The 56,188-nt window shown below is 69.4% G+C and carries 52 protein-coding genes and 1 tRNA gene (2 of these 53 running past the window's edge); 23 read left to right on the top strand and 30 right to left on the bottom strand.

Annotation, left to right across the window (positions count from 1 at the left end; all coding sequences use genetic code 11):
- The 3 genes from AC3EO7_RS02775 to AC3EO7_RS02785 all read left to right on the top strand — a co-directional run.
- Positions 1-279 carry the 3' end of a type III PLP-dependent enzyme domain-containing protein gene (locus AC3EO7_RS02775; protein WP_435590369.1) on the top strand. 1,881 nt of this gene lie to the left of the window's left edge, so only the last 279 of its 2,160 coding nucleotides appear in the window; its start codon lies beyond the left edge, outside the window; the stop codon is at positions 277-279.
- Between the two features lie 101 nt (positions 280-380).
- Positions 381-1,412: a PLP-dependent cysteine synthase family protein gene (locus AC3EO7_RS02780; protein WP_431964791.1), complete on the top strand. Its 1,032-nt coding sequence runs from the start codon at positions 381-383 to the stop codon at positions 1,410-1,412.
- Positions 1,409-2,812 (top strand): MATE family efflux transporter, encoded by a 1,404-nt coding sequence (locus tag AC3EO7_RS02785; RefSeq protein ID WP_435590370.1) that lies wholly within the window; start codon positions 1,409-1,411, stop codon positions 2,810-2,812. Before AC3EO7_RS02780 ends, AC3EO7_RS02785 begins: the two co-directional genes overlap by 4 nt.
- 18 nt (positions 2,813-2,830) lie before the next feature.
- Here the strand turns inward: AC3EO7_RS02785 and AC3EO7_RS02790 are convergent, their stop codons facing one another.
- The 3 genes from AC3EO7_RS02790 to AC3EO7_RS02800 all read right to left on the bottom strand — a co-directional run bounded on the left by AC3EO7_RS02790 (position 2,831) and on the right by AC3EO7_RS02800 (position 4,577).
- Entirely contained in the window at positions 2,831-3,406 is a 576-nt protein-coding gene (locus tag AC3EO7_RS02790; RefSeq protein WP_431964795.1) for a TerD family protein, read from the bottom strand.
- Between the two features lie 49 nt (positions 3,407-3,455).
- Positions 3,456-3,938, bottom strand: coding sequence for a hypothetical protein (locus AC3EO7_RS02795; RefSeq protein WP_431964797.1), 483 nt, complete (start codon positions 3,936-3,938; stop codon positions 3,456-3,458).
- A gap of 183 nt (positions 3,939-4,121) precedes the next feature.
- Positions 4,122-4,577 carry a flavodoxin domain-containing protein gene (locus tag AC3EO7_RS02800; protein WP_431964799.1) on the bottom strand — a complete coding sequence of 152 codons (456 nt, stop codon included), beginning with the start codon at positions 4,575-4,577 and terminating at the stop codon, positions 4,122-4,124.
- 561 nt (positions 4,578-5,138) lie between these two features.
- Here AC3EO7_RS02800 and AC3EO7_RS02805 point away from each other — a divergent pair.
- Positions 5,139-6,572, top strand: a complete 1,434-nt coding sequence (locus AC3EO7_RS02805) for a stealth family protein (protein WP_431965379.1) — start codon at positions 5,139-5,141, stop codon at positions 6,570-6,572.
- On the opposite strand, the gene AC3EO7_RS02810 is transcribed toward AC3EO7_RS02805, so the two are convergent.
- From AC3EO7_RS02810 to AC3EO7_RS02840, 7 genes are all read right to left on the bottom strand, one after another.
- Positions 6,520-7,473 carry a phosphodiesterase gene (locus AC3EO7_RS02810; protein ID WP_435590371.1) on the bottom strand — a complete coding sequence of 318 codons (954 nt, stop codon included), beginning with the start codon at positions 7,471-7,473 and terminating at the stop codon, positions 6,520-6,522. The two genes, AC3EO7_RS02805 and AC3EO7_RS02810, sit on opposite strands and share 53 nt — an antisense overlap.
- Before the next feature lie 767 nt (positions 7,474-8,240).
- Positions 8,241-9,332 carry a glycerol dehydrogenase gene (locus AC3EO7_RS02815; protein ID WP_431964803.1) on the bottom strand — a complete coding sequence of 364 codons (1,092 nt, stop codon included), beginning with the start codon at positions 9,330-9,332 and terminating at the stop codon, positions 8,241-8,243.
- 172 nt (positions 9,333-9,504) lie between these two features.
- Complete coding sequence (locus AC3EO7_RS02820; protein ID WP_431964805.1) at positions 9,505-10,056, bottom strand: Uma2 family endonuclease; 552 nt, start codon at positions 10,054-10,056, stop codon at positions 9,505-9,507.
- A 139-nt stretch (positions 10,057-10,195) separates the two neighbouring features.
- Complete coding sequence (locus AC3EO7_RS02825) at positions 10,196-10,969, bottom strand: nucleoside triphosphate pyrophosphohydrolase (protein WP_435590373.1); 774 nt, start codon at positions 10,967-10,969, stop codon at positions 10,196-10,198.
- The gene (gene mfd, locus AC3EO7_RS02830) at positions 10,966-14,634 is read right to left on the bottom strand and encodes a transcription-repair coupling factor (RefSeq protein ID WP_435590374.1); all 3,669 of its coding nucleotides are present in this window, start codon (positions 14,632-14,634) and stop codon (positions 10,966-10,968) included. The genes AC3EO7_RS02825 and mfd overlap by 4 nt, the downstream gene beginning before the upstream one ends.
- 507 nt (positions 14,635-15,141) lie before the next feature.
- Complete coding sequence (locus AC3EO7_RS02835) at positions 15,142-15,789, bottom strand: TetR family transcriptional regulator (protein ID WP_431964811.1); 648 nt, start codon at positions 15,787-15,789, stop codon at positions 15,142-15,144.
- 181 nt (positions 15,790-15,970) lie between these two features.
- On the bottom strand, positions 15,971-16,585 hold the full coding sequence (locus AC3EO7_RS02840) for a TetR/AcrR family transcriptional regulator (RefSeq protein ID WP_431964813.1): 615 nt from the start codon (positions 16,583-16,585) through the stop codon (positions 15,971-15,973).
- Between the two features lie 367 nt (positions 16,586-16,952).
- Here AC3EO7_RS02840 and AC3EO7_RS02845 point away from each other — a divergent pair.
- The 7 genes from AC3EO7_RS02845 to AC3EO7_RS02875 all read left to right on the top strand — a co-directional run bounded on the left by AC3EO7_RS02845 (position 16,953) and on the right by AC3EO7_RS02875 (position 22,472).
- Positions 16,953-17,023 (top strand) — tRNA-Gln (locus tag AC3EO7_RS02845).
- Between the two features lie 89 nt (positions 17,024-17,112).
- Positions 17,113-18,603 (top strand): bifunctional UDP-N-acetylglucosamine diphosphorylase/glucosamine-1-phosphate N-acetyltransferase GlmU, encoded by a 1,491-nt coding sequence (glmU, locus tag AC3EO7_RS02850; protein ID WP_431964815.1) that lies wholly within the window; start codon positions 17,113-17,115, stop codon positions 18,601-18,603.
- A complete protein-coding gene (locus AC3EO7_RS02855) occupies positions 18,600-19,580 on the top strand; it encodes a ribose-phosphate diphosphokinase (RefSeq protein ID WP_431964817.1) in 981 nt (326 codons plus the stop codon). The genes glmU and AC3EO7_RS02855 overlap by 4 nt, the downstream gene beginning before the upstream one ends.
- A gap of 138 nt (positions 19,581-19,718) precedes the next feature.
- On the top strand, positions 19,719-20,519 hold the full coding sequence (locus AC3EO7_RS02860; RefSeq protein WP_435590375.1) for a hypothetical protein: 801 nt from the start codon (positions 19,719-19,721) through the stop codon (positions 20,517-20,519).
- Between the two features lie 76 nt (positions 20,520-20,595).
- On the top strand, positions 20,596-20,880 hold the full coding sequence (locus tag AC3EO7_RS02865) for a hypothetical protein (protein ID WP_431964821.1): 285 nt from the start codon (positions 20,596-20,598) through the stop codon (positions 20,878-20,880).
- A 136-nt stretch (positions 20,881-21,016) separates the two neighbouring features.
- Positions 21,017-21,799, top strand: coding sequence for a hypothetical protein (locus AC3EO7_RS02870; protein WP_431964823.1), 783 nt, complete (start codon positions 21,017-21,019; stop codon positions 21,797-21,799).
- Between the two features lie 28 nt (positions 21,800-21,827).
- Positions 21,828-22,472, top strand: coding sequence for a DUF2461 domain-containing protein (locus tag AC3EO7_RS02875; RefSeq protein ID WP_431964825.1), 645 nt, complete (start codon positions 21,828-21,830; stop codon positions 22,470-22,472).
- A gap of 3 nt (positions 22,473-22,475) precedes the next feature.
- Here AC3EO7_RS02875 and egtD read toward each other — a convergent pair whose 3' ends face one another.
- The 4 genes from egtD to egtA form a co-directional block, all read right to left on the bottom strand.
- Positions 22,476-23,447, bottom strand: a complete 972-nt coding sequence (gene egtD / locus AC3EO7_RS02880; RefSeq protein WP_431964827.1) for an L-histidine N(alpha)-methyltransferase — start codon at positions 23,445-23,447, stop codon at positions 22,476-22,478.
- An 82-nt stretch (positions 23,448-23,529) separates the two neighbouring features.
- Positions 23,530-24,357 carry an ergothioneine biosynthesis protein EgtC gene (gene egtC, locus AC3EO7_RS02885; RefSeq protein WP_431964829.1) on the bottom strand — a complete coding sequence of 276 codons (828 nt, stop codon included), beginning with the start codon at positions 24,355-24,357 and terminating at the stop codon, positions 23,530-23,532.
- Positions 24,357-25,697: an ergothioneine biosynthesis protein EgtB gene (gene egtB, locus AC3EO7_RS02890; RefSeq protein WP_435590376.1), complete on the bottom strand. Its 1,341-nt coding sequence runs from the start codon at positions 25,695-25,697 to the stop codon at positions 24,357-24,359. The genes egtC and egtB overlap by 1 nt, the downstream gene beginning before the upstream one ends.
- A 100-nt stretch (positions 25,698-25,797) precedes the next feature.
- Positions 25,798-27,108 (bottom strand): ergothioneine biosynthesis glutamate--cysteine ligase EgtA, encoded by a 1,311-nt coding sequence (egtA, locus tag AC3EO7_RS02895; RefSeq protein WP_431964833.1) that lies wholly within the window; start codon positions 27,106-27,108, stop codon positions 25,798-25,800.
- A 240-nt stretch (positions 27,109-27,348) separates the two neighbouring features.
- On the opposite strand from egtA, the gene AC3EO7_RS02900 reads away from it, so the two are divergent.
- Positions 27,349-28,527: an aminotransferase class V-fold PLP-dependent enzyme gene (locus tag AC3EO7_RS02900; RefSeq protein WP_435590377.1), complete on the top strand. Its 1,179-nt coding sequence runs from the start codon at positions 27,349-27,351 to the stop codon at positions 28,525-28,527.
- The gene (locus tag AC3EO7_RS02905) at positions 28,527-29,444 is read left to right on the top strand and encodes a ribonuclease Z (RefSeq protein WP_431964837.1); all 918 of its coding nucleotides are present in this window, start codon (positions 28,527-28,529) and stop codon (positions 29,442-29,444) included. Before AC3EO7_RS02900 ends, AC3EO7_RS02905 begins: the two co-directional genes overlap by 1 nt.
- On the opposite strand, the gene AC3EO7_RS02910 is transcribed toward AC3EO7_RS02905, so the two are convergent.
- From AC3EO7_RS02910 to AC3EO7_RS02920, 3 genes are all read right to left on the bottom strand, one after another.
- The gene (locus AC3EO7_RS02910) at positions 29,441-29,704 is read right to left on the bottom strand and encodes a hypothetical protein (protein ID WP_431964839.1); all 264 of its coding nucleotides are present in this window, start codon (positions 29,702-29,704) and stop codon (positions 29,441-29,443) included. The two genes, AC3EO7_RS02905 and AC3EO7_RS02910, sit on opposite strands and share 4 nt — an antisense overlap.
- A gap of 96 nt (positions 29,705-29,800) precedes the next feature.
- Positions 29,801-30,682 (bottom strand): hypothetical protein, encoded by an 882-nt coding sequence (locus tag AC3EO7_RS02915; RefSeq protein ID WP_435590378.1) that lies wholly within the window; start codon positions 30,680-30,682, stop codon positions 29,801-29,803.
- 85 nt (positions 30,683-30,767) lie between these two features.
- Positions 30,768-31,331 carry a TetR/AcrR family transcriptional regulator gene (locus AC3EO7_RS02920; RefSeq protein WP_435590379.1) on the bottom strand — a complete coding sequence of 188 codons (564 nt, stop codon included), beginning with the start codon at positions 31,329-31,331 and terminating at the stop codon, positions 30,768-30,770.
- Between the two features lie 98 nt (positions 31,332-31,429).
- Here AC3EO7_RS02920 and AC3EO7_RS02925 point away from each other — a divergent pair, with 98 nt between their 5' ends.
- The 3 genes from AC3EO7_RS02925 to AC3EO7_RS02935 all read left to right on the top strand — a co-directional run bounded on the left by AC3EO7_RS02925 (position 31,430) and on the right by AC3EO7_RS02935 (position 34,522).
- Positions 31,430-32,134, top strand: a complete 705-nt coding sequence (locus AC3EO7_RS02925) for a lysophospholipid acyltransferase family protein (RefSeq protein WP_435590380.1) — start codon at positions 31,430-31,432, stop codon at positions 32,132-32,134.
- 135 nt (positions 32,135-32,269) lie between these two features.
- Complete coding sequence (locus tag AC3EO7_RS02930; protein ID WP_431964847.1) at positions 32,270-33,916, top strand: fatty acyl-AMP ligase; 1,647 nt, start codon at positions 32,270-32,272, stop codon at positions 33,914-33,916.
- 99 nt (positions 33,917-34,015) lie between these two features.
- Positions 34,016-34,522 carry a pyridoxamine 5'-phosphate oxidase family protein gene (locus AC3EO7_RS02935; protein ID WP_435590381.1) on the top strand — a complete coding sequence of 169 codons (507 nt, stop codon included), beginning with the start codon at positions 34,016-34,018 and terminating at the stop codon, positions 34,520-34,522.
- Positions 34,523-34,576: 54 nt separating this feature from the next.
- Here the strand turns inward: AC3EO7_RS02935 and pth are convergent, their stop codons facing one another.
- Both pth and AC3EO7_RS02945 read right to left on the bottom strand, forming a co-directional pair.
- Positions 34,577-35,158: an aminoacyl-tRNA hydrolase gene (gene pth, locus AC3EO7_RS02940; RefSeq protein WP_435590382.1), complete on the bottom strand. Its 582-nt coding sequence runs from the start codon at positions 35,156-35,158 to the stop codon at positions 34,577-34,579.
- 23 nt (positions 35,159-35,181) lie between these two features.
- A complete protein-coding gene (locus tag AC3EO7_RS02945) occupies positions 35,182-35,778 on the bottom strand; it encodes a 50S ribosomal protein L25/general stress protein Ctc (RefSeq protein ID WP_435590383.1) in 597 nt (198 codons plus the stop codon).
- A gap of 309 nt (positions 35,779-36,087) precedes the next feature.
- Here AC3EO7_RS02945 and AC3EO7_RS02950 point away from each other — a divergent pair, with 309 nt between their 5' ends.
- Positions 36,088-37,731, top strand: coding sequence for a peptide chain release factor 3 (locus AC3EO7_RS02950; protein WP_435590384.1), 1,644 nt, complete (start codon positions 36,088-36,090; stop codon positions 37,729-37,731).
- A 64-nt stretch (positions 37,732-37,795) separates the two neighbouring features.
- Here the strand turns inward: AC3EO7_RS02950 and AC3EO7_RS02955 are convergent, their stop codons facing one another.
- From AC3EO7_RS02955 to AC3EO7_RS02970, 4 genes are all read right to left on the bottom strand, one after another.
- The gene (locus AC3EO7_RS02955; RefSeq protein ID WP_431965381.1) at positions 37,796-38,239 is read right to left on the bottom strand and encodes a YybH family protein; all 444 of its coding nucleotides are present in this window, start codon (positions 38,237-38,239) and stop codon (positions 37,796-37,798) included.
- Positions 38,240-38,360: 121 nt separating this feature from the next.
- Positions 38,361-39,320 (bottom strand): sigma-70 family RNA polymerase sigma factor, encoded by a 960-nt coding sequence (locus tag AC3EO7_RS02960; protein WP_431964857.1) that lies wholly within the window; start codon positions 39,318-39,320, stop codon positions 38,361-38,363.
- Positions 39,317-39,844: a nuclear transport factor 2 family protein gene (locus tag AC3EO7_RS02965; protein ID WP_431965383.1), complete on the bottom strand. Its 528-nt coding sequence runs from the start codon at positions 39,842-39,844 to the stop codon at positions 39,317-39,319. Before AC3EO7_RS02965 ends, AC3EO7_RS02960 begins: the two co-directional genes overlap by 4 nt.
- Before the next feature lie 313 nt (positions 39,845-40,157).
- Positions 40,158-41,033, bottom strand: a complete 876-nt coding sequence (locus AC3EO7_RS02970) for an Abi-alpha family protein (RefSeq protein ID WP_431964859.1) — start codon at positions 41,031-41,033, stop codon at positions 40,158-40,160.
- A 417-nt stretch (positions 41,034-41,450) separates the two neighbouring features.
- On the opposite strand from AC3EO7_RS02970, the gene AC3EO7_RS02975 reads away from it, so the two are divergent.
- Positions 41,451-42,725 carry a DUF445 domain-containing protein gene (locus AC3EO7_RS02975; protein WP_435590385.1) on the top strand — a complete coding sequence of 425 codons (1,275 nt, stop codon included), beginning with the start codon at positions 41,451-41,453 and terminating at the stop codon, positions 42,723-42,725.
- Complete coding sequence (locus AC3EO7_RS02980) at positions 42,716-43,636, top strand: Abi-alpha family protein (protein ID WP_431964863.1); 921 nt, start codon at positions 42,716-42,718, stop codon at positions 43,634-43,636. Before AC3EO7_RS02975 ends, AC3EO7_RS02980 begins: the two co-directional genes overlap by 10 nt.
- A gap of 143 nt (positions 43,637-43,779) precedes the next feature.
- Here the strand turns inward: AC3EO7_RS02980 and AC3EO7_RS02985 are convergent, their stop codons facing one another.
- From AC3EO7_RS02985 to AC3EO7_RS02995, 3 genes are all read right to left on the bottom strand, one after another.
- The gene (locus tag AC3EO7_RS02985) at positions 43,780-45,570 is read right to left on the bottom strand and encodes an ABC-F family ATP-binding cassette domain-containing protein (protein WP_435590386.1); all 1,791 of its coding nucleotides are present in this window, start codon (positions 45,568-45,570) and stop codon (positions 43,780-43,782) included.
- Between the two features lie 95 nt (positions 45,571-45,665).
- A complete protein-coding gene (locus tag AC3EO7_RS02990; RefSeq protein WP_435590387.1) occupies positions 45,666-46,601 on the bottom strand; it encodes a 4-(cytidine 5'-diphospho)-2-C-methyl-D-erythritol kinase in 936 nt (311 codons plus the stop codon).
- Positions 46,602-46,677: 76 nt separating this feature from the next.
- Positions 46,678-47,430 carry an SDR family oxidoreductase gene (locus tag AC3EO7_RS02995; protein WP_431964869.1) on the bottom strand — a complete coding sequence of 251 codons (753 nt, stop codon included), beginning with the start codon at positions 47,428-47,430 and terminating at the stop codon, positions 46,678-46,680.
- A gap of 79 nt (positions 47,431-47,509) precedes the next feature.
- Between AC3EO7_RS02995 and AC3EO7_RS03000 the strand changes: the two genes are divergently transcribed.
- The 4 genes from AC3EO7_RS03000 (at position 47,510) to AC3EO7_RS03015 (ending at position 51,573) form a co-directional block, all read left to right on the top strand.
- Positions 47,510-48,106, top strand: a complete 597-nt coding sequence (locus tag AC3EO7_RS03000) for a TetR/AcrR family transcriptional regulator (protein ID WP_435590388.1) — start codon at positions 47,510-47,512, stop codon at positions 48,104-48,106.
- 106 nt (positions 48,107-48,212) lie between these two features.
- On the top strand, positions 48,213-48,419 hold the full coding sequence (locus AC3EO7_RS03005) for a heavy-metal-associated domain-containing protein (RefSeq protein ID WP_435590389.1): 207 nt from the start codon (positions 48,213-48,215) through the stop codon (positions 48,417-48,419).
- Complete coding sequence (locus AC3EO7_RS03010) at positions 48,419-49,315, top strand: hypothetical protein (protein ID WP_435590390.1); 897 nt, start codon at positions 48,419-48,421, stop codon at positions 49,313-49,315. The genes AC3EO7_RS03005 and AC3EO7_RS03010 overlap by 1 nt, the downstream gene beginning before the upstream one ends.
- Positions 49,312-51,573, top strand: coding sequence for a heavy metal translocating P-type ATPase (locus tag AC3EO7_RS03015; protein ID WP_435590391.1), 2,262 nt, complete (start codon positions 49,312-49,314; stop codon positions 51,571-51,573). Before AC3EO7_RS03010 ends, AC3EO7_RS03015 begins: the two co-directional genes overlap by 4 nt.
- Positions 51,574-51,753: 180 nt before the next feature.
- Here AC3EO7_RS03015 and rsmA read toward each other — a convergent pair whose 3' ends face one another.
- From rsmA to AC3EO7_RS03035, 4 genes are all read right to left on the bottom strand, one after another.
- Complete coding sequence (gene rsmA / locus AC3EO7_RS03020) at positions 51,754-52,635, bottom strand: 16S rRNA (adenine(1518)-N(6)/adenine(1519)-N(6))-dimethyltransferase RsmA (RefSeq protein WP_435590392.1); 882 nt, start codon at positions 52,633-52,635, stop codon at positions 51,754-51,756.
- Between the two features lie 189 nt (positions 52,636-52,824).
- Positions 52,825-53,991, bottom strand: coding sequence for an alpha/beta fold hydrolase (locus AC3EO7_RS03025; protein ID WP_431964881.1), 1,167 nt, complete (start codon positions 53,989-53,991; stop codon positions 52,825-52,827).
- A 145-nt stretch (positions 53,992-54,136) separates the two neighbouring features.
- On the bottom strand, positions 54,137-55,264 hold the full coding sequence (locus AC3EO7_RS03030; RefSeq protein WP_435590393.1) for a resuscitation-promoting factor: 1,128 nt from the start codon (positions 55,262-55,264) through the stop codon (positions 54,137-54,139).
- A 181-nt stretch (positions 55,265-55,445) separates the two neighbouring features.
- Positions 55,446-56,188: the 3' portion of a TatD family hydrolase gene (locus AC3EO7_RS03035; protein ID WP_431964885.1), read on the bottom strand. The gene runs 88 nt beyond the window's last position; the window shows 743 of its 831 coding nt (coding positions 89-831); its start codon lies off the right edge, out of view; it ends in the stop codon at positions 55,446-55,448.

Here is a 56,188-nt window from a genome sequence, read left to right on the forward strand (position 1 = left end):
CCGGTGCTGTGGCCCGTGCGCGAATCGACGCAGCCTTTGCCGGAACCGACGCCGACCAGCGTCGGCGCGGCCAGTTGTCTGGAATCCGACATGCTCAGCTGGCGGCGCGTCCCGCTGCCGAGGCGGGCCGAGCCGGGCGATCTGCTCGTCTATCCGAACACCGCCGGATACCAGATGGATTCGAACGAATCGGCCTTCCACGAATTGCCGATACCACCGAAGGTCGTGCTCTTCGGCGGGCACGGAGATCGACTGCGCTGGACGCTCGACGCCGGGTAATCAACCACGACGACCACAACTCAGCATCGCCCCCGCTTGCGACCAGCAGCGCGGGGCAGGCGACACCCCGAGCCGGGATCGCCCATGGATAGGAGACTCGTATGCCTGTCGTCACACGCGTGACGGACCTGATCGGTCGCACCCCGCTCTTCGAACTGGCCACCACCGCGACCGGAACCCGGCTGCTGCTGAAGCTCGAGCAGTTCAATCCGACGGGCGCGGCCAAGATCCGGATGGCGCGCGAGATGGTGCTCGACGCCGAGCGGCGCGGTTTGCTGCCGAGTGGCGGGCATATCATCGAATCCACGTCCGGTAACACCGGGCTCGGCCTCGCGGTGGTTGCCGCCGAACGCGGGTACCGCTTCACCGCCGTGGTCGACCACCACGCATGTAAGGACAAGCTGCGCGCGATGCGGGCGATGGGTGCGGAGTTGGTGTACGTGGCCGACGAGGGCGACGACAACCTGGCCACTTCGGCGCGAGAAGACCTCGCCGAGGCGATGGCCGCGGCGCAGGACGACGCCTACTTCACCGAACAGCACAACAACGACGCCAACGCGGTCGGCTACTACGCGGTGGCCGAGGAATTGCTGGAGGACGTCGATCGGGTCGACATCCTGCTCTCGTCGGTCGGCACCGGCGGTTCGCTGTTCGGCACGGCGACCCGGCTGCGTCAGCTGGGCTGCCCGCCCTACGTGATCGGTGTGGAGCCGGTCGGTTCCATCGCCTTCGGCGGGCCCGGCGGTCCGTACTGGCAATCCGGCACCGGCACACCGCCGGGCGCCACCATCGGCACCGCCGTCGACTACTCGCTGCTCGACGAGGGAGTGAAGGTGTCCGACGTGGCGGCCTTCGCCACCGCCCGCGCCGTCGCGGCGAAGCTCGGCTTGATGCTCGGGGGCTCGGCGGGCGGCTCGGTGTACGCGGGGCTGACCCGGCTCGAGGAGTTCCCCGCGGGTTCGACCGTGGTCACCATCGTCTGCGACGGCGGCGAGAAGTACCTGGACACCGTCTTCGACGACGACTGGATGAACGACCGCGACCTGCTCGACGGCGACACGGAGCGCGAGGTGCTCGGTCTGCTCGACCGCTACTCGCCCGCCCGCCGAAAGCAGCTGGTGGAGGCGCGGTGAACCTGGGCGAGTTCCGCGCCGACGGACGTCGGCTCGCCGCATTGGCGACGCCGATCGCGTTGACCCAGCTGGCTCAGATCGCGGTGTCCACGACCAATATCGCGCTGATGGGCACGCTCGGCGTGCGACAGGTCGCGGCGGGCGGCCTGGCCATCGTGCTGTTCAACCAGATCCGCACCATGTGCGTCGGGTTGATCACCGGCACCGGCAACCAGATCGCCTCGGCGGTCAGCGCCGCGGGCAAGCGGGGTGATTCCGCCGACCGCGAGGTGCGCGAGGTGGTGCGGTCGAGTTTCCTCATCGCGACGATCTCCGGCCTGCTCGGTGGCGCGGTGCTGATCGGACTCGGCTGGTCGTTGCAGTGGCTCGGCCAGGACGCCGGCGTGCTCGCCGACGCGCGCCCGCTCATGGTCGCGCTGGCTCCCGGGCTGCTGCCCTGCCTGTGGTTCCAAGTGCTGCGGCAGTACACCGTCGGCATGCAGCGTCCACAGGCTTTGCTGCTGGTGACGCTCGGCTCGGTCGCGCTGAATCTCGCGCTGGCCCTGGCGTTCATCCACGGCTGGGCCGGGCTCCCAGCGCTCGGCCTCACCGGCATCGGCGTGGCCACCTCGCTGGTCTTCCTGATCACCTTCGGCGTGTTCTGGGCGATGGTGCGACACGATCCGCGACTGGGTCCCCACCTGTCGATCCGGCCGTGGCCGGTGCACCGGTCGATGGTCGTCTCCGAACTGAAGCTCGGCACCCCGATCGCGCTCACCTACGGGTCGGAAGCGGGCATGTTCTCGGTGCTGGCGCTCGTCATGGGCAGCTTCGGTCCCGCCGCCCTGGCCGCGCACAACGTCGTCTACCAGATCATCTACATCGTGTTCCAGGTGGCGATCGGGCTGTCGCACGGCGCGTCCATCCTGGTCAGTCACGCGACCGCGCGCGATGAATACCAGCACGCCAAGGCCCTTGCCTGGCTGGCGCTGCGCTACGCGGCGATCGTCGCCGCGATCACCGGCGCGGTGTACGTGCTCGCGCCGAACGCGGTGCTGCGGCCGTTCCTGGAGCCCGGCGACACCGCGACCATCGAGATCGCACGCACCCTGCTGCTGATCGGCATCGTGCTGCAATTCTTCGATGCCGCGCAGAACATCGGCACCGGGCTGCTGCGCGGGCTGAAGGAGACCAACGTGGGCTTCCGGCTGTCGTTGATCGGCTATTGGCTCGTCGGCCTGCCCACCGCCCTGCTGCTGGCTTATCCGCTCCACCTCGGCGCCGCGGGCGTCTGGTGGGGACTGACGGCAGGGCTGGCCACCACCGCGGTCCTGATGGTGCGGCGCTACTTCGGTTTGCTCGACGGCATGGCGCACGCGTACCCGCGGCGCCTGCCCGAGACGTTGTCGAGCCCCGGCTGATCGCCGGGGCCGACCGATTCAGATGTTGACGCCGTAATCGCGGGCGATGCCCGCGAGACCGGACGCGTAGCCCTGCCCGATGGCGCGGAACTTCCACTCGCCGCTGTGCCGGTACAGCTCACCGAACACCATGGCGGTCTCGGTGGACGCGTCCTCGGTGAGGTCGTAACGGGCCAGTTCGGCGCCGGTGTTGGCGTCGACGACGCGGATGAACGCGTTGCGGATCTGGCCGAACGACTGCCCGCGGGCGTCGGCGTCGTGAATGGACACGGGGAAGAAGATGTTGGTGATCGTCGGCGGCGTCGCCGCGAGATCGACGTTGATCACCTCGTCGTCGCCCTCGCCCTCACCGGTGAGGTTGTCACCGGTGTGCTCGATGGTGCCCTCCGGCGAACGCAGATTGTTGTAGAACACGAAGTGCTGATCGGAGAGCACCTTCAGGTTCGGGCCGGTGGCCAGTGCGCTCGCGTCGAGGTCGTAATCCGCACCGGTGGTGGTGCGCACGTCCCAGCCGAGTCCCACCGCGACCTTGGTCAGGTTCGGCGCCTGCTTGGACAGCGAAACGTTTCCGCCCTTGGCGAGTGTGACGCTCATGATCCCTTCCCGTACGGCGCGCGGGCGCCGCCTTTCTCGTTGTACCGGTTCAGTTCTGGTCGTCGGACCAGCCGCGCAGGGTCGCCACGCGGCCCTGCAACGCGTGCAATTCGCTCGCATCGAGCACGTCGCGCTGAATGCCCTTGTCCACCGCGAACGCGGACTGGCGGTGGTCGTCGATCACCGCGACGTCGATCTGCACCGCGGCGTAATCCTCGGCGTCGGGCATCTGTTCGGCGATCACTTTGGCGGTGCCACGCGCGCACAGCGCGACGTTGCCGCCGCCGAGAATCAGCAGCGCGATCTCGGGACGTTCCCGCAGCCGGGCCAGCGAACCTCGGTCGAACTTCAGGCTGATCAGGATGCGCCGATCACCGGCGCGCACCGGCCAGGACACCGGAATCGCATGCGGCGCTGGGTCTGTGGTCACCAGCACGGCGATCGTGTCCTGCGGCCATTCCGGTAGCACGTCCAGTTCGGGATGATCGGTCGAGTGGTCGCGATGTTGCGCGGGGCTCGCTCCGGCTGCCATCTTCGTCACCTCATGCATCGTCGCGCGCGACGGGCTGTGCCGCGCTGATAGCAGTCTAAGGTGCTGGGACACTTGCGCGCTGGCGCTGTGCCACTTGTCTGCTGGCACTGTGGAACTTGTCCGTTACGTCCGCACGGCTCGTCGACCACCGAGCTCGGCGGGTTGTCAGGCCGGAGGGTTCGTTCAGGCCGAAGCGAATTCGGGAATCGGCAGCGACCGCGCCCATTCGCGCGCCATGTCGCGCACCCGGACCTCGGCGGACGCATCGTGGCGCGCGTGCTCGCCGACCTGGACCGCACCGCGCGCGGTCAGCTTCTCGGCCGCGATCTCGCCGCCGCGGTTGAACGTGTCGCCGTAAACGGAATCGCCGAGCCCGAACACCGCGAATCGCAGTCCGGTGAGATCGGGCGCGCGGGCGTCGAGTGCGTCGAAGAAGAACTCGGCGCCGGTCGGCAGGTCGCCGTCGCCGTAGGTCGAGCAGACGACGACGTGAAAGTCCGCGACGTCCAGATCATCGACATCGAAGTCGGTCATGTCGTAGACCGAGACATCGTGCACGCCGGCCAGGGAGTCCGCGACGCAGTCGGCCGCGATTTCCGAAGTACCCATCTCCGACCCGAACAGAATGACTACGCGCACCGCGCCCGCTCCTTCCCGTCGCCGCTTCGGCATGCACCGAAGTTTTCCCTTTACTTTGGCGAGGCTACCCTAATTTTTCGAGCGAAGGTTGTGACGTCCCCCGTGTCCGGGACACTTGCGCGGCTTCCGATTGACGGACGGTCGCCGCGGATGCATCATTCAGTAACGACCCTGTTCAACAGGGGTTCTCCGATCAGCCGGCCGATGTCTGTCCGGCCGTGCGTGCTGCTCCCGGCCACGCCCGGTTCACCTTCGCCGTGGGTCCGGTCAGCACTTCCCCAATGACGCTTCTCGCGTCCGTGCCGTGAGTGAGGTGAGAACGATGGTGTACCGATCGTCAGGACTTCCGCGGATCACCGCGTTCCTGCACTACGGCAGCACACCCCATTTCTGAATCCGCACCGCATCGGGCGGGTCCCGCGGCGGCGCCTCCGGCGTCTCCGGGACCGGCTGATTCCCGGTGCGGTGCACGCGCGGGCGATAGCCGGAACGACGAAATGGGAGGCGAACATGGACATGGGGGCAGTGAATCCTGGGGGCTGGGAGACGGGCACGGCCCGGATGGGATACGACACCGCCGCGATCGCGGCGGGCAATCTGGCGGTCTCGGCGGCGATGATCGACGACCTCGGCTACCTGCGCGGCCAGCTCGCCGCGGCGGAGGTGCCGTTTCTCCTGGTCAGAGACAGCGGGCACCGCTTGATCCTGGCCGCCGACGCCGCGCACCGCGCGATGGTGCGACGCGTGACGGACGGCGCGCTCGCCGCGGGCTTCGCCGTCGCGGAAGCCGGGGATCACATCCTCCGGTTGGGCCGCGACGCCGATCCCGCGCACCACGTCGAGCTGGAGCTGTGGGAGTACCACGGCGACACCGTCGAATGTCCGCGCCCGAACGCGCTGACCCGCGCGGTCTTCGATCTGGCCGACGTGGAATTCACCCAGGTCGGACTGTTCGACCGCAGCTGGCCGACCCTGACCGACATGTTCGCGCCGCACGTCACCGATGTCGATTTCGACATCGACATCGTCTTCTCCTGGGTCGACGGCACGGATCCGGAATTCCGCGCGCGGCGCGCGGGCCTGATGGCGCAGGTCGTCGTCGGAGAGGGCGACGACGCGGACGCGAGAATCCGCCAGATCGACGAACTCAGGTACGCCCTGCGCTCGGTGCACAAGAACGCGCCGTGGATCCGCCGCATCTTCGTCGCCACCGATTCCGCGGTCCCCGAGTGGCTCGACGAGCACCCGAAGGTCACGGTGGTGCGGGCGGGCGACCACTTCAGCGACCCGGCGGCGCTGCCCACCTTCAACTCGCACGCGGTGGAATCGCAGTTGCAGCACATCGAGGGGCTCAGCGAGCACTTCCTGTATTCCAACGACGACATGTTCTTCGCCAGGCCGGTGCGTCCCTCGATGTTCTTCACCCCCGGCGGCATCAGCCGGTTCATCGAGGCGGACACACGCATCGGGCCGGGCCGGAACAACGAGCGCCGCAGCGGATTCGAGAACGCGGCGCGGGTCAACCGGGCGCTGCTCGCCGATCACTTCGGGCACGTCATCACCCGGCACTTGGAGCACACGCCCACGCCGCTGCGGCGCAGCGTGCTGCTGGAGATGGAGGCGGAGTTCGGCGGCGACTTCGCCCGCACCATGGCGAGCCGATTCCGTTCGGCCACCGACATTTCCGTCACCAACTCGCTGTACCACTACTACGCGCTGCTCACTGGGTGCGCGGTGCCGCAGGAGACCGGGCGAATGCGCTACGTCGACACCACGAGTCGCGCCGGGCTCACGCTGCTCGACGAGCTGTCCGCGCGGCGGGACGTCGACTTCTTCTGCCTGAACGACGGCAGCTTCCCGGAGGTGCCGGAATCCGAACGGGTGCAGCGAGTTTCGGATTTCCTCACGGACTGGTTCCCGGACCCGGCGCCGTGGGAGCGGTTCAGCGAACCGCCTCGTCGTCCGCTTCCGGAGTCGGCTCCCGGCGCTGCATGACGTGCGGGATACGACCGGCGGGCGGGATGACGATGCCCGCCTCGGCGAGCTTCGCCGCCGCCTCCTCCGGGGTGGCCGGCTCGCCGACGGTCGCGCCCGCATCGATGGGTACCACCGAATGCACCACCGTGTCCGGGTAGATGTGCACGAAGTTGAAGGCCTGCGCACCGTCGCGGCCGCGCAGGCCGCCCGTCGCGGTGGCCAGATCCTGGGTGTAGCAGGTGGACGAGGCGACCGAGACCGGGATGCCTGCGAACGTCGCGTAGGTGGAGAAGTGCACGTGGCCAGCGAGGATCGCGCGCACGTCGGTGCCGTCCAGCACGTCGGCGAGTTTGCGCTGGTCACGCAGCTCGACGGTGACGGCCAGATCCACCACGCACGGCACCGGCGGGTGGTGCATGGCCAGGATGGTGCCGAACGGCGCGGGCTCGGCCAGCACGCCGCGCAGCCAGGCCAGCTGCTCATCGGAGATCTCGCCGTGGTGATGGCCGGGCACCGAGGTGTCGAGGGCGATGATGCGCAGTCCGTCGATCATGTGCACGCGGTCGAACGGCTTGGTCGACGGCGGCTCGTCGAGCAGGGTGTCACGCAGGACACCGCGATCGTCGTGGTTGCCCATCACCCACACCACCGGCGCTCCGATGTGCCGCGCGAACGGCTCGACCAGCGCGCGCAGCTTCTCGTACGCCTCGGGCTCGCCGCGGTCGGCGAGGTCGCCGGTGAACACCAGCGCCGTCGGGCGGATGCGACTGGCCGCGGCGTGCCCGAGCAGCTTGCGTAACCGCTGCCCAGCGTCGACATCCCCGTACAACTCGCCGTCACCGGCGATGAGGTGGGTGTCACTGAAATGGAACAACACGTGATCCGGTCGCGGATGCTCCGCGACTCTGCTGATGCGCACCGGACCGAACGTCCCTCCCGGCGGGTGGCCCGCCCTAGGCTTCGGGTTCCAGCCAGAATAGCGAACCCCTACTGACAGTTTTCCCGCCGCGCTGTGACGACAAGCTTGCGGGAAGATGAGGGTTCGGTGTACGCGAAGCCTCTCCGAGCGGCTGCCGGAGGAGCTGCGGACCAGTGGTGTGCACCGGCATTCCAGCTGGATTTCGACTGGTTTCGACCCGTGCTCGGGTGGGTGCGATCGGTGCCCGAGGTGGTGCGTCCGACGTGGGACGATACGACCCGCGCCGAGCGGTACGTCCACCGCGAAGGCGATTCATCCGACGCCGAGCGATGCTGCACCGAACGGCGCATTCCGCGCGATGCGACCCGCACCGCGCGACACGTCCGACACGACGCGATGCGTCCCAACGGGCAGAGTACGTCCCGCGCGGAGCGATGCATCCGACGCGGGGCGATCCGTCCAGCACGGCGCGCAGTACGTTCCGCATCTAGCGATGAGACCCCCACCGAGCGGTGCCCACGCTCGTCGGCCTGCCTCCGCTTCTGCGGGCGCACCGGGTGAGCACTGCCGAGGGCGCGAGCACGGCATCGACCGGAGGCTCTCAGCTTCGAGGGCGTTGAAGGCGGCGGGCGGTCCGAGACCTATTCGGGACTCGGCGACCCGCACGCCGGAGCCCCGAGCACTCGCCGGGATCGGCGGTCGGACCGCTGGAAGGTCGCGGGGTTCGGGGCGCTCACGGTGGAGTGCGCGGACCGCCGCCGCCCAGGTCAGCGGCCGCCGAGTGAGTCGGCGGCGAGCAAAGCGTCGTGGAGCAGCGCGGCGTCCACCGCGAACGGTTCGTTGTGGATCGTCTCGCCGGGGGCGGTGGCGCGAGTCGCTATGGCGGACAACGTTTCCTGGTCCGCGTCGGCGAGTCCGAGGTCGGCCAGCGAGGTCGGCAGGCCGACGCGGTCGCAGAAGTCGAGAACGGTGCCGATCTCGTCGTCGGACGCGCCTTCGAGCACCAGTTGGGTGAGCACGCCGAAGGCGACCTTCTCGCCGTGCAGGTACGGGCGGGTCTGCGGCACCGCGGTGAGGCCGTTGTGCACCGCGTGCGCGGCCGCTAGGCCGGAGGATTCGAATCCGAGCCCGGACAGCAGGGTGTTGGCCTCGACGATGCGTTCGAGCGCGGGGGTGACGGTCTGGGTGTGAACCGCCGCCAGCGCCTGCGGACCGTCGGACAGCAAAGTGCGGTAACACAATTCGGCGAGTGCTCCGGCGCTGCGGGTGGACGCGCCGCCGCGCATGTTGCGCACGTGCCCGGCGAGGCAGGTGCGCGCCTCGAACCAGGTGGCGAGCGCGTCGCCCATGCCCGACGTGAGCAGCCGCGCGGGGGCTTGCGCGATGGCCGAGGTGTCCACCAGCACCAGCGCGGGATTGCGGCGCACCAGCTGGTACGCCTCGAATTCGCCTTCCTCCGTGTAGATCACCGAGAGCGCACTGCACGGCGCATCGCTGGACGCGGTGGTCGGACAGCTGATCATCGGCAGCCCGAGATCGTCGGCCACCGCGCGCGCCGAGTCGATCACCTTCCCGCCGCCCGCGCCGAGCACCGCGGCGCTCCCGCTCGCCCGCACGGCCTCGGTGATCCGCGCGAGTTCGGCCCTGCTGCACTCCCCGCCCGACGGATGCACCGAATAGTCGATACTCGACGCCCCGAACGACCGCTCCCACATCTTGGCGAGCAGCCGCCGCGCACTCTTCCCCGCCACGATCAACACCGGCCCGGCGATCCCCAGCCGGCGCAGTTCCTGCCCCAACGCCGCCGTAGCATCGCGCCCCTGCACATAGTGCCCCGGCGAGGAGAACACACTCAGCATCATCCGGCACCTCCCGACTCGAGGGGCGCCGATTCCCCAGCGCACCCGCTGTCCGCCATCGACTCGCCATCAACGCTACGCGCCTGCCCCCGCGCCGCACCGTGGATTCACACCCCTGCCTGGAGATGCCAGGCATAGAAGGAACCTGATGGCCCTTGGACCGGATGCGGGCTCAGAACCCGGTGGTGTCCAGACTCAGATCGAACGGCGCGGGCAACGCGATGGCGGTGCCGAACGAGTAGGGGCCGTGCACGTCGCCGTAGCCGAGATCGTGCGGGTCGGAGAAGAGCGTGCACTCCTTGCGCTGTCGGTCGACCAGCAGATACAGCGGTGCGCCGTACTGGGCGTAGCGCTTGCGCTTGATGATCCGATCGGTGTCCGCGTTCGAATCCGATGTCACCTCGACCACCAGCAGCGTCTGCTTGGGCAAGAGAGCGCCTGCCCCTTCGGCTAGCGCCGTCGGAATAACGGCCAGGTCCGGCATATACCAGTTCACCGAGCCTGGCAGATCCAGATTTCCAGAGCCCATGAGGCAGTCGAGTTCATCTACACGGGCATCGAGCTGCCGACGAATCTGGGCGACGACCTTCTCGTGATCCCACATCGGTGACACCAGTACGATCCGCCCCTCGATGACCTGAGCCCACCGGTGGTCGATGAGCTGCACCGCGTACTTCAGGGCCGCCTCGTGGTTCACTTCGCCATACGCGATCGGCTGCGCCATGGCACTCCACCACCCTTCGCCTCGGCCCGGTCACAACTGCCTGCCAAGCTAAGAATAACCACTGCATCGGACAGGCTCGGCGACGACGCTACCCATCGGATTCGCGCGACCCGCCGGGTTCCAGCGATTCGCGCGTTCGTCAGCGTGGCCAGTAGTGGCGCCAATCCGCAGGGTCGAGTGGGTCGCGGGAGCCGCGGGCGGACTCGGCGGCGTCTTCGGCCGTGCGGATGGCGGCGGCGAAGGACAGGGTGGCCTTGCGGAGGCGTTCTTCGGCGCTGTCGGGGCCGCCGAGGTGGACGACGCGCAGGTCGGGCGGGATCAGGTCGTCGGGGAGGCCTGCTTTGGTGCTGCGGGCGATGATCTTCTCGGCGAGGGCGAGGGCGGGCTGAGCCATGGCGATGCCATCGAGGCAGGAGCGCCGGGACTTCTCGGCGGACTTGCGTTCTTCCCAGGCCCGCTCCTGTGCGGCGATCTTCTCCTCGACGGTGGCGTCGGGGGCGATACCGGAGTCGATCAGGTGCGGGCTGCGGTTGACGAGCTTGGCGACCAGCGCGGCGGCGACGTCGTCGACGGTGAATTCGCCTGCGGCTTCCGCGATTCGGGAGTGGAAGAGCACCTGGAGCAGCAGATCGCCGAGTTCTTCCTTGATGGTCTCGGCATCCGCGTGCTGAATGGCGTCGAGGAGTTCGTAGGTCTCCTCGAGCAGGTAGGGGCGCAGGGAGTCGTGGGTCTGGGTGACCTCCCAGCCACCGAAGTTCCAGAGCCGGTCCATGACCTCGACGGCCCCCGCCAACCCCGCGGCCACCAGTGCTACGTCGCCTGCGGACCGCGACGAATCTCGGCTCTCCGCTGCGCCGTTGCCCGACGCGGAGGGCCCGGGGCCCACCCCGGCGGCGCCGTCCGGAGTACTCATCGAGCCGCCGTCGCCTCGGTGTCCACCGTGAGATCCACTGCCCCCTGCGCCTTTCCGTCCAGCGCGAGCAGCAGGTCGGCGACGAACTGCAACAGCTGCACATCGCGGACCCGATCGGCGCCGACGCTGTCCTCGACCCTGGGCAGCGGCAGTTGCACGACGCCGCTGGCCGCCTTGTAGCCCGCGCTGGGGTAGAGCCGCTTCAACCGCAACTGCTTGGAGTCGGGCAGATTCAGCAGCGGCGAGACCTTCAAAGTCGTTCCGGTGACGGCGATCTCGGTGACGCCGTACTCCCGCGCCACCAGCCGCAGCTTCGCCACCGACACCAGGCGACCCACCTCGACAGGCAGCGGGCCGTAGCGGTCGACCAGTTCCTCTATCACCGCGGCGAGGGCCGGATCATCCTGGGCGGCGGCGAGTTTGCGGTACGCCTCCAGGCGGAGCCGATCGCTGGCGATGTAATCGGGCGGGATGTGCGCGTCGACCGGGAGGTCGATGCGGACCTCCTTGACCTCTTCGGTGGTGATCGGCTTGCCGTCCGCCGCGGCGCGATACGCCTCGACGGCCTCGCCGACCAGGCGCACGTACAGGTCGAAGCCGACGCCGGCGACGTGACCGGACTGCTCGGCGCCGAGCACGTTGCCCGCGCCGCGGATCTCCAAGTCCTTCATGGCCACCGCCATGCCCGCACCGAGGTCGGAGTTCTGCGCGATGGTGGCGAGCCGGTCGTAGGCGGTCTCGGTGAGCGGCTTCTCCGGCGGATACAGGAAGTAGGCGTAGCCGCGCTCCCGGCTGCGCCCGACCCGGCCGCGCAGCTGGTGCAGCTGCGAAAGGCCGAGCGCGTCGGCGCGTTCCACGAGCAGGGTGTTGGCATTCGAGATGTCCAGGCCGGTCTCGATGATGGTGGTGCACACCAGCACATCGAACTCGCGCTGCCAGAAGCCCTGCACGGTCTGCTCGAGCATGTCCTCGTTCATCTGGCCGTGCGCGACCACCACCCGCGCCTCCGGCACCAGATCGCGAATCTGCTTGGCCGCCTTGTCGATCGAAGACACCCGGTTGTGCACGTAGAACACCTGGCCGTCGCGCAGCAGCTCGCGGCGGATGGCGGCGGTGACCTGCTTCTCGTTGTACCCGCCGACGTAGGTGAGCACCGGGTGCCGTTCCTCCGGCGGAGTGAGGATGGTCGACATCTCGCGGATGCCCGCCAGGCTCATCTCCAGGGTGCGCGGGATCGGGGTCGCCGACATCGTCAGCACGTCGACGTGCGTGCGCAGCGCCTTGATGTGCTCCTTGTGCTCGACACCGAAGCGCTGCTCCTCGTCGACGATCACCAGGCCGAGGTCCTTCCACCGCACGCCCGTCTGGAGCAGGCGGTGGGTGCCGACCACGATGTCGACCGCGCCGTCGGCCATGCCCTCCAGCACCGCCCGCGATTCGGCGGGATCGGTGAACCGGGACAGACCCTTCACGGTGACCGGGAACCCGGCGACGCGCTCGGTGAACGTCTGCAAATGCTGCTGGGCCAGCAGCGTCGTCGGCACCAGCACGACCACCTGCTTGCCGTCCTGCACCGCCTTGAACGCCGCGCGCACCGCGATCTCGGTCTTGCCGTAGCCGACGTCGCCGCAGACCACGCGGTCCATCGGGACCGGCTTCTCCATATCCGACTTGACCTCGGCGATGGCGGTCATCTGATCGACCGTCTCGGTGAACGCGAACGCGTCCTCCATCTCCTGCTGCCACGGCGTGTCCGCGCCGAACGCGTGCCCCGGTGCCGCCTGCCTGGCCGCGTAGAGCTGCACCAGCTCGCCCGCGATCTCGCGAACGGCCTTGCGCGCCTTGCGTTTCGTGTTCGCCCAGTCGGAGCCGCCCAGCTTGGACAGGCTCGGCATCTCGCCGCCGACATAGCGCGAGAGCTGGTCGAGCGACTCCATCGGCACGAACAACCGGTCGCCGGGCTGGCCACGCTTGCTCGGCGCGTACTCGATGACCAGGTATTCGCGCCGCGCGCCGCCCACGGTGCGCTCGATCATCTCCACGAACCGGCCGATGCCGTGCTGGTCGTGCACCACCATGTCGCCCGCGTTGAGGGCGAGCGGGTCCACCTGATTGCGCCGCTTGGCGGGTAGCCGCTTGCCCTCGGCGGGCGCGGTGACCCGGTTACCGGTCAGATCGGACTCGGCGACCACGACCAGCCCGGCGTCCTCGAACACCAAGCCGTCGTGCAGGGAACCGCACAGCACGCCGACGACGCCCGCGGTCGGCTCCGCGCCCGCGTCCAATGCCGCCGCCGCCACGTCCGCGTCGGCCAGCCGCTCCAGCACGCGCTGCGCGGTACCGTGACCGGCCACGACCACCACCGCGCGCCCGCCGGTGGCCACATGCGCGCGCAGCGAGGCGAAGATCGTCGCCACCAATTCGTCGGAGCCACGGGCCGCGGGACCGGCCAGCACCGGAAGCACGACCTCCGCGGGATCGCCCGACTCCAGCGGGCTCAGGCTCCACCACGGCAGACCGTTCCGGTCGGCACTCTCGTGAATCTCCGAAAGCGCACGGTAGGAGGAAGCCGCCAGATCGAGCCCGTTCCCGCCGAGCGGCGCGGCGCCGCCGAACGAGGCCGCGGTCCAGGACGCCTCCAGGAACTCCTCCCCGGTGCGCACCAGGTCGGCGGCGCGGGTGCGGATCTTCTCCGGATCGCACAGCAGCACGTGCGTGCCCTCGGCCAGCTGCTCGGTCAGCAACCGCAGCTCACCGGGCTGCAGCACCGGAAGCAGCGCCTCCATGCCGTCCACCGGGATGCCCTCGGCCAGCTTCTCCAGCATCTCGACCAGCGCCGCGTCGGCGGCGTTCGCCTCGGCCACCTCCGCCGCCCGCGCCCGCACCTCGGGGGTGAGCAGCAGCTCCCGGCACGGCGGCGCGACCACCACGTCGACCGGGAGATCGCCGAGCGAGCGCTGGTCGGCGACCGCGAAGGGCCGCAGCTCGGTCACCTCGTCGCCCCAGAACTCGACGCGCACCGGATGGTCGGCCGTCGGCGGGAACAGGTCGAGGATGCCACCGCGCACCGCGAACTCGCCGCGCTTACCCACCATGTCCACCCGGGTGTAAGCGAATTCGACCAGGCGAAGGAGCAATTCGTCGAAATCGAACTCCGCGCCGACCCGCAGCACGATCGGCTCGATGTCGCCGAGCCCGGCCGCCATCGGTTGCATCAGCGAACGCACGGTGGTCACCACCACGCGCAACGGCTCGGGGAACACCGGGTCCGCCCGCCCGTCGCCCGACCACCGCCCCTCATCGAATCGCTCCGCGATGCCGTAGTCCAGGGCTAGCCTGCGCAACACCTCCAGCCTGCGCCCGACCGTGTCCGCGCCCGGCGACAGCCGCTCGTGCGGCAGGGTCTCCCACGATGGGAACTGCGCGACCGTCTCGCCGAGAATCTCCTGCAACTCGACCGTCAGATCGTCGGCCTCCCGGCCCGTCGCCGTCACCACCACCAGCGGCCGCTTGGCCGCCACCGTCGCGGCCACGAACGGGCGCACCGCCGAAGGCGCCACCAACTCGACCGACGACTTCCCGATCAGCTCGGCGACCGTCCGCAGCGCGGCATCCGCTCCGGCCGCCGCGACCAGTCCTTCGAGTGGTGGACGGTGGGTGGACATCGACAACTCCTGAGCTCAAGCGGGTGTTTCGAGCGAACTGAGTCTATTGGCGCGCTGGCGCGCGCGTGTTCGCGGGGCTGTGTTTTCGGCGCGCTGGCGCGCGCGGGGTTCGCGGCCCTTCTTGTCTCGCTTCCGAGCGGTCGAGACTCGCGACTACGTCGCATGCGCTTCGACCGCCCGGAAGCGAGACGGCCGCGAACGGGCTCGTAAGACTCGCCCTCGGGGTGGTTGAGAGGGAGCGAAGCGCGCGTTCCGGTCGAAGCGGAAGCTGCGCTCGGGCAGACTTCGGTGTGAACGACCACCGCTGGAGTCGGTGGTTGTGAACCGACTCGGAGCGGGCATCGAGACCGGCGATCGCGGCTTGTCGAGCGCGACGAGCTTCGCGCCGGTAGGGGCCCGCTGGTCTGCGCGCGGCGCGGTGGACGCTTCTCCTCATCACACCCGTTGGCACACGCGATCATTGAATTCCCGGCGCGCCTAACGCATTGCGCACCTGCGCTTCCGGCGTTACGGCACGTAGCGGCGCAGGCGGCGGGCGGCGAATTCGCGGAAGTACGAAAGCTTTTCCGGCGGCACGATGGACGGGAGCAGGAAGTACCAAGCCCGCTCCATGCGGGTGGCCATCTGGTCCATCGACTCGGTGCCGACCGCGACGATGTGCACGCCCGCGGTGACCTCTTGCAGTAGCAGGCCGACGACCTCGGGATCGAGGTCGGATTCCAGATCGCCTTGGGCGATGGCACGTTCGGCCAGAAGGCGATACGTGTCACCCCAGGTCTTGGCGATGTTGTCGCCCTGGGCGCCGCGGTAGTCGCCGATCTGGTGGGTGAGCTTGAGCATCGCGCCGACCATCGGATCGTTCATCGACAGGTCGGCCACCACGTACGTGATGCCGATACACGCTTCCAGCGCAGGCACTCTGGGATCGAAGAAGCCCTGGCACGAACTGATCAGTCGCTCGTTGCCCTGATCGACGACGGCGCGCGCCAGTTCTTCCTTCGAACCGAAGTGAAAGTACAAGGCGCCCTTGGTCACGTTGGACTGCGCGATGATCTCGCTCAGGCTCGCATTCGCATATCCCAAGCGCAGAAAGACATCGGCAGCGCCCGCAAGGACGGAATCGCGGGTGATCTCCGCGCGCGCTTGCCTAGCCATCAGATCCGCCTGTCATCCCTAAAACCAGCCATCCTGAAGTAGACCGACATCCCGAAGTAAGACCGACATACCGCCCGAACAGCACCCAGAGGATGGGTGAACCGTACCACCAGGTGGGCGCACGACAGTCAATTCGAGCATTCGGCCGAGCCTCCATCGCAATTCGCTGGTTAACAATCGGTCAGTCCGGCGCGCCCGCGGGCCATTCCGAGCTCAGCTGCGGATCGGCCTCCAGGTGGCTCAGACCGTTCCAACAGAGATTCACCAAATGCGCTGCCACAACCTCTTTGGATGGCTCGCGCACGTCCAGCCACCACGTCGCGGCCGTGGAGACCATACCCACCAAACCCTGTGCGTACAGCGTAGCCAGGCTGGTGTCGAGCTGCCGCCGCTCGAAATCGCCCGCCAAGATGTGCGCGACCTGGTTCACGGCCTCGTTGAGCAGGCTGGAGAAGCGGCCGTCGTCGGTGGTCGCGACCTGGTCGCGCACCAGAATCCGGAAGCCGTCGGTGCGTTCCTCGATATAGGTGAGCAGCGCGAGCGCGACCTGCTCCAGCCGCACCCGCGAACGATTCTGGGTGAGCGAGGAGGTGATCATGTCCAACAGCATCGACATCTCGCGATCGACGACCACCGCGTAGAGGCCCTCTTTGCCGCCGAAGTGTTCGTACACCACGGGTTTGGAGACCTGGGCGCGCTGCGCGATCTCCTCGATCGAGGTCGCGTCGTAACCGCGTTCGGCGAACAGCGCCCTGCCGATCTCGATCAACTGCTGGCGCCGTTGAGTTCCCGTCATCCGCGGACGAGACACGCTGTTCCGCCTCTCCGTGTCAGGTCGCCGGTCGTGAGCGGCTCGCCGGTTCCGCGCCTGGCCACCGAGCTGGCCGTGCCGGGTTCCTGGCGTTCCGGGCGAATTGTCCATATGTTTGCGAAATCAGTCGTTTGCCTGGGGCGTCTGCGGGGTACCACGCCCTCGCGCAAAACCTTACCGCGCGACGCCAACTGTTCCAGACAGCGAGTGCCCCCGAAGTCGTCGGCCGCCCGGCGACCCGCGCCACGCGCGCAGAGGGTGGGTATCGGTTCGACGTGAGCCGGGTCTTCGTGCGAGGATTCAACCCGTGCCGAGGCACAGCGGCGGTTCATCTGGTCCGCCGGTGTGGCGATCCGCCGTAGTGTAATGGCAGCACCTCTGATTTTGGTTCAGATAGTTCAGGTTCGAGTCCTGGCGGCGGAGCACACCGGCACGGTGACTATCGTTGGCCCCGCACATCGCTGACCAAGCAGGTTACAGCCAGCACGATGACAGGCAGCCGAGGGAGATCCATGCCACAGCAGACCGCCGTCGTCGTTCTCGCCGCCGGAGCCGGGACGCGAATGCGGTCGAAGACCCCCAAAGTTCTGCATTCGCTGGCCGGCCGAAGCATGCTCGCGCACGCGCTGCATGCGGCGAACGAGATCGACCCCGCGCACCTCATCACGGTGGTGGGCCACGACAGAGAACAAGTCGGCGCCGCGGTCGCCGCGGTGGCCGCCGAACTCGGCCGCGACATCACCTCCGCCCTGCAGGAGGAGCAGCTCGGCACCGGCCACGCCGTCCAGTGCGCGCTGCGCTCGCTGCCCGACGACTTCACCGGTGACCTGCTCGTCACCTCCGCCGACGTGCCGCTGCTGGACGGGCACACGCTGTCCGCGCTGCTCGACGAGCACCGCAGCTACCCGGAACGTCCCGGCGTCACCGTGCTGACGTTCGTGCCCGAGGACCCGAACGGCTACGGCCGGATCATCCGCGACGCGGACGGTCAGGTCGTCGAGATCGTCGAGCACGCCGACGCCACCCCCGAGCAGGCCGCGATCCACGAGGTCAACTCCGGCGTGTACGCGTTCGACGCCGCGGTGCTGCGCACCATGATCGGCAGGCTGTCCACCGCCAACGCCCAGCACGAGCTGTACCTCACCGACGTGCTGCGGCTGGCCCGCGAGGCCGGGCACCCGGTGCACGGCGCCCGCCTGGTGGACGCGGCCAAGGTCACCGGAGTCAACGACCGGGTGCAGCTCTCGATGGCCGCGCGCACGCTGAACCGCTACATCCTGGAACGCCACATGCGGGCGGGCGTCACCATTCTGGATCCGGCTACCACCTGGGTGGACGCGAGCGTGCGGATCGGCAGGGACGCCGTGCTCCGGCCCGGCGTCCAATTGCTCGGCGCGACGGTGATCGGCGAGGACGCCGAGATCGGACCCGACAGCACGCTCACCGACGTGGTGGTCGGCGACGGCGCGACAGTGGTGCGCACGCACGGCGAGCAGTCCACCGTCGGGCCGGGCGCGGCCATCGGACCGTTCAGCTACCTGCGGCCGGGCACCGTGGTCGGCGACTCCGGCAAGCTCGGCGCCTTCGTGGAGACCAAGAACGCCACCATCGGCGCGCACTCCAAGGTGCCGCACCTCACCTACGTCGGGGACGCGACGATCGGCGAGCACAGCAACATCGGCGCTTCCAGCGTCTTCGTCAACTACGACGGCGTGCGCAAGCATCACACCGTGGTCGGTTCGCACGTGCGCACCGGCAGCGACACCATGTTCGTCGCGCCGGTGACCGTGGGTGACGGCGCTTATACGGCGGCGGGTACTGTACTGCGCAGAAACGTTCCACCGGGTGCGCTCGCGGTATCGGGTGGAGCACAGCGCAATATTGAGAACTGGGTGCAGCGGTACCGGCCGGGGACCGCGGCGGCGATCGCGGCGGCGGCAGCCATCGCGGCCGACGAGATGTCGGGTCAGGCAATCGAGCAAAAGGATGGCAAACAGCAGTGACCGCGTCATGGATCGATAACCAGAAGAACCTGATGCTCTTCGCGGGACGCTCCCATCCTGAGCTGGCCGAGCAGGTCGCCAAGGAACTCGACGTCCACGTCACGCCCCAGATCGCCCGCGATTTCGCCAACGGCGAGACCTTCGTTCGCTTCGAGGAATCCGTCCGCGGTTCGGACGCCTTCGTGCTGCAGAGCTTCCCGGCGCCGGTGAACCAGTGGCTGATGGAACAGCTCATCATGATCGACGCGCTCAAGCGCGGTTCGGCCAAGCGGATCACCGCGGTGCTGCCGTTCTACCCGTACGCGCGCCAGGACAAGAAGCACCGCGGCCGCGAGCCGATCTCGGCCCGCCTGGTCGCCGACATGCTGAAGACCGCGGGCGCGGACCGCATCATCACCGTCGACCTGCACACCGACCAGATCCAGGGCTTCTTCGACGGCCCGGTCGACCACATGCACGCGCTGTTCCAGCTCTCCGAGCACGTGCGCGCCAACTACAGCCTGGACAACATCACCGTGGTCTCGCCCGACGCGGGCCGCGTGAAGGTCGCCGAGAAGTGGGCCGACGCCCTCGGCGGCGCGCCGGTGGCGTTCATCCACAAGACCCGCGACCCGCTGGTCCCCAACCAGGTGAAGTCGCACCGTCCGGTCGGTGACGTGGACGGCCGCACCTGCATCCTGATCGACGACATGATCGACACCGGTGGCACCATCGCCGAGGCCGTGCGCGTGCTGCGCGAGGCGGGCGCGGGCGACGTCGTCATCGCGGCGACGCACGGCGTGCTCTCCTCCCCCGCCGCCGAGCGCCTCACCGCGTGCGGTGCGCGCGAGGTCGTGGTGACCAACACCCTGCCGATCACCGAAGACAAGAAGTTCCCGCAGCTGACGGTGCTGTCCATTGCGCCGCTGCTGGCCCGCACCATCCGCGAGGTCTTCGAGAACGGTTCGGTCACCGGCCTGTTCAACGGCAACGCGTGACGATCTTCTAGCCAACCGACGACGGCCCGGGCTTTGCGCCCGGGCCGTCGTCGTCTCGTCGGCAGGGTGAACGCGCTGGAGATGGTCGGCCGAACGTGATACCCATGTGGGGCAATCGAATACCTAGAGGGGGGCACCGTGACCACGCCGCAGGAACCGCGACCCGGCATCGACTTCGGTAAGGCAGGGGCGCAGGACGACGCCCGTTCGGCGGAGACCCGGGTGTATCAGCCGGGCACGGCGCCGGAGACCCAGGTCTACCAGCCGGGGCAGGGATACGGTGCGGGCACCGCCCCGGAAACGCAGGTGTACCAGCCGGGGCAGGGATACGGTTCCAGCACCGCGCCGGAAACCCAGGTGTACCAACCCGGTTCGGCGAGCGCACCTGAGGTGCCGGCCTATCAGCCGCCGGAACCGCCCGCCTATCAGCCGCCCGCGCCTCCGCAGTATCCGGCCGGTGGCGTCTACGGTTATCCCCCCGTCGACGGCATTCCCACGGGCACCCCGCCCACGGGCTATCCGCAGCAGCCGAGCCCGTACGACACACCACCCGCCTACCCCGCCGCTCCCGCGTATCCCCCGGCGCCCGCTTACCCTGCCCCGCCCGCCTATCCGGCCGCACCGGGTTATCCGGCGGCTCCGGCGTACCCGGCCGCTCCGCAGTCCGGCGGCTACGCACCATATGGGCCTTACGCGCCGACTCAGACGCAGACGCTGTCGATCATCAGCTTCGTCTGCCTCGGCCTGAGTCTGATCGGAACCGCGCTCTGCTTCTTCCCCATCCTGCTCACCGGACCCGCGGGCATCATTCTCGGCTTCGTCGGTCACTCGAAGGGGGAATCGCTCGGCAAATGGGCGGCCATCGCGAACGCCGTCGTGCTGGTGCTGGCGATCCTGCTGGTCGTGTTCGTGATCGGAATCGCGAGCGTCTCGTCCTGACGCGCGCTCGCCGCTCCGCGAATTCCTGGCGTCGAGTTGGCCCCGCCCCGGGACCGGCGGGACGATACTGGGACCCATGAACCGCGACCCGCTGGACATGGGAGACGACGAACAGGAAGACGAGATCCGCGCATACGAGCGCTATATCGAGAACCCGCCCGAGAACCTCACCATCCGCGACCGGGAGAGCGAGGACGACGGCAGGCTCGGCATCGGTGAGGACCTCGACCAGCGCTGGACCAGCCGCCGTCAGCGCGCCGAAGACGCGGCCGAATCCACGCTGCCCGCCGAGGAGGCGGCGATGGGGATCATCGAGGATTCCGATTTGGAGAATTCCGATCTGGAGGATTCCGATTCCTGAGTCACTGCTCGGCCGTGCGCGCGGGGCAGAGGACGGACTACACCCGCCCGTCAGGCGTACCTGCGCCTTTCGGTGATAGAACTCGATCACGTGGTACCCGGGGGTTGGCGAGGCGAACACGACCAGGAGGCCGCTGATGACCACACCGAAGAATCCCGACGAGTCGTCCGAGACACCGCCGACCGGCAGCGCACCGCAGTCGGGGCAGGAATCCGCGACCCCGCCCTCGCTGTCGAAGAAGGCGGAGGAACCCCAGCCGACGGGCACCGAGTGGGCGACGCCCGCATCGTCCGAGCAGTTCCCCGGCGAGACGACCCAGCCGTCGAAGCGGTCCCCGGGCGGCGGGGAGTCCTCGTCGTCCGGTAGCGCGGCGGAACCGCCCGTGACGGGCGCGGCACCGCAGTCGACCGGGCCGGAGGGCTGGAATCAGCCGGGAGCGGGTCAGCCCGAGTACCCGTCCGGCGGACAGCCCGGCTATCCCTCAGGCGAACAGCCTCCCTATCCCGGTTCCGGCCAGTACCCCGGCGCCGGTCAGTCCGGCTATCCACCCGGCGGCCAAGCCGATTACCCCGCGGCGCAGCCCCAGCCCCCGTACGGGCAGCAGCCCCCGTACGGCGGCGGCTACCCGCAGGGCGGCTACCCTTCCTACCCGCAGCAGGGCCAGCCCTACGACACCGGGCAGCCGCGCAAACCCGGCACCCAGACCATGTCGATCATCGGCTTCGTCTGCGCCGCGCTGGCGCTGTTCCTGTGCCCGATCCTGTTCGGCCCGGCCGGGATCGTGTTCGGCATCCTCGGCCACAACAAGGGCGAGCCGCTGGGCCGCTGGGCCGCCATCGCCTCCGGTGTCGCGCTGGTCGCCGGACTCATCCTGAGCTTCGTCGTGCTGAACACCGAGATGGTCCCCGACCAGAATTGAGTCGGTGTCCCGTCGTAAGTTCTCGGCTATGAGTGGTTTCGGTGGGTTTCCGTTGGTCGGGCTGGATTTCTACGAGGACCTGGAGGCCGACAACTCCAAGACGTTCTGGAACGCGCACAAGGCCGTGTACGAGGAGTCGGTGCGCGCGCCGATGGTCGCGCTCACCGCGGAGCTGGAAGCCGATTTCGGATCCGCGAAGATCTTCCGCCCCTACCGCGACGTGCGCTTCGCCAAGGACAAGTCCCCGTACAAGACCGCGCAGGGCGCGGTGGTCGGCACCGCGCCGGGCGTCGGCTGGTACGTGCAGATCAGCGCCGCCGGGCTCTTCGTCGGCGGCGGCTTCTACTCCGGGTCGCCCGCGCAGGTCGCGCAGTTGCGCACGTCGATCGACGACGACGTGCGCGGCCCCGAGCTCGAGAAGATCCTCGCCAAGCTGACCAAGGCGGGCTTCACCATCGGTGGGGAGAAGCTCAAGACCAAGCCCAAGGGCTACGACGCGGACCACCCGCGCCTCGATCTGCTGCGCCACAAGTCCCTGACCAGCAGCCGCCAGTTCGGCGCCCCCGAATGGCTGGAGACGCCACGCGCGGCGACGGAAGTGCGCAAGGCATGGGAGACGATGCGGCCGTTCATCGATCGGCTGACCGCGATCGTCGGCCCGGCGAACGCGTAGGGGTCAGATCCGCGCCGCGAGCACCAAGGCGAAGCGGTCGTCGGGATCGGTCCACACCCGCTCGGTGCGGAAACCCGCGGCCGCGAGTTCGGCGTCGAGTCCGTCGACCCGGAACTTCGCGGAGATCTCCGTGCGCAGCTGCTCGCCGCGCGCGAAGTGCACCGTGAGGTCGAGGTCGGCGACGGTGACGGTCATGTCCTCGGTCGCCGCCAGCCGCATCTCGATCCACTCGCGCTCGGCGTCCCACAGCGCGACGTGCGTGAACTTCTCGGGCTCGAAGTCCGCGCGCAGCCGCTGGTTGAGCACGTGCAGGACGTTCCGATTGAACTCGGCGGTGACCCCGGCGGCATCGTCGTAGGCGGGTACGAGCACCTCGGGTTCGATGACCAGCCCGGCGCCGAGCAGCAGCTGCTCACCCGGCTCGAGCACCTCCCGTATGCCCGCGAGGAATTCGGCGCGCTCGTCGGGGACCAGATTGCCGATGGTGCCGCCGAGGAAGGCGATCATGCGGCGACCGCCGCCAGGCAGGTTGTGCAGCGTGTCGGTGAAATCGCTGACCACGCCGTGTACGGCCAGCCTGGGGAACTCCGCGGCGACCTGTTCGGCCGCCGCCCGCAGCGCCGCTGACGAGACATCCTGCGGCACATAGGTCTTCAACGGTCCCTCGGCGCTCAACGCGGAGAGCAACAGGCGGGTCTTGGCCGCCGAGCCCGCGCCCAGTTCGACGAGGACCTCGGCTTGCGCTGTCCGCGCGATGTCGTCGACGACCCGTTCCAGCAGCGCGCGTTCGGTGCGCGTCGGATAGTACTCGGGCAGCTCGGTGATGCGTTCGAACAGTTCGCTGCCGCGGGCGTCGTAGAACCATTTGGGCGGCAGCCACTTCGGATCGGCGGTCAGTCCGCTTCTGGCGTCGGATCGCAGTGCTGCGGTCAGATCGTCGTCGGATAGGTAGACATCCAGCGTCGGTGCGGTCATTGTGTAGGCCTTTCGGTATCGCTGGTTCGGGGGTCGGAAGGCGCGGGCCGGATGGGAAGGGCTTTCGCGGCTTCGCGATCGGTCAGACGGAGTCGTCGGGCGGGGTCAGTTCTTCGATCGAGAGCACGCCGGGCCTGGCGTACACCAGTTTCCGGTCGGGGATCGGCTGCCAGCGCGGGTCGTCGTCGTACGGTTCGGAGGAGAGGATCGCCACGTCGTCGGTGACCAGCGCGGACAGCGCGTGGTGCACCGTGGTGGCCCACACCTGCTCGCCGTCGCCGATCAGCAGGTTGAGCCGGGCCGTCGGCATATGCCGCAGCACGGCGGCGACCAGCAGGCGCAGCGCGGTCGCCGGAGAACTCGCGTAGCCGCCGGATTCCGCGGAGCGCAACAGGTCTCGCAGCAGCACCCACAGCGCCGCGGCATCGGTGATCGATTCGACCTCGAGCAGCCGCGCCGTTTCGAACAGGCGGGTCGCACCGGCGCGGGTCGCGGCCACGTCCAGATCCGACATGACCGCGGTCAGCACCCGCCGCCATTCCGGGACCGCGCCGTTGTGGCTGAACGCCCAGCGTCCGTCGGTGAATGGCGCGCACGCGGCCCGTTCGATGGGCATACCCACCGTGGCCGATCTGATCGAGCCGAGCACCGCGCCCGACACCAATTGGGGCAGTACCTCTTCCACGGCCGGATCGGTCCAGATGGGGTCGGCGTTGCGGTAGCGGCTCGCCTCCGGCGCACCCCCCGCGCCGTCGCGCCACCACGCGACACCGAAGCCGTCGGCGTTGATGGCGCCGCCTTCGCGCATGTCCTTCGGCGCCCACGCCTGGGTGCGCAGGGAATGCGTACCGCGAGTAAGTAATTCGCCCACCGACGTCGGCGGGCCGACATAGCCCAGGTGACGGCACATCAGATCTCGTCCCGGCCCAGGTCGCGCGCGAGGCGGAAGCCGGAGAAGATCTGGCGGCGGATCGGGTGATCCCAGTTGCGGAAGGTGCCACGGCAGGCCACCGGGTCGGTGCCGAACGAACCGCCGCGCAGCACGCGGTAGTCGCCGCCGAAGAACACCTCGGAGTACTCCCGGTATGGGAACGCGCGGAAGCCGGGGTAGGGCTCGAAGCCGGAAGACGTCCATTCCCAGACATCGCCGATCAGCTGGTGCACGCCCGCGGGCGAGGCGCCCGCCGGGTACGCGCCGACCTCGGCCGGTTCGAGATGGCGTTGTCCGAGATTGGCTGTGGCGGAGTCGGGTTCGGCGTCGCCCCAGGGGTAGCGGCGGGTGGCGCCGGTGTCCGGGTCGTACCGCGCGGCCTTCTCCCACTCAGCCTCGGTGGGCAGCCGCTTGCCCGCCCACTTGGCGTAGGCCTCGGCCTCGAACCAGCAGACGTGCAGCACCGGCTGGTGCGGCCGCAGCGGGGCCATCACGCCGAAAACCCTTCGCCACCAGTGCCCGGCCGGATCGCGATCCCAGAACTGGGGCGCGACCAGTCCGGCCTCGACGCGGTGCGCCCAGCCGCGCTCGGACCACAGCTCGGGGCGCTCGTAGCCGCCGTCCTCGACGAAAGCCAGGTACTGCTCGTTGGTGACCGGCGCGGCGTCGATCGCGAAGGCGGGCAGCCGCACCGGGTGCGCGGGGCGTTCGTTGTCCAGCGCCCACGGATCGGTGGAGGTGCCCATGGTGAACTCGCCCGCCGGAATGATCACCTCGCCCGAGACCCGGACGGCCGCCGCCGGAGCGCTCGGCGCGGTGAGCACCGCGGGCCCCGTCCGCAGCTGATGGGTGGCCAGCATGGTCTCGTCGTGCTGCTGCTCGTGCTGGGCGATCATGCCGAACGCGAAACCGCCGTCCACCAACTGGTTTCCACGCAACGCACTGGTGTCGAGCACGTCGAGTACCTTGTCGCGGACGGTGCCGACGTAGCCGCGGGCCTCGGTCGGATTCAGCAGCGGCAATTCGGGGCGATTGACCCGCTTGTGTTTGAAGGCGTCGTAGAGCTCGTCGATATCGGCGCGGACGGGGTCGCGCCCGCCCACGTCGCGCACCAGCCACAGCTCTTCCTGGTTGCCGATGTGCGCGAGATCCCAGACCAGCGGGCTCATCAGCCGGGAATGCTGGGCGACGAGTTCGGCCTCGTCGACGACGTCGGTCAGACCGAGGGTCCTGGCGCGTGCGGTGGTGAGCACCTCGGCGATCCGGTCGCGGAGTCGCTCGGTGCCGGAATGGTCGGTGGGGACAGAAGAAGTGGTCACGGTAACGCTCTCCGGGCGGTAGTGCGGCAGGACGGACCGGACACGCCGCGGCCTCGTCGAATGATGCTGTGCGCGTGGTCGTTACACGCTGCTGGTTGATTCACGACGCGGCCTCCACCCGAGCATCGGTCGGAGTGCGGCCGCGACGACATCGTTGCGAGGCGTCGTCGAGTTCACGAGCCGCCGACCGCGTGCGGGCGTGCGCGGCGGCGAGGGCGAGCAGGTCGACGGCCACCTTCCCGATCTCGGCGTCGGCCAGACCGTAGCGGGCCGCCTGCAACCACCGGCCCGCAACGGGCGCGGCCAGCGCCGTCGCCTCGGCGACCACCGCGGGTGCGGACAGCAGCGCGTCGATGGCGTGAACCGGCACCGTCCAGGTGTCGCCCGGCTGCGCGTCCAGGTAGCGGACCTCCAGGTGCCCCGAGGCTCGGACCGGCGGGAACAAGGTGGTCAGGTGGTAGTCGAGGTCGGCGATGTCGGGGCGGCGGCCGATCTCGTCGTCCAGCGCGCCGGACAGCCAGTCGCCGAAGGTCGCGCCCGGTGGGGCCGCCCATCCGAGACCGTCGCCGTTCGCGGCCGCGTCGGGTCTGCGCACGCACAACAGCGGCACGTCGAGCGCCCAGCGGCCGTAGGCGGCCACGGGGTCGGACCACTCCTGCACCGGCGGGCGGGTCCTGGCGTTGTCGAGGCGGAGCCAGGCGCGCATCCGCTGCGAGGCCCAGGCACCGTCGGGTGCGCCGTGGAGCGAAGGGGAACAGGCGAAGGCGGCGACAAGGGCCGGGCCCATGGCATACAGCGCGGTCCACCGGGCGGTGACCTCGGCGCGGTCGGCGCCCGCGTCGACGCTGACCTGGGCGGCCGCGGTGTTGCACATCATCAGCTTGCCGAAGGGGCCGATGCCGCCGAATGACTGCTCCATGGCGCGGTAGCGGGGCAATTGCAACACCCGCTTCGGGCGGCGGTCCGCGTCGGCGGCGAGCGAAAGGATTCGGATGCACTGGGTTTCGAGCAACTCGCGCAGGTAGCGGGCATCGTCGACAAGGCGCTCGCACAGTTCGGCGGCGGCGGCATACGGTGCGCTGGAGAGTTCGATCTGACCGCCGGGTTCGAGAGTGACCCGGCTTCCCCCCGGCAGCGGTAGCGCGGGCGAATCGGGGGTGATGGACCGCGGAGCGTACGGTCCGAGGGCGGCTGCGAAGGCAGACAGCTGCGGGCGTGGCCCTGCCGCGGGCCCGGACGCCGAACACTCACCCTGCACGGTGAGCCATTCGAGCTCGGCGCCGATCAGCGTCGGTGGCCCCAACTTGAAGCAGACGCCGCCCACATAGGCCTCGGCGGCCGCACGCGTGGACAGATCGCCGGGCTCGATGGCTTGCCTGGCTGATTCCGGATGTTCGAGCATGGCCGCCATGCCAACCTCCACCTGAGTTCGTGCGCGGGCCGGACATCCGTCCGAGCGCCATGATCGTGGTTCGTGTCGCTGTCGTCCGCGCTCGAACACTCATCCGAACGCGCTCTCATCGTGGTTCCGTTCCAACCAGGGTAGCCACGGATACCGACAAAAATCCGTCCAGCAACCGAACAGATGGTCCTACCTGGGGCACTGCGCGAGCGCCTGCGCCGGGACTTCCGTACCGATAAGGTCGTCGACATGCTGGACGAGACACGGGTACGCGAGGACACGCCGGGCTGCCGGTCCGATTCCGGGCTGGTTTTCCTCGACAGCGCGGGCTCCTCGCTCCCGCCCAGGATCGTCCTGGACACCGTCGTCGACCACCTGCGCAGGGAGGCCGAGATCGGTGGCTACCGCGCCGCCAACGAACGCCTCGACGACCTCGCCGCGGTCAAGACCGCGATCGGCGGACTGATCAACGCCGATCCCGGCGCCATCGCCCTCAGTGACAGCGCGACGCGGTCCTGGGCCGACTTCTTCTACTCCGTCCCGCTCGGGCCCGGTGACCGCGTGCTGATCTCCGGATCGGACTACGCCAGCAACGCCATCGCGGCCATTCAGCGGGCCCGCGCGACCGGCGCGACGGTCGAGCGGATCCCGGACGACGGCAGTGGGCAGCTCGACCTGGACGCCATGGCCGAGCTGGTCGACGAACGCGTCAAGCTCGTGTCGCTGCTGCACGCGCCGACCAACGGCGGACTGGTGAACCCGGCCGCCGAGGCGACCAGAATCGCCCACTCGGTGGGCGCGCTCGTGCTGCTCGACGCCTGTCAGTCGGCAGGGCAGATCCCGATCGACGTGGCCGAACTCGGCGTCGACGCGCTCTCGGTCACCGGGCGCAAGTGGCTGCGCGGGCCGCGCGGCACCGGATTCCTCTATGTGCGACCGGAATTGGCCGCTTCGATGGAGCCGCAGCGGCTCGATCTACACAGCGCGGAGTGGACCGGCCCCGACGAGTACCGGCTCGCGCCGGACGCCAGTCGCTTCGAATTCTGGGAATGCGATGTGGCGGCCCGGCTCGGGCTCGGCGCGGCCGTTCGATACCTGCTCGACCTCGGGCCGGAGGACGTCTACGCCGCGATCGGCGCGCGGGCGGAGTACCTGCGCAAGGCGCTGCCCGAGATCGGCGGAGTCACCGTGCGCGACAACGGCGTCCGGCACAGCGGCATCGTCTCGTTCACGGTGGACGGGCGCGCCACCACCGAGGTGCGCGACCGGCTCGCCGCCCAGAACATCACGGTCACGGTCAGTTTCGCCAGTTCCACACTGCTGGACATGACGGCGCGGGGTCTGGACTCGGTGGTCCGCGCGTCCCCGCACTGCTTCGTCTCCTTCGAGGAACTGGACCGATTCGTGGCCGCCGTCGCCGCGCTCTGATGTCGCAGCGCGAACTCGTCGTGCTCGGCACCGCAAGCCAGGTGCCGACCAAGCAGCGCAACCACAACGGCTATCTGCTGCGTTGGGGCGCCGAGGGTGTGCTGTTCGATCCCGGCGAGGGCACCCAGCGTCAGATGGCGTTCGCGGGGCTGGCGGCGGGCGACATCACGCGGATCGCGGTGACGCACTTCCACGGTGACCACTGCCTCGGATTGCCCGGCATCGTGCAGCGGATCAACTTGGATCGGGTCGCCCATCCGGTGGACGTGTACTACCCGGCTTCCGGCGAGGCGTATTTCGAGCGGCTGTGCAATGCCACGGCGTTCTACCGGACGGTCGAGCTGCGGGCGCGGCCGATCGCCGGGCCCGGTGCGTTGCCCGCGCCGGACGCGCCTTTCGGTATCGAGGCAGTGCCGCTGTCGCATCCGGTCGAGGCGTTCGGCTATCGACTGACCGAGCCCGCCGGGCATCGGATGCTGCCGGACCTGCTGCGCGCCCGCGGTGTTCGCGGACCCGACATCGGCCGCCTGCAACGCGAAGGCGTTCTCGAAATCGACGGCGGCGCCGTCACTCTGGCCGAGGTCAGCGAGCCGAGACCGGGGCAGAGTTTCGCCTTCGTCATGGACACCCGCCTGTGCCAAGGCGTGTACGAATTGTCTTCCGGCGTAGACGTTCTGGTCATCGAAGCGACCTTCCTCGACGCCGACGCCCACCTCGCCGAGGAATACGGCCACCTCACCGCAGGCCAAGCGGCGCGCGTCGCCGCCGAAGCAGGCGCCCACACCCTCGTCCTCACCCACTTCTCCCAGCGCTACCGCACCCTCGACGGCCACCGCGCCGAAGCGGAGAAGTACTTCACCGGCGACCTGGTCATCGCCGAAGACCTGACGCGAATCCCGTTCCCCCCGCGCCGCTAATCGCGGAACAGATCGTCCGCGTCCTCGACCACCGCCGCGCGCCGCAGCCATGCCGACAGCTGTTCGGTCTCGGCACAAGCCGAGATGCGATCGCGGACATCGTCCGGCACCGGGATCGCCCGCACGTTCAGCACGACGAACACCGAGTCTCTGATCGCATCCCGCTTGCCCTGTCGTATGCCCGCCTTCTCGCCGTCGGCGAAGTATCGCCGAGCGAACTCGCTCTCATATACGTATGGGCGCCCGCCGATACGCATCATCAGCGTCTCCCCACACCGTCGTCACACATGGAAGAGCAATGACCTTGTAAACCAGCGGAGCCAAAGTGCACCGGCGCCCGCTCCAATGGCTCGGCGCTACTCCGCGAACAGCTCCTCAGCCGTCGCAACCGTTACCGCACGGCGCACCCACTGGGTCAGCCGCTCGATGTCGGTACACGCCGTGATGCGATCGCGGGCCTCGTCGGATACCGGAATGCCACGCGCCTCCAGCACCGTGAGCAGGGCACGGACTTCGCCCTCCGCTTCCCCCTTCTGCTGCCCATCCGCGAAATACCGGCGGGCGAAGTCACTCTGATATTCGTAATTGCGGAGCGTGGAGGTCATCAGCGTCTCCCAAACGGATCGGGCGGCTCTGGGCAGCCTCTCGAGGATGAAGTCATAGTACAGCTTGGACCGGTCTGCCTCGAAAGTCGCGAGTGCCGCCACGGCGGCCGCGAACACCTTCGCGTTGTCCGGGTGCGTGTGGTGCGACGCAGCCGACAGCACCGCGAGTTCCGGCAGCGTATTGGCGGTTTCCAGGTCGGTGACCACCGGGACGGCGGACGGATCGAGTACCAGCGGCACCAGCCGGGCATACGGGTGGCCATACCCGAAATCGATCGGCTTCGCCGCCCAACGCGCGGTCCGCTTGTCAGGGCACAGCACCAGCAGCACCGTCGGGCACTTCCACCGCGCTCGCAGTGCGGCGACGTAAACCGGCCACGACCACCGCTTGTCCGGATCAGGACGTAGCTGGACCTCGACCACCACCGCCAGCACCGGCCCTGCCGCGGCATGCAGCACCGCCACCGAATCCGCGTGGTACTCGGTCGGCGCCAGAATCGGCAGGTCACCGGACAGGTTCTCGATTTTGTCGAACTCGGGCAGCTGCCAGCCGAGCGCTGCCAGCAACGGCGGGATCAAGTCCGGTCGGCTCCGGAACATGTCGATGATCAGCTCATGCTGGTGCGATGGCATGCGCGGCACAGTACCGGCGCGCACCGACGGAACCGATCGCCGTCGGCGTGCCGCTCCGCGACGCGCCGTACCAGCGGAAAGTTGTTCAGCTGAGGTGTAATTCGAGGATTTCGTCGACCAGTGTCGAGTCGTCTGCGCTGGGCGCGACGAGGGTGAGGCTGCGGTTCGCGCGGAGGGTGGCCAGGCCGTGTAGTGCGGTCCAGAGGAGGAGGGCGCGGTCGGGGGTGGCGGGGCAGGTCCGGCGGACGAGATCGGCGAAGCGGTCGAAGAGCGGGAGGGTGGTGGCGCGCAGGTTCGCGCCGGAACCTTCGAGGAGGTCGTGCCGGAACATGAGGGTGAACATCTGCGGGCGGGTGGCCGCGAAGCGCACGTAGTCGACGGCCATGCGGCGCAACCGCTCTCGCGCCGGAGCGTCCGCGGCGTCGGACGCGGCGAAGCGCTCGGCGAGGTCGGCGAAGCCCCGCGCCGCGATGGCCGCCAGCAGCGCCTTGTGGGTCGGGAAGTGGCGGCGGGGCGCGCCGTGCGAGACGCCTGCCGCGCGGGTGATGGCGCGCAGCCCGAGCCGGTCCGCACCTTCCTGTTCCAGCAGATCGACGCCGACGGCGATCAGTCGTTCGCTCAGCGGTTCGTTCCCTGCCACGCGAAACATTGTGCCCCTTCGGTGAGGCGCCCGCGCCCAGTGGGGTAGACAATGTCTACGCGCGCCGTGTAGACATTGTCTACGTTTTCGCCGATGGAGAGGGTCCCGTGTGGTATCACCTGTTCAAGCACGTCCTGCTCGGTCCGCTGCTGCGGATCCTCGGCCGGCCGGAGGTGGTCGGCCTCGAGCACGTGCCGCGTAGCGGGCCGGTGATCATCGCCGCCAACCATCTGGCGGTGATCGACTCGCTGTACCTGGCGCTGGTGCTGCCCCGCCGGGTCACCTTCCTGGCCAAGCAGGAGTACTTCACGGGCACGGGGTGGAAGGGCCGCTTCAATCGCTGGTTCTACACCGTCTCCGGCCAGGTGCCCGTCGACCGGACCGGCGGCACCGCCGCGGCGGACGCGCTCGCGGCCGCGACCAGGATCCTGGAAGAGGACGGCATCTGGGCCATTCATCCGGAGGGCACCCGCTCACCGGACGGACGCGTCTACCGCGGCCGGACCGGGGCGCTGCGGGTGGCCATCGCGACCGGCGCACCGGTGGTGCCGGTCGTGCTGTCCGGCACCGACCGGGTCAATCCGCCCGGCAGCCGCATGTGGCGATTCGCCAAGGTGCGCATTCACTTCGGCGCGCCACGCCATTACCCGCCCGCCGGGGCGCGCACGGACGCGCGGACCGAAACCGACGCGCTGATGCGCGAGCTGGCACGGCGATCGGGCCGCCAATACGTAGACACCTACGCCGCCACCTTCTCGTCCCGCGGCACGAGCACGCAGAGGCATAGGCGTCGCCCGTACGGGCATAACTGAGGGAGAACCGCAGCTACAGCCCGCGCAGAAACCGCGCACATATCGGATGCGGTGAGGGGTTAACGTCGCGGCTTTCTCGCGGGATAGTGGGAAGAGGCCGGGTGCTCGGTCCATCGTGTGACGAGGAGTCCGACAGTGAGCAGGTTCACCGACGAGATGTACGCGACGGCGCGGTCGACCAGCCGTGGGCTGGTGACCGGGGAGCCGGACGCGCCGCTGCGACAGTCCTGGGGCGAGATCCACCGGACGGCGCGCCGCATGGCGGGCGGACTCGCGGCCGCGGGGATCGACCACGGCCACGCGGTCGGCGTGCTCGCCGGCATGCCGGTCGACATCGCGCCCGCCTGCCAAGCGATCTGGATGCGCGGCGCGTCCATCACGATGCTGCACCAACCGACCCCGCGCACCGACCTTGCGGTGTGGGCCCGCGACACCGAAACCGTGCTCGGCATGATCGAGGCGCACGCGGTGGTCCTCGGCGCGCCGTTCGAGGCGGCGGAACCGCTGCTGCGCGAACGCGGCATCACCGTGGTGCGGATCGACCAGCTGGCGGAGGGCCCCGACACCGATCCCGTGCCGACCACCGAATCCGATGTCGCCCTGCTGCAATTGACCTCCGGCTCCACCGGATCGCCGAAGGCGGTGCAGATCACGCACGGCAACTTCTACGTCAACGCCTACGCGATGTTCGACCGGGTGAAATTCCAGCTCGACCACGACGTGATGATCAGCTGGCTCCCGCTCTTCCACGACATGGGCATGGTCGGATTCCTCAGCGTCCCGATGCAATTCGGCGCCACGGTGGTGTGCGTGACGCCACTGGACTTCCTGACACGGCCGGTGCTGTGGGCCCAGCTGATCGACAAGTACCGCGGAACCGTCACGGCGGCCCCGAATTTCGCCTACTCCCTGCTGGCCCGCAGGCTGAAGCAGGCCGAGGACGGCACGCTCGACCTGAGCAGCGTCCGCTACATGTGGAACGGCGCCGAACCGGTGGACCCCGACACCATGGAGGCACTCGCCGAGGCCGGAAAACGCTTCGGGCTCAATCCGATGGCGCTCACCCCGGTGTACGGGATGGCCGAGACGACGCTGGCCGTGTCCGTCCCCGACGCGGGCCACGGACAGGTGCTCGACATCATCGACGCCGATCTGCTGGAGGCGCTCGGCAAGGCGGTGCCGGTGCCGGATCAGCACATCGGCCACGCCAACGTGCGCCGCCTGCCGACGCTCGGCTACCTGGTCGACCAGTTGGAGGGCCGCGTCGTCGACTCCGAACGCCAACCGCTGCCGACCCGTTCCGTCGGCGTCATCGAATTGCGCGGGCCCGCAGTGACTTCCGGCTATGTGACGGTCGACGGATTCCGCCCGGCCCAGGACGAGGACGGCTGGCTCGACACCGGCGACATCGGCTACTTCACCGACGAGGGCCTGGTGGTGGTCTGCGGCCGCATCAAGGACGTGATCATCATGGGCGGGCGCAACATCTTCCCGACCGATATCGAGCGGGCCGCCATGCGCGTGTCCGGCGTGCGGCCCGGCAACGCGGTCGCGGTCCGGCTGGACGCGGGACAGAAGCGCGAAAGCTTCGCCGTGGTGGTGGAATCGAACGACCATCAGAACCACGACGAGGTCAAGCGCATCGAGCGCGAGATCGTGCACGCTGTCTTCTCCGAGGTCGGCGTCCGTCCCCGCACGGTGGCCGTGCTCGGCCCCGGCGCACTGCCGAAGACCTCGTCGGGCAAGCTGCGCCGCTCCGCCACCGCCGTCCACCTGCACTGACGCGCACCGATGAATTCCGCGGGGTCGCGTCGTCCAGACAGGTGAGCGCGCGGGGTAGCCACCCGCGCACCGGACGACCCCCGACCCCGAGGAGACATCGTGTCCGAGCCCACCGTCGAACTCGATCAGCGCTTCAGCAGCCCGGAGGCCACGCCCCGGCCGTGGGCGGAGGTGGACGGCGTGCTGGCCGCCGCGCGGATGTTCTGGATCGCCACCGTGCGCCGCACCGGCGCGCCGCACGTCACCCCGCTGCATGCGGTGTGGCACGACGGTGGCCTGTACTTCTGCACGGGCGCGACGGAGCAGAAAGCGAAAAACCTTGCGGCCGAACCGCGCTGCACGCTGACCACCGGCACCGACGACGCGGACAGCGGCCTGGACGTGGTGTTGGAGGGCAGGGCGGCGCGGGTCACCGACGAGTCGACGCTGCTGCGGCTCGCACAGCTCTGGAAGGAGCGACTGGACTGGGAGTTCGGCGTCCGCGACGGTGGTTTCGACAACGGCGAGGGCACTACCGCGCTGGTCTTCGGAGTCGCCCCGGACAAGGTCCTGGCGTTCGGGAAGGGCGAGTCGTTCAGCCAGACCCGCTATCGGTTCCCGGCCTGAGCACCGATTCTCGCCCGCGTCCAGTGCCGTCGACGGCTCGGTGCGTTCGATCGGTCAGTGCAGTTGATTCTGCGCGGTTTCCAGCCCGACGCGCAGCAGCAGTTCCACGGCGTCGGCGGCCTGCTCGACGATCACCGGAACTTCCTTGCGCTCCGGCGTCGAGAACGGCTTGAGCACGAAATCGGCCGGGTCCTGCCTGCCGGGCGGACGACCGATGCCGATCCGGGTGCGCACGTACTCCTTGGTGGTCAGCGCGCTGGAGATGGACCGGAGCCCGTTGTGGCCGCCTTCCCCGCCGCCGCGCTTGAGCTTGACCGCGCCGAAGGGCAGATCGAGTTCGTCGTGCACGACGATCACTTCGGTGGGCGGCACGGAGAAGAACCTGGCGAGCGCGGCCACCGGCCTGCCGGAGAGATTCATGTAGGACCGCGGCTTGGCGATCAGGACCTGGCGGCCGTCCAGGCGGGCCTGCAACAGGTCGGCGCCGGACTTCTTGTGCACGGCAAAACGGCCGCCGACGCGCTCGGCGAGCACGTCGGCGACCAGAAAACCGACATTGTGCCGGGTGCGCTCGTACTCCGGACCTGGGTTACCAAGTCCGACGACGAGCGCGGGCCCGGTCGTTGATTCGGTCATCGACGAACCGGTTCCGGGCGTCCTTATTCGGCGCTCTCGGCCTCGGCCTCGGCCTCGCCGGCCTCCGGCTCGGCGGCCGGCGCGGCGATGACGTTGACGACCAGGGTCTCGGCATCGGCGGCCAGGGTGACGCCGGACGGCAGCTGCAGCTCGCCCGCGGTGATCTGGGTGCCCGCCTCGACGCCCTCGACGGAGACCTCGATGGCCTCGGGGAGGTTCAGCGCCTCGGCCTCGATGGAGATGGTGGTGGCTTCCTGGGTGACCAGGGTGCCCCCGGCGGCGTCACCGGTGACGGTGACGGGGACATCGGCAGTGACCTTCTCGCCACGCTTCACGATGAGCAGGTCGGCGTGCTCGATGTAGCGGCGAATCGGGTGCACCACAACGGATTTGGTCAGCGCCAGCTGCTGCTTGCCGTCGATGACGAGGTTCAGCACCGCGTTGGTGCCGTGCTCGCGCAGGATGGCGGCGAAGGCCTGGGCGTTGAGAGCGAGGTGCTGCGGGTCGGCCTGGTGGCCGTACAGCACGGCGGGGACGTTGCCGTCGCGACGGGTGCGACGCGCGGCTCCCTTGCCGAACTCGGTGCGTACGGCGGCTTCGAGAAGGTTGACGTCGGACATGACTGGATCTACTCCTACGGCTCTTCCGGGCTTGTCTAAGGTGCCCGCCAGGGAGGGTGGCGCCCTGGGCTGGGTTCTGGTCTACTCGTCGGGGCGAAGACCGAACGAGGACGGCCGGAAGCCGAGCCGCGTCGATCACGGTGTCGCAAAAACGTCTGCGGACACCCTCGCCGAGACAACCCGAACACCATACCCCAGCCCTTACGCGGCATATGAATCGGGTGGTCAGACGCGGTTCGGCGGTGCGCAACCCCGGTCGCGTAATCTGGACAGGTTGTTCGTTCGCTCGCCTGTGAAAGGTTGCTCACGTTGACCGCCCCTGAGGACGTCGTCGCGCCGACCCCGCGCGGACTGCCCGCCGAGGTCGCCCGGCGCCGCACCTTCGCAGTGATCTCGCACCCGGACGCAGGCAAGTCGACGCTCACCGAGGCGCTGGCGCTACACGCCAGGATGATCTCCGAGGCGGGCGCGATCCACGGCAAGGCGGGCCGCAAGTCGACGGTCTCCGACTGGATGGAGATGGAGAAGGCCCGCGGCATCTCGGTCAGCTCCACCGCGCTGCAGTTCAACTACCGCGCCGCGGGCTCCGAGGTCGACAACGTCATCAACCTGGTCGACACCCCCGGTCACTCCGATTTCTCCGAGGACACCTACCGGGTGCTCACCGCGGTGGACGCCGCCGTGATGCTCATCGACGCCGCGAAGGGCTTGGAGCCGCAGACGCTGAAGCTGTTCCAGGTCTGCCGCCACCGCAGCATCCCCGTGATCACCGTGATCAACAAGTGGGACCGCCCCGGCCGGGCGCCGCTGGAGCTGCTCGACGAGATCGAGGAGCGAATCGGCCTCACCCCGACGCCGCTGTTCCTTCCGGTCGGCATCGCGGGCGATTTCCGCGGTCTGCTGCGCCGAGGCACGGACGGCGAGGCGCTCGAATACATCCACTTCACCCGCACCGCGGGCGGCGCGACGATCGCGCCGGAGGAATCGATCACCCCCCAGTCCGCCGAGGTGCGCGAGGGCGAGGCGTGGATCACCGCCGTCGAGGAGAGCGAACTGCTCTCGGCCACCGGGCAGGACCACGACCAGGAGCTGTTTCTCGCGGGACAGACCTCGCCGGTCATCTACGCCTCCGCGATGCTGAACTTCGGTGTGCGCCAGCTGCTGGAGACGCTGGTGGCGCTGGCTCCCGCGCCCGGCGCGCGCAAGGCCGTCGACGGCACGCCGCGCAACACCACCGATCCGTTCAGCGCGGTGGTGTTCAAGGTGCAGGCGGGCATGGACACCGCGCATCGCGACCGGCTGGCCTTCATGCGGATCGTGTCCGGCGAGTTCGAGCGCGGCATGGTGGTGACGCACGCGCAGACCGGACGACCGTTCGCGACCAAGTACGCGCTGACCGTGTTCGGCCGGGAACGCGCCACCGTCGACACCGCCTACCCGGGCGATGTGGTCGGCCTGGTGAACGCGACCGCGCTGGCGCCCGGACACACGCTGTTCGTGGACAAGAAGGTGGAATACCCGCCGATCCCGTCCTTCGCGCCGGAGCACTTCGCGGTGCTGCGCGCGCGGACCGCGGGCAAGTACAAGCAGTTCCGCAAGGCCATCGACCAGCTCGATTCCGAGGGCGTGGTGCAGGTGCTGCGCAACGACGTCCGCGGCGACGCCTCCCCCGTGCTCGCGGCCGTCGGCCCGATGCAGTTCGAGGTGGTCACCGCGCGCATGATGGCCGAGTTCAACGTCGAGACCACCATGGAACACCTCGGCTACTCGCTGGCCAGGCGCACCGACGCCGCGTCGGCGGAGGAACTCGGCCGCCAGCGCGGCGTCGAGGTGTTCACCCGCAGCGACGGCGCGCTGCTCGCGCTGTTCAGCGACAAGTGGCGGTTGCAGTACATCGAGAAGGAACACCCGAAGCTGACGCTCGAACCGCTGGTCGCCGCCGCCGACAACTGACGGCGACGGCGTCACGGCCTGAAGTCGAACCGCCCGGGCCCGGCTTCCTCATCAGGGCGTCGTATCAATCCTGGTGTAGCGCAGGGAGTTCCGCCTCGGCCGCGGCCGGATCGGCGGTCGGTAGCGGGAACGAGTGGTGTTCGTGAACGACCACCCAGCGGCCGTCGTCCTTGCGCAGCCCGATGGTCAGCCGCAATCGGTTGTCCGGATCGGCCAGGAACTCCTCGGGCGTCCCGCAGCGCAGCAGCGCGTGCGCGAACGCGACGTCTTCGCCCGCGGTGACATCGAGCGCGACGATCTCGAACACCGCGCCCGCGGCCAGCCAGGCGAAGAACGGCGGCCAGGTCTCCCGGTAGGCGTCGATGCCGCGGACGCCGTCGTTTGGCGGCGGCACGTCGTACATCACGATGCCAGCCGCGTGGTCAGCGAGTACCGCGTCGAGATCTGCCGCGCGCACGGCGGCGGCCCATCGTTCGATCAGCTCGCGGATCTGCGCTTCGTCGGTCATGGTGGCATTCCCTTCGGTGCGGCCGCCGGTCGCGGCGGCGTGCGGGTCCGTCCCGTCGGCCGTATAACCCGCGCCGCGCGCCGAACTCATCGGTGCGACGGATCTTTCGGGCGGGCAGCTGTCAGGCGGGCAGTTCCGCGGGCAGGCCGAAGGCCGGGAAGAGTCCGGGATCCAGGAACGAGACCACCTCGGCGATGCGCCCGTCGCGCATCGCGACCACGTCCAACGCCATCGCGGCGAAGACTTCGCGCTCCTCGTCCCAGAGGTAGGTGCCGAAGGCGGGCTGACCGTTGGCCGAGGCGAGCAGGAAGCGCCAGCGATAGCGCAGCGGACCGTCGAGCAGGAACTCGCGGATGGCGGACCGACCGGCGTACCACTCGGGCAGCGGCGGCATCGAGTACTTCGCGTCCGCGCTGAGCAAGGCGACTATCGCCGACACGTCGCCCGCCTCCCACGCGTCCGCGTACTGCCTCGCCAGATCGCGGATCTCGGCGTCGGCCATGCTGCGCGACGCGCGCTGGGATCGCGCGGGCAGCCGTGACTCGACCCCGGCGCGCCCGCGCTGCAACGCGCTGTTGGCCGAGGCCACGCTGATCTCCAGCAGTTCCGCGGTCTCGCGGGCCGAGAAACCGAGCACGTCACGCAGCACCAACGCGGCGCGCTGCAATCCGGGCAGATATTGCAGCGCGGCGACGAACGCCAGCTCCACCGCCTCGCGCGCCTCGTATCCGGCCTCCGGGGCCGTGCCGCGCACCTCGGCGTCGGGATAGGGCTCCAGCCAGGCGATATCGGTCAGCGGCGCGCCGGGGCTCAGGTCCACCGGCAGTTCGCGGCGGCGGCGGGTCTCGAGCAGGGTCAGGCAGCGGTTGGTCGCGATCCGGTAGAGCCAGGGCCGCAGTCCGGCGCGATCGGTCAGTTTGTCGAGGTTGCGCCAGGCTCGCACCAGCGATTCCTGCACCGCGTCGTCGGCATCGTGCACCGAACCCAGCATCCGATAGCAGTGCACATGCAGTTCCGCGCGCAGCGGGGCGACCATGCGTTCGAACTCCGGTTCGGTCACCCGCGCCGGCTCCACGGTCATTCGGCCTCGGGCTCCTGGTGCACCGGCGCGGCTCCCGGTTCGCGCTCGACCGGCGCGATGCCGTCCTCCCTGGCGATCAGACCCCAGCGGCTGGAGGTCAAGCGCAGGCTCGGCAGGTCGCTGAGCGAGAGCACCACCTCGTAGGTGCGCTCGTATCCGGTGTGCGCGATCCGCCACTGGCCGTCCTCGCAGCGCGCGTAGCGGTCGGTGTAGAAGGCCGCGCCGCGCAGCAGCATGTTGTGCGCCGGGATGAGCACGGTGTCGGCAAGATACCAAGTGCCCGTTGCCGTGTCGCCTTCCACGTCGATCTCGGGGTGATCGCAGCGGTGCTCGGTGATGACGTGCGGACCGAGCGTGTTGCGCATGAAGGCGAGGAAGGCGTCACGCGATTCGAACTGCAGGTACTCGCTGTAGGTCGCGGTGGCCTCGGGAATCATGGTGTCGGCGAATTCTTCCCAGGACTTGGTGTCCAGTGCGCGCAGGTAGCGGAACTTGAGGCGGCTGATGGCCGCGACGTCGTCCATACCCGGCCGGTCGGCGGGCGGCTGGACGACAGCTCGGGGATCCCGGATGTCGGCTTCCTCCGACTGGGCAGCGGCCTCCGGCTGAGCAGCTTCCTCCGGCGCAGCGCCGTTGCGCGGTTCGGAGCCCGCGCGTTCGGCGGTCTCTTCCGCACGCTCGGCGGTATCCTCGGCCGCTTCCACGGTCGAGTCGCCGCGCCCCTGCTCGCCGCTTCCCTGATCCATACCTCAACAATCCCATCCGAAGCCGCCGAGCTTCACGGTTTGGGAGATCTGTATCAGATTGCTATCAACGCCGGACCGGAGCCCGGGAAGATCAACTACCGATGGTAAAGCAGGTGCGGCAGAAATCCTCGCCGAATTCGGTCAGCCGCAGACTCTTGCGCACGATCTTCGGCGCGCGCCCCGCCTTCTTCAGCGCGGCCTCCACCACCGGCTGCACCTCGAGCACCATGTAGCGGCTGAGGACCACCGGATCCTCGGAGGTCAGCGTGAGGCCGAGCCGGTTGAGGTTGATCAGGTAGGACCGGGCGCGGTCCGGGTAGCGCACGCCCGCCTGCTCCGGCACCGAGGTCAGGTCGCCCTGGACGAGTTCGGATCCGATGCCGAGCGGACGGTTGGTCCGCACGTCCACCGCGGGCTGCGGACCGTTCAGCGACATGAAGCGCAGGATGCGCGCCTCGTCGGGGGCGATCTCGTCGAGGATGCGGTCGTAGGCCGGGTGCACGTCCTCGGTGAAGTAGACGTCGGCCGACCGCGCCAGCAGCGCGTCGCCGCGCCGGCGCAGCTCCTCGGTGGTGGCCGAGCGCAGGTACGAGCCCATCGCGATGGCCTGCTGGGCCGCGCCGGTGGGAGTCGGTACGTAACTGACGATTTCGCGCACCGAGCCCTCGGTCACGCCGAGCGCACTGCGCGCGATCGAGCGCAGCGCGTTGCCGGTCCGCTCGGCGATCTCCGCCGAGGATTCGCCGTCCAGCGCGGCCTGAGCGATCTCCTTGGTCACCTCGTACGAGGTGTTCACCGCCCACTGCCCGCCGCGCACGGCTGTACCCGCGGCCAGCCCCGCGGCCCGGAACACCCCGCGGATCAGCCTCGCCTCGTTGCTGATCTGCCGTTGTTCGACATCCGAGCTGCGCTCTACCGCGCGGGAACCGGCCCGGGTCACGTCCTGTCCGGTCCTGTCGTCTGCCACGTGCTACTCCGAAGTGTCGCCAAGTGAACGAATCCGCCCACAGATTATTGCCCGACCGTCTTCCAGGCACAGCGAACCCCAACTGTTCGCGCGTCCCGGCCGACCCACCCGTCGGACCCGATCGCCAGCACCCCAGCATGTTTCATTCGCGAATAAGGATGTGGCGGACGTCATTCTCTCGTCCCGACCGAGACAATGCGGCATTCGAGACAGATACTGTGACTGATGTCTCAGACACTACTCTCTGATCTGTCTCTGCGGGTTGTGGACGAAGCGCCGCAACTCACAATAGGGTCCAGCTGCCGACAGGGTGCTAGTTTGGGGTGCCGGTGAGGCGGCGATCACCGGTTTTTCGGCAGGAGGGTGTCGTTGTTAGAGAGTGTTTTCGGAGTTCACCCCACGATCCTCCTCGAGCTTTTGACCATTCCGCTTTTCACAGGAGTGATCGGCTACATCACCAACTGGACCGGCGTGCTCATGCTGTTCCAGCCCATCGCCTTTCACGGCGTCCGGGTGCCCGGCCTGCGGGCGCTCTATCCTTTCCTGCCCAAGCGAATCCAGGTGCTGCCGCTGCTCAGTTACGACGGCAGAATGGGCTGGCAGGGCATCGTTCCCTCACGTGCCGACAAAATGGCCAGCATCGCCGTCGACAAAGGGCTCGCCAAGCTCGGTAGCGTCTCCGACTTCTATCGCGAACTGGAACCCGACAAGCTGGCCGAGCATCTGGCCAGCATCGCCGACGCGCAGATCACCGACATCGTCGAAGAAATCCTGCGCCGCGAGCACCCGCAGCTCTGGTACAACCTGCCCGGTCAAGTGCGCGAGATGGTGCACGCGCGGGTGCGCCAGCAGCTGCCCGAGATCCTGCGCGAGCTGACCGAGGAACTCGGCGCCAACATCGATCAGCTGATCGACGTCAAGCAAATGGTGATCCGCTACTTCCAGGCGCGACCGCAGCTGCTCAACACGCTGTTCCAGGTGCTCGGCGCCAAAGAGCTGCGGTTCATGCAGAACTTCGGTTTCTACTTCGGCGCGCCGATGGGTGCGCTGCTCGTGCTCATCCTGCACGTCACCGGATGGTCGACGTGGGTGGTGCTGCCGATCGGCGGTGTGATCATCGGGTGGGTGGTCAACTGGATCGGCATCAACATGATCTTCGCCCCGGCCTACCCGAAGTGGTGGTGCCCGTGGCGGCAGGGTCTGCTGATCAAGCGCCAGTCCGAGATCACCGACGGCTACGCCGAACTGGTGTCGAGTCAGGTGATGACGGTCGCCAACATCGGCGACGAACTGCTCAACGGTCCGCGCTCGGATCGCACCATGCAGATGCTGGAGGACACCCTCCGCCCGGCCGCCGACCGCGCGCTCGGTCCCGCGCGCCCCGCGGTGAAATTCATGCTCGGCAGCCGCGAATACGACTCGCTGCAGGCGACGCTGACCACCGAGGCGATGTCCATCGCGCCGATCGCGTTCGCCGATCCGGACTTCAATGTCCAGCAGGGCAAGCAGATCAACGATTACATCGCCAAACAGATGTCCGCCCTACAGCCGCCCGACTTCGTGGAAATGCTGCGCTCGGCCATCAAACAGGATGAATGGTTGCTTTTCGTCCATGGCGGCGCGCTGGGCCTCTTCGCCGGATACGCTCACATTCTGATCTTCGGAACGGGAGTGGCGACGACATGGCTATGACGGGCTCGGGCGAGAACAACGCGGGATCGGACGCCGACGCGGTCGGCGACGATATCCAGGCCGCCGAGCATTCCGCACCCGTCGCGCCGTCGACGGAGCTCGCCCGGTGGCCGCTCTCCGATATCGAACCGGCGGCGAAGCCGCCCGCCAAACGCCGCGTGCCGTCGCCGCGCGAGACTGTACGCGCCGCGAGCGGGGTGGCCAAGGTCGCCTTCACGGCCGCCTCCGAAGTCACCGCGTGGACCGTCGACACCGCGCTCGGCGTCACCGGGACCGTGGTGAAGGGCAGCATCGCGGGCGTGCCGCCGCGCGAAGTGCTCGCCGAGGCCGAAGCCGAGGTCCGCGACGCCGTGCGCCGGGCGCTCGGTCTGCCCGCCGCGACGCCCGAGCGCACCGATCCGGCCGTGCCCACCCTGCGCGAACAGGGCGCCGCGCTGCTGCGCCTCTCGGCGAGCACGCACGCCGAGGCGTCCGAAATCCACCCGGCCTTCGCCGGAATGCTCGCGGAGCTGACACCCGACGAGGCGCGCATCCTGCGCTTCCTGCACGTGGACGGCCCACAGCCCTCGATCGACATCCGCGTCGGACGGCCGAGGGCGCTCGGTGCGGAGCGCTACCTGTCCGGGCTCACGCTGATCGGCGAACAGGCCGGGCTGCGCTTCCCGAACCGGGTGCCCCAGTACCTCACCAACCTGCGCAGACTCGGGCTGATCGAGTTCGCCAAGGAACCGGTCGACAATCCGAACCGCTACCAGCTGCTGGAAGCGCAGTCGCCGGTGCGAGAGCTGTTGAAGCGCTCCGGATTCGGCACCAAGGTGCACTACCGCAGCATCGTGCTCACGACCTTCGGCGCGGACTTCGTGCAGACGTGCCTACCGGTGGTGACCGAAGGCCGCGCCGAGTCCAGCTGAGCGGACCCCGCCGTGCCTTCGCGCGCGAGCTGGGTTGCCACACACCACACGCACGCTTCACGCAGGCGTGGCTTGTGTGAAGCGTGCGGACGGTATGCGGGACCGCGTCGACGGGCTGCGAACGGGTGGCCCGCCACGGGTCCTCAGACGCCGTCGGCGAGTTCGAGCCAGCGTTCTTCGGCGGTTTCCTTCTCGGCGAGTACCTGTTTGAGTTCGGCGCCGAGGGTGACGAGCTTGTCCGGTTCGGTGGCGGCGTCGGCGAGGGCGGCGTGCAGGCGCTCCTCGCGTTCGGACAGCTTGTCGATGGCGCGCTCCAGCCGGGTGAGTTCCTTGCGGGCTGCCCGGTAGGCGGCGGAATCGGTGGCCGTGGCGGCGGGCTTGTCGGCAGAGGCGCGGGCGGGCGCGGGTGCGCTCAGCGCGGCCCGCTTGTTCAGGTATTCCTCGATGCCGCCGGGCAGGTTGGTGAGTTTCCCGTCGCCGAACAGCGCCCAATTGGAGTCGCAGATGCGCTCGATCAGGTAGCGATCGTGGCTGATGACCACCAGGGTGCCCGCCCAGTTGTCGAGCAGATCCTCCAGCTGCTGCAGGGTGTCGATGTCCAGGTCGTTGGTCGGCTCGTCGAGCAGCAGCACGTTGGGCTCGGCCATCAGGATGCGGGTGAGCTGCAGCCTGCGCCGCTCACCGCCGGACAGATCGCCGACCGGCGTGCGCTGGCGGGCCGGGGTGAAACCGAGCCGCTCGGCCAGCTGACCTGCCGAGATCTCCTTGTCGCCCAGCATGATTCGCTGCGCGACCTGCTGCACCGCCTCGAGCACGCGCATATCGGTCGGCAGATCGTCGAGTTCCTGCCGCAGCCAGCCGATCTGCACGGTCTGGCCCTGGATGCGCTTGCCCGCGGCGGGCGCGGCGTCACCGGCCAGCGCGCGCAGCAGGGTGGTCTTGCCCGAGCCGTTGACGCCGACCAGGCCGACTCGCTCTCCCGGCGCGAGCCGCCAGGTCAGGTCGCGCACGAGCTCGCGGCCGTCCGGCGTGGCGAGTGTGGTGTCCTCGAGCTCGATGACGACCCGCCCCAGGCGCTTTCGGGCGAACGCGGCCAGCGAGACGCTGTCGCGCGGCGGCGGCACGTCGGCGATCAGCGCCTCGGCGGCCTCCACCCGGTAGCGCGGTTTGGAGGTGCGCGCCTGCGGACCGCGCCGCAGCCAGGCCAGCTCCTTGCGGGCCAGATTGCGCCGCCGCGCCTCGCTCGCGTCGGCCTGCCTCGCTCGTTCGGCGCGCGCGAAGATCCAGTCGCCGTAACCGCCTTCGTAGCTTTCGACCTTGCCGCCGACGACCTCCCAGGTGTTGGTGGCGACGGTGTCGAGGAACCAGCGGTCGTGAGTGACGACCACCAGGGCGGAGCGGCGGCTCAGCAGGTGCGCGGCCAGCCACTGCACGCCCTCGACATCGAGGTGGTTGGTCGGCTCGTCCAGCACGAGCAGGTCGAGCTCGCGCACCAGCGCGGCGGCCAGCGCGACGCGGCGGCGCTCACCGCCGGACAGGTTGGCGACCGGGGTTTCCATGCCGAGACCCTGGATGCCGATGCCGTCGAGGACGGTCCGGATCCGCGGGTTCGCGGCCCATTCGTGTTCGGCGACGCCGTCGGTCATCTGATCGTCCGCGAGGCCGGCCAGCACCACCTCACCGACGGCGGCGCCCTCGGGCAGCGTGCCGCGCTGCGTGACCACGGCAATCCGCAGCCCGCCGAGCCTGCTCACCCGGCCGCTGTCCGGTTCCTCGATGCCGGTGAGCACCTCGAGCAGTGTGGTCTTGCCGCCGCCGTTGAGGCCGACGACGCCGATGCGTTCCCCCGCGTGCACGCCGAGCGAGACGTTGTCCAGGAGGGGCTTGATCCCGAAGCTCTTGGAGACCTGCTCCAGGTTGATCAGGTTGGACATGAACGCTGCTAGCCCGCCTCTCCGGGTGATTTGCCGACCGTACGAGCCTACTCACCCGGCCAAGCGCGCCCGCGCGCGGTCGATGCGCGGCGGGATCAGCGCTTGGCCGACGTGTCCGTGTCGATGATCCGCGCGCCCGGCACCGGCCCGCTCGCGGTGCGGATGCTGCGGGCGACGCCCGCGCCCGCGAGTTCCGCGGCCACCGCGACGGCGGCGTCCTCGCTCTCGCAGAGGAAGGCGCAGGTGGGCCCGGAGCCGGAGACCAGGCCCGCGAGCGCGCCCGCGCCGACGCCGGCGCGCAGCGTGCGCCGCAGCTCCGGCTTCAGCGAGACCGCGGCCGCCTGGAGGTCGTTGCCGAGCAGCGGAGCGAGCTGGTCCGGATCGCCGGAGGCCAGCGCCTGCATCAGCTGCTGGGGTTCGCCGAGCCGCGGTGGTTCGCCCAGTTCGCGCAGCCGGTCCAGCTCGGCGAAGACCGACGGCGTCGACAGCCCGCCCTTGGCCAGCGCGAGCACCCAGTGAAAGGTGTTGCGGGACAAGACGGGAAGCAGCCGTTCGCCGCGGCCGGTGCCGAGCGCGGTGCCGCCGTGCAGCGCGAACGGGACGTCGCTGCCGAGTTCGGCGGCGACCGAGGCCAATTCGTCGCGGGAAAGGCCGATGTCCCAGAGCTCGTTCAGGCCGACCAGCGCGGCGGCCGCGTCGGCGCTGCCGCCCGCCATGCCGCCCGCGACCGGAATGCCCTTGCTGATGGTGATTTCCACCAGCGGGGCCCTGCCCGCGAGGTGCGCGAGGCGCACGGCGGCCTTCCACACCAGATTGTTGCGGTCGGTGGGCACCTCGGCCGCGCCCTCGCCGGTCACCCGGACGGTCAGCGCCGACGAGGGCGCGAGTTCGAGATCGTCGCTGAGCGAGAGCGCCTGGAACACCGTGGTCAGGTCGTGGTACCCGTCCGCGCGCAGGTCGCCGACGCCGAGGTGGAGATTCACCTTCGACGGCGCGCGCACAATGACGGGGCTGGGCACTACTGACAGCACGGTGTTCAAGCCTAGTGGGTGGGTCCGACAACTGCCGGGCTCGATATCCGTCATTCACCCGCCGTGATCCGTTTGGTCACAACAGCGCACCGCCGGTCGCGTCGATCCACTGACCGGTCACCCAGCGGGCGTCCGCGGAAGCGAGGAAGCCGACGATATCGGCGACCTCGGCGGGCTGCGCCACCCGGCGCAGCGGCGAGAACGCCGCGACCGCCGCCTCGGCCTCGGGATTGCGCAGCCACCCGGCGTTCATGTCGGTGTCGATCACGCCGGGGGCGACCGCGTTCACCGTGATGCCGCGGGCCCCGACCTCTTTGGCAAGCACCGCGGTGAACGAGTCGATCGCCGCCTTCGTCATCGTGTACGCGATCAGCTCGGGCATGCCGAGCCCGTGAGTCAGTCCGGTGGAGACGTTGACGACGCGCCCGCCGTCGCGGAGCCGGTCCAGCCCGAGTTTGGTCACGAAGAACGGCGCCTTGGTGTTGATCGCGAAGACCCGGTCGAAGGCCGCCTCGTCGGTGCCGCCGATCGGCTCGCGGATGCCGTCGGTGCCCGCGTTGTTCACCAGGATGTCCAGGCCGTCGGCGTGCGCGTCGAAGGCCGCCCACAGCGCGGCCGCGTCGCCTGGCACGCCGAGTTCGGCGCGGAGCGCGAAGGCGGCGCCGCCCGCCGCTTCGATCGCGGCGACGGTGTCCTTCGCGGCCTGCTCGTTTCCGTTGTAGTGCACGGCGACTCGCGCGCCGTCGCGTCCCAGTCGTTCCGCGACGGCGCGCCCGATGCCGCGGCTGCCGCCGGTCACCAGTGCCGTCTTACCCGTCAGTGCGCCCATGACCGGGCTCCTTTCTCTAGCGATCACTACAGAATGGGACAGTAGCAGATTATCTAGTGATCGCTATAAAATCGAGGTCATGAGCACAGCGACCCGGGGCCGACCTCGTTCCTTCGACCGAGAAGCGGCGCTGGACAAGGCGCTGCGCCTGTTCTGGGAACACGGCTACGAGGCCACCTCGATCGGAGACCTGACCAAGGAACTCGGCATCGGCCCACCGAGCCTGTACGCGGCGTTCGGCGACAAAGCGAAGCTCTTCGCCGAGGCCGTGGCGAACTACGGCGACAACTACGGCGGCTTCACCGCCCGCGCCATCGCCGAGGAGCCGACGGCGACCGCGATGACCCGCCGGATCCTGCGCGAGGCGGCCGCCGAATACACCGCACCCGGCAGGCCCGCGGGATGCCTGGTGATCAGCGCGGCCGTCAACACCACGAACGCGGAGGTCGCCGAATTCCTTCGCGGACTACGCAATCGCAACGTCGCCACGTTCGCCGCGCGCATTCAGGCCGACATCGACACGGGCGAGCTGCCCGCCGACACCGACGCCGCGACCCTGGCGCGCTTCGTGGCGACGGTCCTGCAAGGGATGTCGCAGGCGGCGCGGGACGGAGCGAGCCAGGACGAGCTGGAGCGGGTGGCCGAGCTGGCGATGCTGGCGTGGCCTGCCGACTGAACGAGCCGGGCCGAATCACTTGCGGACACATACCCACAGGGGGTATGTTCTCCTTCGTCGGAGATACCCCGGCACCGTATGATTGCAGCGAGCGAAGGAGTTGGAGATGGCCACCACCACTTACACCGTCAAGGGAATGACCTGCGGGCACTGCGCCGGCTCGGTCAAGACGGAGATCGGCAAGATCGATGGCGTCACCAGCGTCGACGTCGACCTCGCGACCGGGGCGGTGCGCGTGGACAGCGCCGCGCCGCTGGCCGATGCCGATGTGGCCGCCGCGGTCGACGAGGCGGGGTACGAGGTCGCCGTCTGATGCGGGATCGGCTGCGGTTCGCCGCGTTCGGTGGCGGGCTCGTCGTGTTGCTCGGCGCCGCGCTCGGAATCGGCGCCCTGGTGGGCGATCCGTCCGACCGGGGCGTCGAGCACAGCGGCGTCGTCCTCGACGGGTCGTACCGGTCGACCGGGTTGTCGGACTCCGAATCCGGCTACACCCTCGCCGACCTGAGCGCCCCCGCGTCGCCGAACCGCGCCGGTCCCCTGCTCTTCCGCATCACCGGTCCCGACGGCGCGCCGGTCACCCGGTTCGCCGTCCGGCACGAGAAGCCACTGCATCTCGTGGTCGCCCGGTCGGACGGCGCCGAGTTTCGGCACGCGCATCCGACGATGGCGGCCGACGGCACCTGGTCGGTCGAATGGACTTGGGCCACACCGGGGACGTACCGGGTGTTCGCCGACTTCGCGCCGGAGCTGGGCGACGGGGCCGGGCTTGTGCTGAGCCGCACCGTCACGGTCACCGGGGACGCGGCCGCGCGGCCGCTGCCGCCCGCCGCCGAGACCGCTTCGGTGGACGGCTACCAGGTCCGGTTGCAGCGCGACTCGGGCGACCTGCGGTTCACCGTGACCCGCGACGGCAGGCCCGTCACCGATCTCGAGCCGTACCTCGGCGCCTACGCGCACCTGGTCGGCCTGCACGCGCCGTCCCTCGCCTACCTGCACGCGCATCCGCAGGGCGAGGTCGGCCGGACGAGCCCCGGCCCGGAGGCGGCGTTCCACGTCGAGCCGCCCGTGCCGGGCCCCTATCGGCTGTATTTCGAATTCGCGCACGGTGGTTCGGTGCACACCGCCGAATTCACCCTCGAATTCGCGCCGCTCTCCACAGCGCCATCCACATCCGGCGCCGGACATCATCCGGGTGGCGAACACCGATGACCGCGACCGCGGGCCATGCCGCTCTCGAACTCGAGATCGGCGGCATGACCTGCGCGTCCTGCGCCGCGCGCATCGAAAAGAAACTGAGCAGGCTCGACGGCGTCACAGCCACCGTGAATTTCGCGACAGCGAAGGCAAAAATTCGCTATCCACAGTCTGTTTCAGCGGAACAGCTGATCACCACGATCGAAAACGCGGGCTACACCGCGCACCTGCCCGAGCCGCCCTCGACCGAAGCCGACGAGTCCCACGACGCGGCACTCGCCACACTGCGCCACCGCCTGCTCGTCAGCCTGGCGCTGGCCGTTCCGGTGATCGCCATGGCGATGATCCCCGCGCTGCAATTCGAGAACTGGCAATGGCTTTCGCTGACCCTGGCCGCGCCCGTGGTGTGCTGGGGCGGGTACGAATTCCATCGCGCCGCCCTGATCAACGCCGGGCACGGCACCGCGACGATGGACACGCTGATCTCGGTCGGCACCCTCGCCGCGTTCGGCTGGTCGGTGTACGCGCTGTTCTTCGGGCACGCCGGGATGGCCGGTATGAAGCACTCGTTCAGCCTCGGCATCGCCCGCGCCGACGCCGCGTCCAATGTGTACTTCGAGGTGGCCGCAGGCGTGATCGTGTTCATCCTGGCCGGTCGCTACGCCGAGACGCGGGCCAAGGACCGCGCCGGTTCCGCGTTGCGCGCCCTGATCGAACTCGGCGCCAAGGAGGTCTCGGTGCTGCGCGGCGACACCGAGGTGCTCGTGCCCATCGATGCACTGCGCGTCGGCGACCGGTTCCTGATACGGCCCGGCGCGAAGATCGCCACCGATGGCGTTGTGGTGGAGGGCGATTCGGCCGTCGATCAGAGCCTGCTGACCGGAGAGTCGCTGCCGGTGGACGTCGGCCCCGGCGACACGGTGATCGGCGCGACCGTGAACACCGGCGGCCTGCTCACCGTGCGCGCCACCCGGGTGGGCTCCGATACCCAGCTGGCCCAGATGGCGGCGCTGGTCGAGGAGGCGCAGAACGGAAAGGCGCCGGTGCAGCGGCTCGCCGACCGCGTGGCGGGGGTGTTCGTACCGATCGTCTTCGTGATCGCGGGCCTGACGCTGGTCTATTGGCTGATCACCGGCGCGCCGACGGCGGTGGCGTGCGGCGCCGCGGTCGCGGTGCTGATCATCGCGTGCCCGTGTGCGCTCGGCCTGGCAACGCCCACCGCGCTGCTCGTCGGCACCGGGCGCGGGGCGCAACTGGGAATCCTGATCAAGGGCCCGCAGGTGCTGGAGTCGACGCGGCGCATCGACACGGTGGTGCTGGACAAGACCGGGACGGTCACGACCGGGCGGATGGCGTTGGTCGAGGTGATCACGGACGAGCGCGCCGACGAACCGCACGCGCCCGTCAGTGAAGTGCGAACATCCGCCGACGAATTGCTCGCTACGGCGGCGGCAGTGGAGCACGGCTCCGAGCATCCCGTTGCCCGCGCGGTGGTCGCGGGCGCGCGTGAACGCGGGTTACGGCTGGCACCGGTGCAGCGGTTCACGAGTCATGGCGGTATGGGCGTGTGCGGGGTGGTCGACGGGTGGGACGTGGTGATCGGCCGCACGGAACTGCTGGCCGAACGCGGCATCGTCCTCCCCGAGCGCCTTGCCGCGGCGAAGGAGAACGCCGAACGCGAGGGCGCGACCGCGATCGCCGTCGCGTGGGACGGCATGGCGCGCGGTGTCCTGGTGCTGGCCGACGCGATGAAACCGACGAGCGCCGAGGCGGTCGCCGACCTGCGCGCCCTCGGGCTGACGCCGGTGCTGCTCACCGGTGACAATGCGACGACTGCCCGTTCGGTCGCCGCCCGGGTCGACATCGACGAGGTCATCGCCGAGGTGCTGCCCGACGACAAACTGCGCGTGGTCCGCGAATTCCAGGACCGAGGCCGAGTGGTCGCCATGGTCGGCGACGGCGTGAACGACGCCCCCGCACTGGCCGCCGCCGACCTGGGCTTGGCCATGGGCGGCGGCACGGACGTCGCGGCGGAAGCGGGCGATATCGTGCTGGTGCGCGACGATCTACGCGCCGTCGCCACCGCGATCCGCCTGTCCCGCGCCACCTTGCGCACCATCCAGGGCAACCTGTTCTGGGCCTTCGGCTACAACGTCGCGGCCATCCCGCTGGCCGCCGCGGGCCTGCTGAACCCGATGCTCGCCGGGGCGGCGATGGCCCTGTCCAGCGTCTTCGTCGTCACGAACAGCCTGCGGCTGCGCCGTTTCCGCTGACCGCCTCGGGACGCGCTCCGCCTATCGCCCGAAGCAGCGCATTCCACGACCCGCCGGTCGTGTGCGGCTGCGAAGGCGATCGCTCCTTCTGCGCGGAGAGCCGGACGATGGCCGCGGTAACCAGCGTTTCCCGCGCCCCTCTAAGCCACACCCCGCCGTAGTGCCGCGGGAAGCCGGTCGCTACTTTTGCGCGGACAGCCTGACGAAGGCGGCAGTATCCAGGGTTTCTCCGCGCGCGGTCGGATCGATTCCGGCGGCGACCAATCGACGTTCGGCCTCGGCGGGCGATCCGGCCCAACCGGACAGCGCCGCGCGCAAGGTCTTCCTGCGTTGCGCGAACGCCGCGTCGACCACCTCGAAGACGCGGCGGCGGTGCTCGTCGTCCATCGGCCAGGGCGGCTCGGCGAAGCGCTGCACGCGCACCAGGCCCGATTCCACTCGCGGCACGGGCCAGAACACCTGGGTGCCGACCGCGCCCGCGCGGCTCACCTTGCCGAAGAACCCGGCCTTCACGCTGGGCACCCCGTAGATCCGGCTGCCCGGTTCGGCCGCGAGGCGGTCGGCCACCTCGGCCTGCACCATCACCAGAGAGGTTGTGATGCTGGGCAATTCGGCGAGCAGGTGCAGCAGCACCGGCACCGCGACGTTGTACGGCAGGTTCGCCACCAGTGCGGTCGGGGCGGCGGGCAGGTCGGCGGCGGCGACCCGCAGCGCGTCGGCGTGCACCACCCGCAGCCGGTCGGCCAGTTCGGGAGCCCGGTCGGCGACCGTGACCGGCAGATGCTCGGCAAGCACCGGATCGATCTCGACCGCGATCACCGAATCCACCACGTCCAGCAGCGCGAGCGTCAGCGAGCCGAGTCCGGGCCCCACCTCGAGCACGGTGTCGGCGCGCCCGACTCCCGCCGCCGCGACGATCCGCCGCACGGTATTCGCGTCGTGCACGAAGTTCTGCCCCAGCTGTTTGGTCGGCCGCACCCCGAACTGCTCGGCGAGCACCCGCACCTCGGCGGGCCCCAGCAGCGCAGCACTCCCCCTCGCGGAAACATCGGCATCGGACACCCGAAGAACCTACCAACCCGACGCCCTACCCCCGCCCACCCGGCAGCACTACGCAGGTCCACCACCTGCCTCGCCGCGACCACAGGGTCTGTGGAGACCAACAGCGCGAGGGGCGGAAGCGCGGGTTGGCGTGGGCTGGGTGTGCGCGGCCGGAACCGAATCGCCCCGTGCGAACCGGCAGCGCCAGGCTCAGCGCTCGGCGGGCGTCTCGCGGATGCGGGCGAGGAAGGCTTCGACGGCGGTCCACATGGCGGGATTCAGCTGGGTGTGTTGACCCGTACCGAAGACGGTCTCGGAGTCGACGTCGTTGGCGGCGAACTGAGCGATCAGGGCCGCGTGCAGCGGGGAGGGCACCACGGTGTCGGTCGCGTTGACCAGCAACAGGATCGGGGCGTCGTAGCCGCGCACCGGAACGGTCAGGTAGTCGGTGTACGCGGCGCGGATCGGCTCGGACGACAGCGGCCTGGCCAGCAGCTGGCCGATGCCGAGACCCGCGACGCGCTCGATGATCCGGTCCAGGCACAGGCCACCGACCTCGTCGAGCACGGTTCGGCCCAGCGGCGTCAGGTACTGGTCGACGTGCACCTCGGGCCGCGCCGCCCGCACGCCGGCCAGGATGCTGACGAAGAAGCTCATCGGCGCCGCGGTGTCCGACATCGTCGGGATCACCGGGCCCGCCAGCGGAAGCACCTTCTCCACGTCGGACTCCGGGTCGACCGCGATGGTGCCGCGGAAATCGAGGTCCGGCGCGTAGGTCGCCTGAAGCTGCGCGGTACCGAGCGCGGCCTGCCCGCCCTGCGAGGCGCCGAACACCGCCCAGGTGCGCGACAACTCCGGGTGCGCTGCGCGGGCGGCCTGCACCAGATCGATGGTGGCGGTCGCCTCGGTGCGCAGTTCGAGGTACGGGTGCGGCCCGGTGTCGAAGCGCCCGAGACCGAGGTAATCGGGCGCCACGACAGCGAAGCCCTGCGAAACCAGACGTCGAAGCAGCTGGTCCTGCCTGCCCTGCATGGCGGGGAACGGCGCGCGCTCGGGTTGCGACATACCGCCGCAGCCGGGTCCGAGCCCGCTACTGCCGTGGTCGTAGGCGAGGATCGGCCAGCCGTCGGGCGGCGGTGTGCCCTCGGGCAGGAACAGCGCGCCGCTCGCGCGGTGCGGGGCGCCGTCGGATCCGGTCATCCAGTAGTCGACCACCGAGCCGCCGGACATGCCGTGCCAGCCGTCGGGTTGCGCGGTCACCGAGATCACCGAGCCCGGCGTCGCCGCCGCGGCGGGCGCGCTCGTTCCGGACAGCACGGCTCCGACGGCGAGCGCGGCGGCGAGCGCCGAACGCCGCGCGGTGTGTAGCAATCCCATCGCGGATTTCCCTCTCGCCCTGACCGCACCGTCACGAATCCGGCCGAGTGTACAACCGAGTCGGGGGATGGCGAGGCGGGATCGACCGCGAAAACGACTGCGGCGCCGCCCCACCCGGGGACGGCGCCCCGCGACGACGCGTGGGTCAGCTCAGGCCGAGCCTGCTGGTGCAGGCGGGCCAGGCGCCCCAGCCCTGGCGAGCCCTGGTCACCTCGGCGATGGCGATCTGCTCCTCGCGGGTCGCCATGTCGGCGCGCGGGGCGTAGCGCAGGCCGCCCTGCCGTTCCCAGGTGCTCTGGTCGAACTGGATGCCGCCGAAGTAGCCGTTGCCGGTGTTGATGGCCCAGTTGCCGTTGGACTCGCAGCGGGCCAGCGCGTCCCAGATCTGGCCGTCGCGCACCGCGGGCACCTCGGTGCCCGGCTTGGTGCCCTTGCGCACGGTCTTGGGCTGGGCGGGAACGGAGACCTTCGACTCGACCGCCTTGCGATCGACTTCCTGACCGTTGACCATCGTCACCGCGAAAGTCACGTCGTGCACGCCGGGCACGCCGGGGTTCTCCACGATGGTGCGGCTCATGTTCATGGTCTCGTCTTCGATGACGGTCTCCGCGGGATCGAGCGGCAACGTCTCGGTGTGGCGCTCGATGCGCTTGCGGGTCACCACGATTCGCAGGCCGTCGGCCAGCGGGGTGCTCGGCGCGGGCTCGACGGTGTCCTGCTCGATGAGCGGAATGCCCGCGACGGCGAGGAATTCACCCACGGTCGGCGCCGCGAGCCGCACGTCGACCGGCGCGCCGATGCCGTCGAGCAGCGACACCGAGCGCGGGCTCGCGATCCGCAGCGTCGCGCCGTCCAGCGGCAGCCGCTCGTCGCGTGCGGGCCAGACGTAGCTGTCGCCGGGGAGCTTCAGCTGAGCGAGCGCCTCGCCCGCGGTGAGGCCGGTGGTCCACACCGTCTCGGACTTGCCGTCCACGGTCAGCGCCACCGCGCGCGCCCGGTTCAGCACGATCGTCGCGCCGTCCGTCACGGCGGAGCCGCGGCCGGGACGGACCTGGTCGCGATCGGTCAGGTCGAATCCGGCCGCCCGCAGCACGCCGTCGACGTTGCGGGACATGGTCGTCAGGATCGACTGCTGGCCGTCCACGACGATCGTCACCGTCTTGCGGTTCACGATCGCCATCGAGGCGCCGACGATGAGCGTCAGCAACAGCCCCGCGACGGCCGCGTACAGCAGCGGCGAGCGGGACTGGTTGATCCTCGTCAAAGGCGACATGGTCACAGTACGATAACGAAGAGACTGGCCCCAAACAACCGTTTCTTCGCCGCCTGGGCCGTCGCAGATCACGAAACGATATCGACACCGCAGGTAGATAACAGCCTTCGTGACCCGGAGTGACGTGGGCCACAGGCCGGGTTTCCAGTCCCCTTACCCGGGTACGCGCAGGCCCGCGTCCTCAGATGCCGTAGACGCGCCGGGCGTTCGCCGTGGTGATCTCGGCCAGTTCGCGCGGATCCTGCTCGCGCAGTTCGGCGAGCGCGCGCACCGTGTACGGCAGGCAGTACGACTCGTTCGGCGCGCCGCGGAACGGGTGCGGCGTCAGATACGGCGCGTCGGTCTCCACCAGAATCTGCTCGTCCGGCACCACCTTGGCGGCCTCGCGCAACTCGTGGGCGTTCTTGAAGCTGACCGTGCCGGAGAAGCTCAGCACGTATCCCTCCGCGACGCAGGACAGCGCCATGTTGGCGTCCGAGGAGAAGCAGTGGAAGATCACCGTCGACGGCGCGCCCTCGTCCAGCAGGACGGTCAGCAGATCGTGGTCGGCCTCGCGGTTGTGGATCATCAGCGGCTTGCGCACCCGCTTGGCCAACTCGATGTGCCAGCGGAAACCCTCGACCTGGGTCTCGATATCGGCGCAGCCGTCGAGCTTGCCCGGCCAGTAGTAGTCGAGGCCGGTCTCGCCGATCGCGACGACCCTCGGGTCCACCGCCAGCCGCTCGAGCTCCGCCTTCGCGGCGTCGTCCAATGCGTTGGCCCTGGTGGGGTGCAACGCGACAGCGGCGTAGACGCGCGCATCCCAGTGCGCGGCCCGCACGGCCCACTGCGCGGCGGCCAGATCGTCGGCGACCGTGACCACCTTGCCGACGCCGACCGACGCGGCGCGGTCCACGATGGCGGCGGTCGACTCGGGGTCGGTGG

The sequence above is a fragment of the Nocardia sp. bgisy118 genome (genome assembly GCF_057708605.1).

What these genes read in the sequence shown, in the direction of transcription:
- AC3EO7_RS02780 (WP_431964791.1), top strand. Translation starts at nt 381, where the DNA reads ATGCCTGTCGTCACACGCGTGACGGACCTGATCGGTCGCACCCCGCTC.
- AC3EO7_RS02790 (WP_431964795.1), bottom strand. Translation starts at nt 3,406, where the DNA reads ATGAGCGTCACACTCGCCAAGGGCGGAAACGTTTCGCTGTCCAAGCAG.
- AC3EO7_RS02795 (WP_431964797.1), bottom strand. Translation starts at nt 3,938, where the DNA reads ATGGCAGCCGGAGCGAGCCCCGCGCAACATCGCGACCACTCGACCGAT.
- AC3EO7_RS02805 (WP_431965379.1), top strand. Translation starts at nt 5,139, where the DNA reads ATGGGATACGACACCGCCGCGATCGCGGCGGGCAATCTGGCGGTCTCG.
- AC3EO7_RS02815 (WP_431964803.1), bottom strand. Translation starts at nt 9,332, where the DNA reads ATGCTGAGTGTGTTCTCCTCGCCGGGGCACTATGTGCAGGGGCGCGAT.
- AC3EO7_RS02820 (WP_431964805.1), bottom strand. Translation starts at nt 10,056, where the DNA reads ATGGCGCAGCCGATCGCGTATGGCGAAGTGAACCACGAGGCGGCCCTG.
- AC3EO7_RS02825 (WP_435590373.1), bottom strand. Translation starts at nt 10,969, where the DNA reads ATGAGTACTCCGGACGGCGCCGCCGGGGTGGGCCCCGGGCCCTCCGCG.
- mfd (WP_435590374.1), bottom strand. Translation starts at nt 14,634, where the DNA reads ATGTCCACCCACCGTCCACCACTCGAAGGACTGGTCGCGGCGGCCGGA.
- AC3EO7_RS02835 (WP_431964811.1), bottom strand. Translation starts at nt 15,789, where the DNA reads ATGGCTAGGCAAGCGCGCGCGGAGATCACCCGCGATTCCGTCCTTGCG.
- AC3EO7_RS02840 (WP_431964813.1), bottom strand. Translation starts at nt 16,585, where the DNA reads ATGACGGGAACTCAACGGCGCCAGCAGTTGATCGAGATCGGCAGGGCG.
- glmU (WP_431964815.1), top strand. Translation starts at nt 17,113, where the DNA reads ATGCCACAGCAGACCGCCGTCGTCGTTCTCGCCGCCGGAGCCGGGACG.
- AC3EO7_RS02865 (WP_431964821.1), top strand. Translation starts at nt 20,596, where the DNA reads ATGAACCGCGACCCGCTGGACATGGGAGACGACGAACAGGAAGACGAG.
- AC3EO7_RS02870 (WP_431964823.1), top strand. Translation starts at nt 21,017, where the DNA reads ATGACCACACCGAAGAATCCCGACGAGTCGTCCGAGACACCGCCGACC.
- AC3EO7_RS02875 (WP_431964825.1), top strand. Translation starts at nt 21,828, where the DNA reads ATGAGTGGTTTCGGTGGGTTTCCGTTGGTCGGGCTGGATTTCTACGAG.
- egtD (WP_431964827.1), bottom strand. Translation starts at nt 23,447, where the DNA reads ATGACCGCACCGACGCTGGATGTCTACCTATCCGACGACGATCTGACC.
- egtC (WP_431964829.1), bottom strand. Translation starts at nt 24,357, where the DNA reads ATGTGCCGTCACCTGGGCTATGTCGGCCCGCCGACGTCGGTGGGCGAA.
- egtA (WP_431964833.1), bottom strand. Translation starts at nt 27,108, where the DNA reads ATGGCGGCCATGCTCGAACATCCGGAATCAGCCAGGCAAGCCATCGAG.
- AC3EO7_RS02900 (WP_435590377.1), top strand. Translation starts at nt 27,349, where the DNA reads ATGCTGGACGAGACACGGGTACGCGAGGACACGCCGGGCTGCCGGTCC.
- AC3EO7_RS02905 (WP_431964837.1), top strand. Translation starts at nt 28,527, where the DNA reads ATGTCGCAGCGCGAACTCGTCGTGCTCGGCACCGCAAGCCAGGTGCCG.
- AC3EO7_RS02910 (WP_431964839.1), bottom strand. Translation starts at nt 29,704, where the DNA reads ATGATGCGTATCGGCGGGCGCCCATACGTATATGAGAGCGAGTTCGCT.
- AC3EO7_RS02915 (WP_435590378.1), bottom strand. Translation starts at nt 30,682, where the DNA reads ATGCCATCGCACCAGCATGAGCTGATCATCGACATGTTCCGGAGCCGA.
- AC3EO7_RS02920 (WP_435590379.1), bottom strand. Translation starts at nt 31,331, where the DNA reads ATGTTTCGCGTGGCAGGGAACGAACCGCTGAGCGAACGACTGATCGCC.
- pth (WP_435590382.1), bottom strand. Translation starts at nt 35,158, where the DNA reads ATGACCGAATCAACGACCGGGCCCGCGCTCGTCGTCGGACTTGGTAAC.
- AC3EO7_RS02945 (WP_435590383.1), bottom strand. Translation starts at nt 35,778, where the DNA reads ATGTCCGACGTCAACCTTCTCGAAGCCGCCGTACGCACCGAGTTCGGC.
- AC3EO7_RS02955 (WP_431965381.1), bottom strand. Translation starts at nt 38,239, where the DNA reads ATGACCGACGAAGCGCAGATCCGCGAGCTGATCGAACGATGGGCCGCC.
- AC3EO7_RS02960 (WP_431964857.1), bottom strand. Translation starts at nt 39,320, where the DNA reads ATGACCGTGGAGCCGGCGCGGGTGACCGAACCGGAGTTCGAACGCATG.
- AC3EO7_RS02965 (WP_431965383.1), bottom strand. Translation starts at nt 39,844, where the DNA reads ATGGACGACGTCGCGGCCATCAGCCGCCTCAAGTTCCGCTACCTGCGC.
- AC3EO7_RS02980 (WP_431964863.1), top strand. Translation starts at nt 42,716, where the DNA reads ATGGCTATGACGGGCTCGGGCGAGAACAACGCGGGATCGGACGCCGAC.
- AC3EO7_RS02985 (WP_435590386.1), bottom strand. Translation starts at nt 45,570, where the DNA reads ATGTCCAACCTGATCAACCTGGAGCAGGTCTCCAAGAGCTTCGGGATC.
- AC3EO7_RS02995 (WP_431964869.1), bottom strand. Translation starts at nt 47,430, where the DNA reads ATGGGCGCACTGACGGGTAAGACGGCACTGGTGACCGGCGGCAGCCGC.
- AC3EO7_RS03000 (WP_435590388.1), top strand. Translation starts at nt 47,510, where the DNA reads ATGAGCACAGCGACCCGGGGCCGACCTCGTTCCTTCGACCGAGAAGCG.
- AC3EO7_RS03005 (WP_435590389.1), top strand. Translation starts at nt 48,213, where the DNA reads ATGGCCACCACCACTTACACCGTCAAGGGAATGACCTGCGGGCACTGC.
- AC3EO7_RS03010 (WP_435590390.1), top strand. Translation starts at nt 48,419, where the DNA reads ATGCGGGATCGGCTGCGGTTCGCCGCGTTCGGTGGCGGGCTCGTCGTG.
- AC3EO7_RS03015 (WP_435590391.1), top strand. Translation starts at nt 49,312, where the DNA reads ATGACCGCGACCGCGGGCCATGCCGCTCTCGAACTCGAGATCGGCGGC.
- AC3EO7_RS03025 (WP_431964881.1), bottom strand. Translation starts at nt 53,991, where the DNA reads ATGGGATTGCTACACACCGCGCGGCGTTCGGCGCTCGCCGCCGCGCTC.
- AC3EO7_RS03030 (WP_435590393.1), bottom strand. Translation starts at nt 55,264, where the DNA reads ATGTCGCCTTTGACGAGGATCAACCAGTCCCGCTCGCCGCTGCTGTAC.